41 protein-coding genes, 1 tRNA gene and 2 pseudogenes are annotated in these 46,374 nt (G+C 72.4%); 15 read left to right on the forward strand and 29 right to left on the reverse strand.

From position 1 onward, the window contains the following. Positions 1-113: 113 nt before the first annotated feature. Positions 114-1,415 carry an APC family permease gene (locus GQS09_RS04785; protein WP_165984712.1) on the reverse strand — a complete coding sequence of 434 codons (1,302 nt, stop codon included), beginning with the start codon at positions 1,413-1,415 and terminating at the stop codon, positions 114-116. A gap of 72 nt (positions 1,416-1,487) precedes the next feature. On the opposite strand from GQS09_RS04785, the pseudogene GQS09_RS04790 reads away from it, so the two are divergent. Continuing rightward, positions 1,488-2,456 (forward strand): annotated as a pseudogene (locus GQS09_RS04790) (GlxA family transcriptional regulator); the annotation flags it as partial. A gap of 83 nt (positions 2,457-2,539) precedes the next feature. On the opposite strand, the gene GQS09_RS29060 reads toward GQS09_RS04790, so the two are convergent. From GQS09_RS29060 to GQS09_RS04810, 5 genes are all read right to left on the reverse strand, one after another. Then, a complete protein-coding gene (locus tag GQS09_RS29060) occupies positions 2,540-3,268 on the reverse strand; it encodes a DUF4389 domain-containing protein (protein ID WP_399552402.1) in 729 nt (242 codons plus the stop codon). 255 nt (positions 3,269-3,523) lie between these two features. After that, positions 3,524-6,112 carry a galactose oxidase-like domain-containing protein gene (locus GQS09_RS04795; protein WP_207957473.1) on the reverse strand — a complete coding sequence of 863 codons (2,589 nt, stop codon included), beginning with the start codon at positions 6,110-6,112 and terminating at the stop codon, positions 3,524-3,526. A 97-nt stretch (positions 6,113-6,209) separates the two neighbouring features. Then, positions 6,210-7,628, reverse strand: a complete 1,419-nt coding sequence (locus GQS09_RS04800) for a glycosyltransferase family 2 protein (protein ID WP_243761115.1) — start codon at positions 7,626-7,628, stop codon at positions 6,210-6,212. Then, complete coding sequence (locus GQS09_RS04805) at positions 7,625-9,337, reverse strand: glycosyltransferase family 39 protein (RefSeq protein WP_165984742.1); 1,713 nt, start codon at positions 9,335-9,337, stop codon at positions 7,625-7,627. Before GQS09_RS04805 ends, GQS09_RS04800 begins: the two co-directional genes overlap by 4 nt. 128 nt (positions 9,338-9,465) lie before the next feature. Beyond that, positions 9,466-10,674 carry a glycosyltransferase gene (locus GQS09_RS04810; RefSeq protein WP_399552404.1) on the reverse strand — a complete coding sequence of 403 codons (1,209 nt, stop codon included), beginning with the start codon at positions 10,672-10,674 and terminating at the stop codon, positions 9,466-9,468. Between the two features lie 871 nt (positions 10,675-11,545). On the opposite strand from GQS09_RS04810, the gene GQS09_RS04815 reads away from it, so the two are divergent. After that, complete coding sequence (locus GQS09_RS04815; protein WP_165984716.1) at positions 11,546-12,031, forward strand: hypothetical protein; 486 nt, start codon at positions 11,546-11,548, stop codon at positions 12,029-12,031. A gap of 119 nt (positions 12,032-12,150) precedes the next feature. On the opposite strand, the gene GQS09_RS04820 is transcribed toward GQS09_RS04815, so the two are convergent. From GQS09_RS04820 to GQS09_RS29070, 3 genes are all read right to left on the reverse strand, one after another. Further along, the gene (locus GQS09_RS04820; RefSeq protein ID WP_313895990.1) at positions 12,151-13,161 is read right to left on the reverse strand and encodes a YihY/virulence factor BrkB family protein; all 1,011 of its coding nucleotides are present in this window, start codon (positions 13,159-13,161) and stop codon (positions 12,151-12,153) included. A 254-nt stretch (positions 13,162-13,415) separates the two neighbouring features. Then, the gene (locus GQS09_RS29065; RefSeq protein ID WP_243761116.1) at positions 13,416-13,685 is read right to left on the reverse strand and encodes a hypothetical protein; all 270 of its coding nucleotides are present in this window, start codon (positions 13,683-13,685) and stop codon (positions 13,416-13,418) included. Continuing rightward, positions 13,682-13,963 carry an MGMT family protein gene (locus GQS09_RS29070; RefSeq protein WP_243761117.1) on the reverse strand — a complete coding sequence of 94 codons (282 nt, stop codon included), beginning with the start codon at positions 13,961-13,963 and terminating at the stop codon, positions 13,682-13,684. Before GQS09_RS29070 ends, GQS09_RS29065 begins: the two co-directional genes overlap by 4 nt. A 52-nt stretch (positions 13,964-14,015) precedes the next feature. Here GQS09_RS29070 and GQS09_RS29075 point away from each other — a divergent pair, with 52 nt between their 5' ends. Then, the gene (locus GQS09_RS29075; RefSeq protein ID WP_243761118.1) at positions 14,016-14,339 is read left to right on the forward strand and encodes a hypothetical protein; all 324 of its coding nucleotides are present in this window, start codon (positions 14,016-14,018) and stop codon (positions 14,337-14,339) included. Positions 14,340-14,429: 90 nt separating this feature from the next. Beyond that, complete coding sequence (locus GQS09_RS29080) at positions 14,430-14,906, forward strand: hypothetical protein (RefSeq protein ID WP_243761119.1); 477 nt, start codon at positions 14,430-14,432, stop codon at positions 14,904-14,906. On the opposite strand, the gene GQS09_RS04830 is transcribed toward GQS09_RS29080, so the two are convergent. The 3 genes from GQS09_RS04830 to GQS09_RS04840 form a co-directional block, all read right to left on the reverse strand. After that, the gene (locus GQS09_RS04830) at positions 14,873-15,028 is read right to left on the reverse strand and encodes a hypothetical protein (RefSeq protein WP_165984717.1); all 156 of its coding nucleotides are present in this window, start codon (positions 15,026-15,028) and stop codon (positions 14,873-14,875) included. The two genes, GQS09_RS29080 and GQS09_RS04830, sit on opposite strands and share 34 nt — an antisense overlap. A gap of 239 nt (positions 15,029-15,267) precedes the next feature. Beyond that, the gene (locus tag GQS09_RS04835) at positions 15,268-15,687 is read right to left on the reverse strand and encodes an arsenate reductase ArsC (RefSeq protein WP_165984718.1); all 420 of its coding nucleotides are present in this window, start codon (positions 15,685-15,687) and stop codon (positions 15,268-15,270) included. A gap of 48 nt (positions 15,688-15,735) precedes the next feature. After that, positions 15,736-16,371, reverse strand: coding sequence for an arsenate reductase ArsC (locus tag GQS09_RS04840; protein ID WP_165984719.1), 636 nt, complete (start codon positions 16,369-16,371; stop codon positions 15,736-15,738). Positions 16,372-16,447: 76 nt separating this feature from the next. Between GQS09_RS04840 and GQS09_RS04845 the strand changes: the two genes are divergently transcribed. Together GQS09_RS04845 and arsB are read left to right on the forward strand one after the other, a co-directional pair. Continuing rightward, positions 16,448-16,762 carry a helix-turn-helix transcriptional regulator gene (locus tag GQS09_RS04845; RefSeq protein ID WP_165984720.1) on the forward strand — a complete coding sequence of 105 codons (315 nt, stop codon included), beginning with the start codon at positions 16,448-16,450 and terminating at the stop codon, positions 16,760-16,762. A gap of 56 nt (positions 16,763-16,818) precedes the next feature. Then, a complete protein-coding gene (gene arsB, locus GQS09_RS04850; RefSeq protein ID WP_399552409.1) occupies positions 16,819-17,874 on the forward strand; it encodes an ACR3 family arsenite efflux transporter in 1,056 nt (351 codons plus the stop codon). 461 nt (positions 17,875-18,335) lie between these two features. Here arsB and GQS09_RS04855 read toward each other — a convergent pair whose 3' ends face one another. Together GQS09_RS04855 and GQS09_RS04860 are read right to left on the reverse strand one after the other, a co-directional pair. Further along, entirely contained in the window at positions 18,336-19,565 is a 1,230-nt protein-coding gene (locus GQS09_RS04855) for a cation:proton antiporter (protein WP_165984722.1), read from the reverse strand. Between the two features lie 4 nt (positions 19,566-19,569). Then, positions 19,570-20,040, reverse strand: a complete 471-nt coding sequence (locus GQS09_RS04860; RefSeq protein WP_165984723.1) for a cation:proton antiporter regulatory subunit — start codon at positions 20,038-20,040, stop codon at positions 19,570-19,572. 178 nt (positions 20,041-20,218) lie between these two features. Between GQS09_RS04860 and GQS09_RS04865 the strand changes: the two genes are divergently transcribed. Beyond that, positions 20,219-21,133, forward strand: a complete 915-nt coding sequence (locus GQS09_RS04865; protein ID WP_165984724.1) for a universal stress protein — start codon at positions 20,219-20,221, stop codon at positions 21,131-21,133. A gap of 40 nt (positions 21,134-21,173) precedes the next feature. Next, positions 21,174-22,844 (forward strand): cation:proton antiporter, encoded by a 1,671-nt coding sequence (locus GQS09_RS04870; RefSeq protein WP_165984725.1) that lies wholly within the window; start codon positions 21,174-21,176, stop codon positions 22,842-22,844. A gap of 57 nt (positions 22,845-22,901) precedes the next feature. On the opposite strand, the gene GQS09_RS30265 is transcribed toward GQS09_RS04870, so the two are convergent. The 3 genes from GQS09_RS30265 to GQS09_RS04880 all read right to left on the reverse strand — a co-directional run bounded on the left by GQS09_RS30265 (position 22,902) and on the right by GQS09_RS04880 (position 24,461). Next, positions 22,902-23,033 (reverse strand): hypothetical protein, encoded by a 132-nt coding sequence (locus tag GQS09_RS30265; protein WP_279577697.1) that lies wholly within the window; start codon positions 23,031-23,033, stop codon positions 22,902-22,904. Positions 23,034-23,751: 718 nt separating this feature from the next. Then, positions 23,752-24,147: a hypothetical protein gene (locus GQS09_RS04875; RefSeq protein ID WP_313895991.1), complete on the reverse strand. Its 396-nt coding sequence runs from the start codon at positions 24,145-24,147 to the stop codon at positions 23,752-23,754. 47 nt (positions 24,148-24,194) lie between these two features. Continuing rightward, positions 24,195-24,461 (reverse strand): hypothetical protein, encoded by a 267-nt coding sequence (locus GQS09_RS04880; RefSeq protein WP_093837550.1) that lies wholly within the window; start codon positions 24,459-24,461, stop codon positions 24,195-24,197. Positions 24,462-24,737: 276 nt separating this feature from the next. Here GQS09_RS04880 and GQS09_RS04885 point away from each other — a divergent pair. Then, positions 24,738-25,536 (forward strand): annotated as a pseudogene (locus GQS09_RS04885) (IS5 family transposase). 40 nt (positions 25,537-25,576) lie between these two features. After that, positions 25,577-25,894 carry a hypothetical protein gene (locus tag GQS09_RS04890; protein WP_313895992.1) on the forward strand — a complete coding sequence of 106 codons (318 nt, stop codon included), beginning with the start codon at positions 25,577-25,579 and terminating at the stop codon, positions 25,892-25,894. Positions 25,895-26,307: 413 nt separating this feature from the next. On the opposite strand, the gene GQS09_RS04895 is transcribed toward GQS09_RS04890, so the two are convergent. The 7 genes from GQS09_RS04895 to GQS09_RS04925 form a co-directional block, all read right to left on the reverse strand. Continuing rightward, positions 26,308-26,724: a DUF4259 domain-containing protein gene (locus tag GQS09_RS04895; RefSeq protein WP_165984727.1), complete on the reverse strand. Its 417-nt coding sequence runs from the start codon at positions 26,722-26,724 to the stop codon at positions 26,308-26,310. A gap of 72 nt (positions 26,725-26,796) precedes the next feature. Continuing rightward, positions 26,797-27,384 carry an SMI1/KNR4 family protein gene (locus GQS09_RS04900; RefSeq protein WP_165984728.1) on the reverse strand — a complete coding sequence of 196 codons (588 nt, stop codon included), beginning with the start codon at positions 27,382-27,384 and terminating at the stop codon, positions 26,797-26,799. A gap of 157 nt (positions 27,385-27,541) precedes the next feature. Next, complete coding sequence (locus GQS09_RS04905) at positions 27,542-28,813, reverse strand: lanthionine synthetase C family protein (protein WP_165984729.1); 1,272 nt, start codon at positions 28,811-28,813, stop codon at positions 27,542-27,544. After that, complete coding sequence (locus GQS09_RS04910) at positions 28,797-31,700, reverse strand: lantibiotic dehydratase (RefSeq protein WP_165984730.1); 2,904 nt, start codon at positions 31,698-31,700, stop codon at positions 28,797-28,799. The genes GQS09_RS04905 and GQS09_RS04910 overlap by 17 nt, the downstream gene beginning before the upstream one ends. A gap of 91 nt (positions 31,701-31,791) precedes the next feature. After that, a complete protein-coding gene (locus tag GQS09_RS04915) occupies positions 31,792-32,001 on the reverse strand; it encodes a hypothetical protein (protein WP_165984731.1) in 210 nt (69 codons plus the stop codon). 85 nt (positions 32,002-32,086) lie between these two features. Continuing rightward, a complete protein-coding gene (gene fxlM, locus GQS09_RS04920) occupies positions 32,087-33,310 on the reverse strand; it encodes a methyltransferase, FxLD system (protein ID WP_165984732.1) in 1,224 nt (407 codons plus the stop codon). Between the two features lie 950 nt (positions 33,311-34,260). Next, a tRNA-Arg gene (locus GQS09_RS04925) sits at positions 34,261-34,333 on the reverse strand. Between the two features lie 250 nt (positions 34,334-34,583). Here GQS09_RS04925 and GQS09_RS04930 point away from each other — a divergent pair. Further along, positions 34,584-35,396, forward strand: coding sequence for a universal stress protein (locus tag GQS09_RS04930; protein ID WP_165984733.1), 813 nt, complete (start codon positions 34,584-34,586; stop codon positions 35,394-35,396). 173 nt (positions 35,397-35,569) lie between these two features. Here GQS09_RS04930 and GQS09_RS04935 read toward each other — a convergent pair whose 3' ends face one another. Continuing rightward, on the reverse strand, positions 35,570-37,150 hold the full coding sequence (locus GQS09_RS04935; protein WP_165984745.1) for an FtsW/RodA/SpoVE family cell cycle protein: 1,581 nt from the start codon (positions 37,148-37,150) through the stop codon (positions 35,570-35,572). A gap of 268 nt (positions 37,151-37,418) precedes the next feature. Beyond that, positions 37,419-38,741, reverse strand: a complete 1,323-nt coding sequence (locus tag GQS09_RS04940; RefSeq protein WP_165984734.1) for a M6 family metalloprotease domain-containing protein — start codon at positions 38,739-38,741, stop codon at positions 37,419-37,421. 396 nt (positions 38,742-39,137) lie between these two features. On the opposite strand from GQS09_RS04940, the gene GQS09_RS04945 reads away from it, so the two are divergent. The 3 genes from GQS09_RS04945 to GQS09_RS04955 all read left to right on the forward strand — a co-directional run bounded on the left by GQS09_RS04945 (position 39,138) and on the right by GQS09_RS04955 (position 43,086). Further along, on the forward strand, positions 39,138-40,151 hold the full coding sequence (locus tag GQS09_RS04945; RefSeq protein WP_165984735.1) for an RNA polymerase sigma factor RpoD/SigA: 1,014 nt from the start codon (positions 39,138-39,140) through the stop codon (positions 40,149-40,151). 411 nt (positions 40,152-40,562) lie between these two features. Beyond that, positions 40,563-41,231 carry a TetR/AcrR family transcriptional regulator gene (locus GQS09_RS04950; protein ID WP_165984736.1) on the forward strand — a complete coding sequence of 223 codons (669 nt, stop codon included), beginning with the start codon at positions 40,563-40,565 and terminating at the stop codon, positions 41,229-41,231. Positions 41,232-41,466: 235 nt separating this feature from the next. Continuing rightward, positions 41,467-43,086, forward strand: a complete 1,620-nt coding sequence (locus GQS09_RS04955) for an MFS transporter (protein WP_165984737.1) — start codon at positions 41,467-41,469, stop codon at positions 43,084-43,086. Between the two features lie 177 nt (positions 43,087-43,263). Here the strand turns inward: GQS09_RS04955 and GQS09_RS04960 are convergent, their stop codons facing one another. Further along, positions 43,264-44,304 carry a P1 family peptidase gene (locus tag GQS09_RS04960; RefSeq protein WP_165984738.1) on the reverse strand — a complete coding sequence of 347 codons (1,041 nt, stop codon included), beginning with the start codon at positions 44,302-44,304 and terminating at the stop codon, positions 43,264-43,266. Between the two features lie 105 nt (positions 44,305-44,409). Here GQS09_RS04960 and GQS09_RS28535 point away from each other — a divergent pair, with 105 nt between their 5' ends. Beyond that, positions 44,410-45,189, forward strand: coding sequence for an AMP-binding protein (locus tag GQS09_RS28535; protein WP_207957470.1), 780 nt, complete (start codon positions 44,410-44,412; stop codon positions 45,187-45,189). 45 nt (positions 45,190-45,234) lie between these two features. Here the strand turns inward: GQS09_RS28535 and mscL are convergent, their stop codons facing one another. Together mscL and GQS09_RS29085 are read right to left on the reverse strand one after the other, a co-directional pair. Further along, complete coding sequence (mscL, locus tag GQS09_RS04970; protein ID WP_313895993.1) at positions 45,235-45,774, reverse strand: large conductance mechanosensitive channel protein MscL; 540 nt, start codon at positions 45,772-45,774, stop codon at positions 45,235-45,237. A gap of 129 nt (positions 45,775-45,903) precedes the next feature. After that, a partial coding sequence (locus GQS09_RS29085; protein ID WP_243761120.1) for an RcpC/CpaB family pilus assembly protein occupies positions 45,904-46,374 on the reverse strand: 471 nt, incomplete at its 5' end.

A 46,374-nucleotide genomic window follows, 5' to 3' on the forward strand; every position in this document is an offset into this window, starting at 1 on the left:
CCCGGCGCCGTCCGGACTCGCCGCGCACACGGCCGGCCGGGGCGGGGCCGGCCGGGCGCTGCTTGCCGCGCCTCGGCCCGTGGTGCCCGGCCGTCCCGGCCCGGGGTGGGGGGTCAGGGCGGAGCGGTGGCGGGGTTGCGGCGCAGGCGGAGGTAGAGCAGGGCGGCGCCGGTCAGCGCCAGCGGCCACAGCAGGTAGCGGCCGGTCATCAGCAGCAGCGCGGCAACCGCGGCCAGCGACACCAGCGCCGCCCACCACCCGCGGCTGCGCCGGGGCAGCAGCCGGACCGCCGCCGCCACCCCGGCCGCATAGACGGTGACGAACGAACCGGTCGCCAGCAGCACCAGCGGCCGGGGCCCGGCACCTGCCGCCGCCACCGCGCCCAGCGCGGCGAAGGCCAGCCCCGACACCAGGGCCAGGCTGCGGCGCGGCACTTCACCCGCCACGCTGCCACGGTCCAGCCAGCCCGGGGCGGCCCCGTCCCGGCCCAGCGCCGCGCCCAGCTTGGCGGCGCCCGCGTAGTACACGTTCATCGCGCCGAAGGTCAGCAGCAGCGCGGCCCCGGCCGCCAGCCAGCGGGCGCTGCCGCCCAGCCCCCGGGCCAGGAGTTCGCCCAGCGGGGCTTCCGAGGAGGCCGCGCCCGGGCCGAGGACGGCGATCACCGCGAACGCCACCGACAGATACAGCACGCCGACCACCACCACCGCCGCCATGGCGGCGCGCGGCAGGTCGCGCGCCGGGCGGCGGAACTCACCGGCCAGATGGGTGATCGCCTCCCAGCCCGCGAAGCTCCACACCAGCATGGCCGCAGCCCCGCCCACCGCGGCCCAGCCGTGCGGCGCGAACGGCTGGAGATTCCCGGTCCGGGCGTCCGGCAGGGACAGCGCCACCGCGACCAGCAGCAGGGTGACCAGCAGCACGGCGAGCAGGAACTGCAGCCGGCCGGTGAGCCGCAGGCCGGCCGCGTTGACCGCGGTCACCAGCACCATCAGCCCGCCGGCGGTGACCGCCGCGGTGGCGGCCCCGCCGCCCAGCGCCGCCGCCGCGTAGCCGCCGCCGAACAGCGCCGCGGCCGTCGCCCCCGGCGGCACGGCCAGATAGAAGCACCAGCCCACCACGGCCGCGGCCCGCTCCCCGAACGCCAGCCGGGCATAGGTGGAGACCCCGCCCGCGTCCGGGTGGCGGGCCCCGAGCGCGGCGAACGCGGCGGCCAGCGGCGCGGAGAGCAGCGCCAGCGCCAGCCAGGCCAGCAGCGAGGCCGGGCCCGCCGCATCGGCCGCCAGAGCGGGCAGGGCGATGACGCCCGTGCCCAGCACGGCCCCGACGTACAGGGCGGTTCCCTGCGCGGTGGTCAGCCGTCCGCCGGCCGCCGGAACCGCCGCCGCCGGGGCGGCCGTGGTGATCGTTTCCCTCATGCCCGGTAGCCTCGCCGAGCCGCCACGGCACCGGACAGTGGCAGAAATGCCGTAGTGCGATAAATTCCCGCCATGCACGAGGAGACCCGGCCCGCCCGCCCCGTGGTCGCGGTGGCGGTCACCGAGGGCGCGCCCGCGTTCGAGCTGGCCGTCCCCTGCGAGGTGTTCGGCATCGACCGCGGCGAACTGGTCCGCCCCCGTCCCTGGTACGAGCTGCGGCTGTGCGCCGCCGAACCCGGCCCGCTGCGCACCGCCGGCGGTCTGCTGCTGGACACCCCGTACGGGCTGGAGGAGCTGGTCGCGGCCGACACCGTGGTGGTCGGCGCCTGCGCCCGGTCCCGGCAGCTGGCGCCGCCGCCGGGCCTGGTCGTGGCGGTGCGCGAGGCCCACCGGGCGGGCCGCCGGATCGTGGCCCTGTGCAGCGGCGCGTACGTACTGGCCGAGGCCGGAATCCTGGACGGCCGCCGGGCCACCACCCACTGGCTCAACGCGGCCGACTTCGCCGCCCGCTACCCGAAGGTGCGCTTCGACCCGGCCGCCCTCTACACGGACGAGGGCGGACTGCTCACCTCGGCCGGCACCGGGGCCGTCATCGACATGTGCCTGCATCTGGTGCGCGGCGACCACGGCGCGGCCGTGGCCAACGAGGTGGCGCGGCGCATGGTGGTGCCGCCGCACCGGGAGGGCGGCCAGGCCCAGTACGCCCGGCAGGGCCCGGCGCCGGCACGGGCACCGGCACCCGAGGCCGGCGCGGACGGCCTGGGCGCGGTGCAGCACTGGGCCCGGGAGCGGCTGCACGAGCCGCTCACCGTCGCCGCCCTGGCGCGCCGCGGCCACATGAGCGAACGCACCTTCGCCCGCCGCTTCCGGGACACCCTGGGCATCACCCCGCTCCAGTGGCTGCTCCAGGAGCGGGTGCGGCTGGCCCAGGAACTGCTGGAGGTCACCGACGAGCCGGTGGAGACGGTGGCCCGCCGCACCGGCTTCGGCACGGCGGCCAATCTGCGGCATCACTTCCGCCGCGTCACCTCGGTCTCCCCGCAGACCTACCGGCATGTCTTCCGGCTGCGCGCGGCCACGCCGCAGCCGCCGCACCCGCGGCCGCGGCCGGGGCGGGAGCCGGATCAGCCGGGCGGCGGCCCCGATGACGGCCCGGCGGCGGACGGACCCGGTGCGGCGGGCGTGGCCGCCGGGGTCTTCGCCCCGGGTTCCCGGCCGCCCATGTCCAGCCGGAACGGCGGATAGGTGTCCGTCAGCAGCGACGCGTACACATCCACGCGCATCGTCCAGCGGACCATGCCCATCAGGAAGTCGAACAGCCCCCGCGGGTAACGTGCCGTGAACAGCAGCGCGATCACGGCGAACAGCGTGAGCAGCGGCACCAGACCGATCCGGTAGCCGGTGTCCCAGTCGCCGCCGCCGCCCCCGGCGCCCGTCAGGACGGCCACCACCAGGTACTGCGGCAGCGCCAGCAGCCACCACTTGACCAGCACCAGGCCCCGCGACAGGCGTTCCGGATAGGCCAGCCGCACCCGCAGCGGATAATCCGGCACGTCCTTGAGCGTGAACGGCGGATACCGGTCCGTGCCCAGCACGTACCAGGCGTAGTAGCCGACCCGCCAGGACCAGCGCAGCACCCCGACGTTGAAGTCGAAGAGCGCCCGTGGATAGCGGGCGGTGAACAGGATGGCGAAGAACGCCACCACGGTGACGAAGAAGAAGGCGATCCAGAGAAAGACCAGGACGATGTAGTGCGGAATGGCCAGCAGCCACTTCACCAGCCACATCCAGCGGCTCAGCCGGGGATCGATGTCCGCCTCGATGTCCAGGGGATGCGTCGCGGCAGGTGTCACCTCGACCACCTTTCGGCGGTGGTGCGTGGAACTGCGGTGCGCCCGGTGGCGCGGCACGCTCCACGGCGTCGTGCGCAGGTCCCTCTCAGCGTCCCACCGGCTTCCGCACCCCGCATCCGCACCGCATCCGCACCGCCACCGCATCCGCGACACGGCGGACCGCCCGCGCGGAGTGTGCGCGGGCGGTCCGGCCGCGTCGGGGCGGGCCGGACGGGCGGGACACGCCCGTTCCGCCCGTGCACCCCGGCGGGGACATCAGGTCAGGCGGTGGCGCCTGGGCACATCGCCCTTGCCGCAGGCGATGCCGTCGCCGCCCGGGTCCAGCAGCAGCGGGTCCTCGGTGCCGTTGAGCTCCAGCCGGCCGAAGCCGTGCTGCCGCAGCCACTCGCACCGTGCCCTGGTGGTGTCCGCCACCGTCTGCGGGAAGGCGGCGGGCACGCAGACACCGGCCGCGCCGTAGGCGCGTTCGCAGCCGGCGATCCGCACGTCCACCGGCTCCGACTCGCGCTTCTTCCCCGGCCCGCGCACCTCGCCGGTCAGGCCGTTGGCGAAGTCCTGCACGGCGGGTACGTCGCCCTCGGCCTCACCCTCACGCTCGGCCGCACCCTCGGCCGCGGCCGAGTCCGAGGAGAGCCCGGAGAGCGGCTCCCCGCCGCCGGACAGCGCCATGGCGCCGTGGTGTTGGTGGCCGCCGGTGGTGGTGGCGGCCAGCGCGGCGCCGCTCTCCGGCACGCCCAGGTGCACCCACTCCGCGACCGACGGCACCCCGTCGGCGTTCACCGCGAACAGCATGTACCAGCCGGGCGGCGCCAGGTTGGGGTTGCTGGTCACATTGAGGCCGACGGTGTCGCCGTCGACGGTCAGCGGCAGGTCCACGAACCGCTGGTTGGGATCGGAGGAGTGGGTCACCGCGGCCGGGCGGATCAGCTCCGCCCTGACGATCGGCGAGTCCACCGTGATCTGCTGCGTCGACCCGTACTCCCATTCGGTGGAGGCCACCGAGGTGATCTCCGGCCGGTCGCCGCGGAACAGGTACGGCGGGGTGTACACGGACACGTTGTGGTTCCACGAACCGTCACCGGGGTTGTCGCCGGTGGCCATCACCCGTCCGTCCGGCAGCAGGAAGGCGGAGGAGTGGTAGCCGTAGGCCTCCGGGTTGGGCGCCACCGGGTCGAAGGTCCCGGTCACCGGGTCGAAGACGGAGGACTCGTACACCGGGTCGGCACGGTTGTGCAGGGCGCCGCCGGTCTCCAGTACCGTGCTGTCCGGCAGCAGCACCGCCGAGACATACATCTTGCCCTGGTCACCGGTCTGCGGCACCGGCCCGGCGCCCAGGTCCACGGTGCCCTGCGGCAGCAGCGGCCCCGGCTCGTACTGCGGGTCGGGCTCGGTCAGGTCGATGATGTCGGTCAGCCGGTTGCCGTCCGGGTTGGTGTCGATGTTGCCGCCGCCCATGGTGATGACCCGCTGGTCCTGGGCCGGGGGCAGCAGCACGCTGGCCGACTGGTCCCGCTCGTCCTTGTTCTGCAGCCCGGGGACGTCGGTGATGGTGTTGGCGTCGTAGTCGTAGATCGAGGCACCGGTGCCCGGGGTGCCGTTGCCGAAGACGTGGCTGCCGCTGTAGAACAGCCGCCCGTCCTGCATCAGGATCATCGACGGGTACAGGCCCCAGAACGACCAGGTCTGGTTGACCTGCCAGGACGGCAGCCACTGCTGCTGCTCGTGCGACCACAGCTCGGCGGTGACGCTGCCCGTGGAGTCCTCGCGCAGCCCGCCGAAGGAGATCACGTCACCGTTGCCGAGGATGGTGGCCGAGGGGTACCAGTGACCGTCGTTCATGTCGTTGGTCCTGGTGTACGTCTCGGTGGCCGGGTCGAAGATGTAGGAGTCCTTGTAACCCTCGTAGCCGTGCGTGCCCCCGGCGTCCGGATAGGCCAGGTTGCCGCTCATCACCAGTACCCGGCCGTCCGCCAGTTGCACATGCCCGGCGCAGAACATGTCGTCCGGGGTGGGGATCACGGTGTAGCTGCCGTCCGCCGGGTCGTACACGGCCGAGGTGAAGGTCCCGGCCGCGAACAGTTCCTCGCTGTTGCCCGAGCCCGCGATCAGCAGCACCTTGCCGTTGTGCAGCACCACCGAGTGCATGGAGCGGACCGGGTTCTGCACGGGCAGCACGTCCCACCGGCCGTCCTCGCACTCGGCCCGGGTGCCGGTGCAGACCGGTCCCGGGTCCGGCGCGGTGGCGTCCACCATGGCGTAGTCGTCGGTGATCAGGGTGCCCACCGCGTAGAGCGAGACGCCCCAGGCGATCCGGTCGGTGCCCGGCGGGATCTCCGGCGTGCGGACCTCGGTGCGGGTGTAGGCGGCGGCCGGGCCGAGGGTCTGCAGGTCGGTCCAGTACTGCCAGCCGAGGGTGGTGTCGTGGCGGAAGACCGTCACCGAGTTGGAGCCGGTGGTGGCCTTGTACCACAGCGACAGGTCGTACTGGTGCCCCTCTTCCACGTAGGGCGCGCAGGCCGCGCTCTCGGTGATCAGGGCCTTGCGGTCGCCGTCGGTCCGCTCGGTGAGGGTGACCTCCATGGCCACGCTCCCCGTGCGGGCGTCGGCGGTCGGCTGGATGACGAACTCGTTGCCGCCCCAGCCGGAGCGGGACCAGCAGTGCGGCATGTCGCCGGTGCCGGCCGTCTCGAAGCCCGGGTTGGTGACCAGGTTCGGGTCGGCTGTCGCCGCGGGCGCGGTGGTGAGCAGTACGGCGGGCAGCAGCGCCGCCAGGGTCAGCAGCGCTGCTCTGCGTCTGCGCCGCTGCCGCCGCGGTACGGCGTGTGCGGGCGGAGGTGCGGGCATGGTCGTCCCTTCGGTCATGCGGGTGGTACGGGTCGTGCGAGGGCGGTACGCGTCTGCGGGGTGCTGCCTGCGGGGTGCTGCGGGTGCTGCTGCGGGCTCAGACGGCGGGCGGGGCCGGCACCGAAGCGGCCCGCACCGCGGCCGCCGCTCCTGCTCCCGTCTCCGCCCCCGCCTGCGCATCCGCCTCCGCCCGGCTCGCGGCGGCGCCCCCGCGCCCGGCCCGGCGGCCGCTGCGCGGCAGGTACACCAGCACCTCGGTGGCGGCGAACCGCAGCACAAAGGTGGTCAGCAGGGCCAGCGCGGTGGCCGGCAGCACCGCCACCCCCAGCCGTTCCACCAGCAGCGCGATCAGCGGCACCCGCAGCACCAGATCGGCATTGGCCAGCACCGCGAACCGCCCGGCCCGGTCCGCCCAGTGCCGGTGCGTCCGCCGGTGCCGGAACAGCAGCAGCTCGGTGAGGACGAAGTTCCAGGCGACACCGCACTGGTTGGCGATCACCACGGCCGGCAGGTAGTGCAGACCGCCGGCCGTCAGCAGATACAGCGCCAGCAGATTGGGCAGGAAGCCGGTCAGCCCGATCAGCCCGAACACCGCCATCCGGGCGGTGGCCGAGGCGGTGCGCAGCTCCACCAGATGGCGGAGGAAACGTATGCCCTCCCGGGCCGTGGACTTGGACTCGCCCGCGAACCGGTCCTGGAACACGAACGGCACCTCGGTGACCGTCCCCGGGCGGCAGCGCACCGCCAGCTCCATGAGGATCTTGTAGCCGAGCGGGCGGAGCGTCTCGGCGGTGACGATGCTGCGGCGGATGGCGAAGAAGCCGCTCATCGGGTCGCTGAGGCCGCGCAGCCGGCGCGGGAAGATGCCCTTGGCCAGCCAGGTGGAGGCCCGGGAGACCGCGATGCGGTAGCCGCCGGCCAGCCCGGCGCGGCTGCCGCCGCGGATGTAGCGGCTGGCGACGACCAGTTCGGCGCCGGAGTGCTCGCCGGCCGCCACCAGCTCCGGCACCAGCGAGGGCGGGTGCTGGAGGTCGGCGTCCATGACCACGATCCAGTCGGTTCCGGCGGCCTTCATGCCCGCCACGACCGCGCCGCCCAGGCCGCCTTCCGGGACCTCCCGGTGCAGCACCGACACCGGGAACGGGCAGTGCGGTGCCTCTCGGGCGATGACCTGCGGGGTGTCGTCCTTGCTGTCGTCCACGAACAGCACCGAGCAGTCCAGGCCGGCCGGTATCGACTCGCTCAGCCGGCGCAGCAGTTCGGGGATGTTCCCGGCCTCGTTGAAGGTCGGGATGATCAGGGTGACGGTTCCGGGGCGGACGTTCTCCAGTGGCCACACGGCCGTCCGCCGCCAGGGACGCCGGACGGCGGGCGCCGCGGGCGCCGCGGGCATGGCGGGCGCGGCGGCCGGGTCGCCGGCGGCCGGATCGCCCGCCGCGAGCTCCCCGGCGGGGAGTGCGGCGGCGCGGGCGGCGCCGAGGGAGTCGGTGCCGGGCCGGGCGGGGAACGGATTCATCTGTCGCCTCCTGCGATCCGCCGGATCTCGATCCGGTCCTCGCCGTCGCCGAAGACGGCGACCGGCGTCGAGTGTTCGAGCGCGTCCTTGACGATGGGGAGGTCAACGGCGTCCCGCCGCACCGTGGGTGAGGACACCACGTAGTCGATGTCGCGGTAGCCGCCCGGCAGCGTCGCGGTGACGGCCGGGTCGAGGTCCGCCTTGTAGAACCAGATGACGCCGGTGCCCGGCTCGAAGCCCTGGTGCACCAGGTCCAGCCAGACGGCGTCGTCCACCAGCACCCGGGTGGTGGCCGGCTCGGCCACCTCCTGGCCCATCCACGCCACCGCGGCCCGGTAGGGGGCGTTCGCGTCCTGCGTCAGCGCCGTCTTGTTGCCCTGGTACCAGGTGGGCGCCACCACGGCGACGGCCGCCGCGCCCAGCGTGACCGCCGCCGTCCAGCGCAGCACGGCGACCGGGCGCCGCTGCGGGAGGCCCTCCCGCCCGGAGCGGCGCCGCCACAGCACCGCATGGCTGACGCTGGCCGCGCTCGCCGCCAGTACCAGCGCCAGGAACGGCAGCGCCTGGATGACGTACATGGCCGGCAGGTAGCCGGAGGGCCGGGTGATGACCACGGCCAGGATCACCACGGCCAGTGCCGGGCCGGCCAGGGCCCGGGCCGTCACCGACCAGCGGTGCGTGACCACCAGCAGGGCCGCGCCGGCCAGGCCGCCGTAGATGATGACGGAGTCGTAGTAGAGCCAGGACTGCACCACGGCGTGCGAGCCGGTCCCGGCCTGGAAGAGCGAACCGGAGCCGGGCCGGCTGAGCTGGTAGACGATGCCGTCGATCAGCGAGACATGCCCCGTGCCCGGGAAGAGTTCGTTGTTCAGCAGCGCGAACAGCGGATACAGCAGCCCGGCCAGCACGCAGGAGGTGATCGCGCCGGTGACGGCGAACTTCCTGGTCTCGCGGTGGCTGTGCCGCCACATGGTGACCAGCAGCGCGGGCAGCACCAGCAGCATGGTCTCCTTGGTGAGCACCGCGGTGGCGGCGGCCAGGCCGGCGGCGAAGTGGTGCCACAGATGGCGGCTGGGGGAAGCGGCCAGCCAGAAGGCCAGCAGCATCCACATCACCGCCAGGTTGTCCAGGAAGATCTCCCGCTGGAGCACCACGGAGAGCGGGGAGAGGCCGAACAGGGCCATGGCGGCCAGCGCCGACCAGCGGGGCAGCCGCAGCCGCAGCGCCAGCGCGTGGACCAGCACGGCACTGGCCGCGCTGACCGGCAGCATGGCGTACCGCATGGTGGCGACGGTCATCCACTCGGGCGTGATCAGCGAGGGTATCCAGGTGAGGAAGGCGATCTGGAGCCAGCCGACGGGTGGATGGTCGTACCAGTAGGTGTAGTGGGCCAGCCCCTCACCCTGCTGCACGGCCCATGCCTGCGCCAGATAGGTGCCCTCGTCGTCGCTGAGGGTGGGGAACCTGGTGATGTTCCAGGCCTGGACCAGCATGATGACGGCGAGCAGGCCGAGGCAGAGCAGCACATCGACCCGGGTGGCGCGCGGCCGGGGCAGGTCTGCCGCGGGTATGCGGGCGGTGCCGGTTCTCCGCCGGGCGGACGCCGCGGCCTTGCCCGCCGCCGTCCCGGTCCCCGTCTCCGGCCCGGTCTCCGGCCCGGTCTCCGGCTCGGTCTCCGTGGCCGGAGCCGCCGCCGTCACTGCCGTCATCTGCGTGCTCTCCGTGGCTTCGGCGGCTTCGGTCGTCCCGGGGGCCGTGGTCCCGGGGGCCGTGGTCGTGGTCGTGACGGTCTCGGCAGCCGGACCGGTCTTGCCGGCGGCTGCGGACAGGGTCGAGGTCACCGCAGGACGTCCTCTCGGCCGAGGTGCGCACCGACGTGGCGGGTCAGCTCCCATTCGTTGCGGCCGCGCTGCTCGCGCCAGACGGCCCGGACCGCCGCGCCCGCGAGCAGTACCTGGTAGAAGGGGCCGCCGAGAATGAGCTTGAGGTAGTGGACGAACCGGACACGGAGCCCGTACTGGACGCCGAAGTCGTGCAGGCCGACGACTTCGAAGACAACGGTGACGGTGGCGGTGAGCAGCGGCAGGAAGGTGAACACGGCGACCCCGACCGGTACGTCGAGGAAGATCGCGGCGAGCACGTTGACGGGGATGATCACGCCGGAGAACGCCTGGAGGAACGGTGTCATCAGGGTGTAGCGGGCGAGCATCCGCTGGCCCAGGCCGGGCAGCCGGCGCCAGTCCCGCTTCCGGTAGACCTGGAGGAAGCCCTGATTCCAGCGGGTGCGCTGCTTGAGCAGGGCGAGCAGGGTGCCCGGGGTCTCCTCCCGGGTCACCATCCTCGGGTCGTAGGCGACGACCACCTTGCGGCCCTCGCTGGAGAGCCGGACGCCGAGGTCGCAGTCCTCGGCCAGGCAGTCCTGGTCCCAGCCGCCGGCCTGCCGCAGCACGTCCGTGCGCACGAAGACCGTGTTGCCGCCCAGCGGGATGAACCCCTTCTGGGCGTGCAGGTGCAGCCGGCTGCGGAACCAGAAGAAGTACTCCAGGCAGTTGCGCAGGCTGTACCAGCTGGAATGGAAGTTGATGAGCTGCACCCCGCCCTGCACCACGTCCGCCGCGGTGGTGCGGAAGGCGTGGTCCACGTGTGCCAGCAGCTCCGGATGCACCTGGTCCTCGGCGTCGAAGACCCCCACCACGTCGCCGCGGCAGTGCGGGAGCGCGGTGTTCAGCGCCTTGGGCTTGTTCTTCTTCTCATGGGTGTCCGTGATGACCCGTACCCGCTCCGGGGCCCGGGCCGCCGCCCGCTCCGCGACCTCGGCGGTCTCCGGGTCGTCGTGCCCGACGATCACCAGGATCTCGTAGTCGCTGTGGGCCGAGCGGAGCAGCCGGGCCACGGTGTGCTCCAGCACGGCCTGCTCGTGCCGGGCCGGGACCAGCAGGGAGAACGACAGTTGTGCCTCGCCGTCCGGCCGGCGGAAGCGGGTGGCGGCCAGCACCTCGGGCGTACGCCACGCGTGCATCTGCCACCACAGGGTGAACGCGGCCATCCAGAACAGCGCAAGCGAGACAACGACAATGAACGCAGCGGTGAGCAAAACCCCTCCTGGGCCACGCCACGCTCCGCGTGGCGTCACATCCGCACCCGGAAGGCGCACGACGGCAGGCTGCATCACCCGCCGAGCCCCCCGGGTCTTCCCCTTCACGCACTCTCCCCAGTGCGTCGCTCGTGGCGAGGCTTAGAGGCTAGGGAAAAGAAATTGTCCGCGTGAAGGGATTTTGCATGAACTTTGGATTTACGGATCTCCCAGTCGCACCAGCAGGTGAACTCTTTACCTTTCACACACCTTTTCGCGTGATGCGTGCAGTAGGCATATTAATCAATGTGTACGGCTCGTTGCATTCATATGATCGGCTCGCAGGCGCACGGAGGGCGCACGCCGTACCCCTGTGCTTCACGCCCTGGTCCCTCTCCCAGGGGCTGCTGTGACTGCTGATCCCCGAGTGCCCCCCGGTGCTCCCGGGCGTCCCGTTGCTTCAGGGGTGACAGGGGAAAGAATTCCCTTCCGCCGCCCGGCAGAGTTCCTTTGTATTTCCCCTCCCATTACCTGAACTGGATTCACCTTTACCGGTTCTCCATGTCTGTGCCGGGTCGTCCCGCCGCCTTCCGGGAGAAATTCCGCACGGAAGACGGTCGACCCCGGACCCGCTCCCGTACCCCAGCGGCACCGCATCCCCACCCTTGCGGAGGGTACGGCTGATTATCGACGGTCATGGATACAGGCCCCCTTGCCCGCGGCCGGTGGCCGCTGCAAGCATCCCCGGCGTGCGCTCTGCGGCGGCCGGAGCACGGGACAGACTCCGGCCGGCCCCCACCCGTCGGTTCTGTCTCCTGGACGACCCCACAGGAGTGCAATTCCCATGCTGCGATCGAAGCTCCGGTCCATGCTGCTCGGCGTCGGCACCGCCTCCGTCATGCTCGGTACCGCCCTGGCACCGACCTCGGCATCGGCGGCGGCGCCGGCCGCGCCCGCCGCCCCGGCACCGGCCGACGTGTCGGCCGCCGCCGCGTTCTGGTCCTGCACGGTCCCGTCCGGCTACACCTACACCAACACCCGCAGCACCCTGTCCTGCTCCACCACCGGAATCCGCACCCAGTACTACGTCCAGCCCCCCGCGGACGGCCTGTGGGCGTGCACCACCATGTCGGGCTACACCTACACCGACACCCGCACGACCCTGTCGTGCTCCACCAGCGGAACCCGCACCATGTACTACCTGCGCACCCCCTCGACGGGCCTGTGGGCCTGCACCGTCCCGCCGGGCTTCACCTACACCAGCACCCGTACCACGCTGTCCTGTTCCACCAGCGGAACCCGCACCATGTACTACCTGCGGCAGCTCTGACGGCCCGTCCGCACCGCGCGGACGGCCCCGGCCACCACAACGGGGACGACGGCTCCGCACCCGGCCGTCGTCCCCCCCCCGCCCGCGCCCCACCCGTCCGCCGCGGCCCGGCAGCAGGGCTACGGCTGCTGGTGCCGCGGGCGCACCGGGCGGTCCCGCCGGTCGGCCGGCACCCGGCCCGGGCCCGCTTCCACATCCGCGTCCCTGTCCGTCTCCGCGTCCGTCTCCGTGTCCGTGTCCGCGCGGCGCGCCGCGATGCGGCCCAGCTCGACGGCGAACTGCGCTCCCGCCAGCAGGGCCAGATTCGTCATCCACATCCAGATCAGGAACACCACGGTGCCGGCCAGGGACCCGTACAGGCGGCTGTAGGTGCCCAGACCCGAGGCGAAGGCGGCGAAACCGGCCGAGGCGGCCAGCCAGCACACACCGGCCAGCACGATCCCGGGCAGCAGATGCCGCAGCCGCCGGGCCTGCCGGGGGCCGCTGCCGAAGAGCACCAGCACCATCAGGGTGGCCGCGCAGACCAGCACCGGCCAGCGCAGCAGCCGCCAGTCCACCGCCTCCGCGCCCCGCACCCCGAGCCCGTCGCCGACCAGACCGGCCAGCGCCCCCGGCGCCACCAGCACCGTGACGCTCGCGGTCATCAGCAGCAGCAGGACGACCGCCGTGGCCAGAATGCGCGGCGCCTGCCGCCACGGAGTGCGGTGGTCCGTCACCCGGTACAGGCCGTGCAGCGCCCGCCGGAAGACGGCGAGGTAACTGACCGCCGACCACAGCGCGCTGGTACCCGAGCCGATCGCCACCAGCAGGGCCGCGGCCCGCTCCTCCGCCCGGTCGCTCAGGGCCTGGCGCAGGGTGGCACCGGCCTCGGCCGGGACCCACGCGGTGACGTGCTCGACCAGGCTCCCGGTGGCCTCGGGGCTGGTCAGGCCCGTTACCGAAATCGCGCAGACCAGGGCGGGCAGCACGCTCAGCACCGCGTAGTAGGTCAGGGCGGCGGCCCAGTCCGTCACATCGTCCCGCCACATCGACACCGGCGTCGCCAGCAGGGCGGCCCGCCGGTCACGCCACCGCCCGGCCTGCGCGCCGTGACCGGACCGGTATTCCGGCGGCGGCGGACGTACTGCCACGGCGCAGCCTCCTCCCCTGCCCACGACGGCCGCCCGCGCCGCCAGTCCCTGCGCGGAGCGCCCACACCCGCTGCACCTGCCCACCCCCGGCCCGGCACATGCGCTCCCCCAGGGGGGGAAGTGCCCGGGTCCGGCCGCCGGGCCAGGGCCCCGTCCACCGGGCCGGGGTCCCGGACCGCGGGCGGGATGCCGCGAGCGGGATGGCCGGCGCCCGGGCAGTCGGCAGGGCGTCGGGCAGCACGTGGAGCCGTGGCTCAGTCCCTGTCCCGGCTCTCCCAGCGGTCCCGGAACCATGTCAGGGTCTCCACGAGCAGCTCGTGGTTGCGGTCCTTCTCCAGCACCGACAGGCGGAAACCGGGACGCAGCTCCAGCTTGCCCTCCGGGATGTCGACGCCCTCCAGCTCGTTGAGGCGCCTGAGGAGTTCGGCGCGCTGCGCGCGGTCCGTGAACGGCCGGCGCGCGGCGAGGTACGGGAACACCACCTCCGTGGTGCCACCGCGCCCGCTGCCCGGGTAGAGCGTCATCGCGCGTTGGCCACCCCCGGTGTGCTGGCGAGATGGCTGCCCACGGCCTGGGCGCCGGAACCGATGAACGCCGCGAGATCACCGTAGGACGTCCAGGTGCCGTGGGGCAGCGTGGCCAGCACCTGGTGGACCAGTTGCCAGTCCCGGCTCCGCTCCGCACGTCCGACTCCGCGCAGCGGGGCGGGCCACAGCGCGATGGCGCGATCGGCGAGTTCGTCGGCCCGGGCGCGGATCTCCTTCGCGCCCCAGCGGTCGGTGGCGACGATGCGGCGGTTCATCTCCAGGTGACTGCCCCGGAGCAGATCCTGTTTGCGCTCGAAGGGGTGGTTGGTGTCCGTAGCTCTCCTCCAGCCGCTGGAGCACCATCTTGCGCTGATGCCAGCGACCGTACTGGTAGAAGGGCGCCTTGTGGATCTTCTCGCGCAGTTCGTCGTCGTCGGGCCGGAAGCGGTTCTCGGCGGAGAGGAGCTGGTGCAGCCCGTCCGCGACCGGCATGTCGAACGGAAGCTGTCCGGGCACTGCCTGGAAGATGCGGTTGAGGTTGTTCGTCGGCACCCGGCACATCATCCGGCGCACCAGGAAGCTCTCGATGTACGACATCGCGCGGGCCGTGTCCGCGGAGTCCAGGTCCCCGCGCTCGCGCCGGTCGAGTAACAGCATCAGCGCGGGATAGGTGCCCTGGGCCTGCCACGTGTGCAGGCGGTGCAGAGGGGCGCGGACCGAGTCGTCCGGCTCCTCTTCGGGGTGGAGAATCCGGCGGAAGAGGGCGCCGCGGCGGTACAACTCCCTGATGTACCCCTCGATCTCCCCCTCGATCGCCGTCCGGCTCGCCGCACCGCGACGCTCGAAGCGCTGCTGCTGAGCGGCGTACAGATCCTGCCGGCGCACCCGGTCGTCCCCGTCGAGCACCAGTTGCAGCCACATGAGCTGTTCCAGCTCGTCGTTGCTCAGGCTGTCCTGCAGCGGAAGCCAGTAGGTCTCGTACACGTGCTCGCCGCGGGTGGGCAGCTTCATGAACAGGTAGTCGCGCAGGAGATCGGCCTGGCTCAGCTTGAGGCCGGTGTTGTTCAGCGACTCGAAGTGCCCCGGTCCGTCATGGGCGTCGCGGAGCGCGCCAACGCCTCCGCCTGGACCCTGGCCCCCGGCGAGGGCCGCCCGCCGCGCCCGGTAGCGCAGGGCGGGGTCGGTCAGCGCTGCCGGGCGGGCTCGTCCTGCTCGTAGTGCTCGTACGCGGTCTTCAGCCCGGTGCAGACCTCGGCCGTGGTCTCGAACAGCGCTTGGGCCTTGGGTTCGGTCACCTTGCCGATGTCCTCCCGGGCATGCCCGATGACCTCGTCGAGCATCTCCTTGGAGGGTCCGGCCGTCGCGGTGACCGACCCGTGGCTACGGCCCGGCCCTCTGCCCCGAGGACTTCGCGGGCCGGTTCGGCCCGTGCCCTGCGGTCCTCGGCCAGCGCCTTGCGGCCGGCCTCGGTCGCCCGGTGCACCCGCCGGACGCGGCCGTCGACCACCCGCTGTTCGGAGGCCGGCGGGCCTTCGGCCTCCGCGCGGTGCAGCCCCGCGGCCTGCGGGACGGTGCGGTGTCACCCGGCCGTGCGGGCGTCGATGTCGGCGATGAGGGCTTCGATGCGGGTGCGGATCTGGTCGCGGATGGGGCGCACGGCCTCCACCCCCTTGCCGGCGGGGTCGGTCAGTTCCCAGTCGAGGTAGGTCTTGCCGGGGAAGACGGGGCAGGCGTCGCCGCAGCCCATGGTGATGACGTAGTCCGACGCCTGGACGGCTTCGGGGGTGAGGACCTTGGGCTGCTGTCCGGAGATGTCGATGCCTTCCTCCTTCATGGCCTCGACAGCGGCGGGATTGATCTGTTCCGCGGGCAGGGAGCCGGCGGATCGGACGTCGATGCGGTCACCGGCCAGGTGGCGCAGGTAACCGGCGGCCATCTGGGAGCGTCCGGCGTTGTGGACGCAGACGAACAGCACGGAGGCGACGGGGGTGGTGGTCACGGGCGTGGTCTTCCTTGTCGGGCAGGGGTGTGTGTGCGGTTGTCGTGTTCAGGATGCCGGTGGCAGGAGGGCGAGGAGTTCGGTGATGCGGGCGTCGATGTCGTTGCGGACGGCGCGCACGGCATCGAGCGGGGCGCCGTCGGGGTCCGGCAGGGGCCAGTCCAGGTAGCGGCGGCCGGGGATGACGGGGCAGGCGTCGCCGCAGCCCATGGTGATGACGATGTCGGCGGCGCGCACGACTTCGTCGGTGAGGGGTTTGGGGTAGGCGTCGGCCAGCGCAACGTCCTGTTCGGCCAGCACGGCCGCCACGCCGGGGTCGAGGCCGGCGGCGGGCCGGGTACCGGCGGAGGAGACCTGCAGGCGCTCCCCGGCGCGGTGGGCGAGGAGGGCGGCGGCCATCTGCGAGCGTCCGGCGTTGCGGGTGCAGACGAACAGCACCCGGGGGGTGCCCGTGGCCGGCGTCTCCAGGTGCGCCAGGGCGGTGAGGCGTTCGCGGGTGAAGCGCTCGGCCAGCACCAGCAGGTAGGTGGGCACGGTGGCGGTGGCCGCGAGCAGGGTGTAGGAGTCGGCGAGCACCTGCTGAACGGTCTCCCGTGAGAAACGGCCTTTGTGGCGGGCGGCCAGGCGGCCGGCGATCTCGCGGAAGCGTTCCTCGGACGGCGCTGGCGAGGACAGTGCGGTCATGGGGGTTGTCCCTCCGGCGAACAGGGCCAGGGAACCGGACTGGCATCAGCTCCGGCTGATATGAGAGTATCAGTCCATGCTGATGTCAGTCGATACTGAGCTCATGCGGGTGCTGTCCGATCCGCTGCGGCTGAAGATCGTCACCCTGCTGGCCCACGAGACACTGTGCACCACCCACCTGGTCGTGGAGACCGGAGCGAAGCAGACCAATCTCTCCAACCACCTGCGGGTGCTGCGCGAGGCCGGGGTGGTGGACACAGAGCCGTGCGGCCGGTTCACCTACTACCGCCTCGTCCCCGAGGTCATGGAGACCCTGGCCGGGCAGTTCGCCGCCCTCGCCGAGGCCGCCCGCGCCACCCGCACCGCCGACACGAAAAGGGCCTGCCCGTGAGCACCGCCGGCACCCGGCCCGCACCGGAGAGTGTCTCCGGTGCCCCGGCCGACGGGATCGTCGCCCGCCTGTCCACCCTGGACCGCTTCCTGGCGGTCTGGATTCTGGCCGCCATGGCCGCCGGGCTGGGCCTGGGCCGGGCCGTCCCCGGACTGGACGAGGCACTGGCCGCGGTGGAGATCGGCGGCATCTCGCTGCCCATCGCGCTCGGTCTGCTGGTCATGATGTACCCGGTGCTGGCCAAGGTGCGCTACGACAGGCTGGACACGGTCACCGGCGACCGGCAACTGATGGCCGCCTCCCTGCTGATCAACTGGATCATCGGCCCGGCCGTGATGTTCGCCCTGGCCTGGATCTTCCTGCCCGATCTGCCGGAGTACCGCACCGGGCTGATCATCGTCGGCCTGGCCCGCTGCATCGCCATGGTCATCATCTGGAACGACCTGGCCTGCGGCGACCGGGAGGCCGCCGCCGTGCTGGTGGCGCTGAACTCCGTCTTCCAGGTGCTCGCCTTCGGCCTGCTCGCCTGGTTCTACCTCGACCTGCTGCCCGGCTGGCTGGGCCTGGGCCAGGGCGAGGAACTGGCCATCTCCTCGTGGTCCATCGCCCTCAACGTGCTGATCTTCCTCGGCATCCCCCTCGCCGCCGGCTACCTCACCCGCCGTATCGGCGAACGCCGCCTGGGCCGGGAACGCTACGAGACGGCCTTCCTGCCGCGGCTGGGTCCCTGGGCGCTGTACGGGCTGCTGTTCACCATCGTCATCCTCTTCGCCCTCCAGGGAAAGACGATCACCTCCGAGCCCGCCGATGTCGCCCGCATCGCGCTGCCGCTGCTGGCGTACTTCGCCGTGATGTGGTTCGGCACCTTCGCCGCCGGCCGGATGATGGGCTACACCTACGAGCGCACCACCACTCTTGCCTTCACCGCCGCGGGCAACAACTTCGAACTCGCCATCGCGGTGGCCATCGCCACCTTCGGCGTCACCTCCGGGCAGGCCCTCTCCGGCGTGGTCGGTCCCCTGATCGAGGTCCCCGTTCTGGTGGCCCTGGTCTATGTCTCCCTCGCCTGGCGCAAGAAGTTCCGGCGACGCCAGGCGGAGCTCCACGGATAGGCCCGCTCCGCACCCCCGCCGCCGCCGCGGCCCGCCCGGTCACCGGGTGGGCAGGTGAGCGGTGGGGCGGCGGGCGGCCCGGACGGCGTCGCGGCCGGCGCCGCGGAGGGCCTCGGCAAGGGATAGGTGATGTCGTCGCCCTCGTCCGCTGTCGGGCCGCCGGGAACGGGGCGGTAGGGGGCGCCGATGACGCCGTACAGCGGTTGCAGGGCGAGCAGCGTCTCGTAGGTGCGGACCATGGTCTCGGCGTGGCGGGTGCGGCCGAAGCGCTCGGTGAGGACGGCGGCGCTGGTCAGCGGGTGGTGTCGGGTGTTGTGGCGCCGGCCCGGGTCGCGGGCCAGGAGGCGGGGGACGGTCCTGGCCAGGCCGCCGGCTGCGCCGAGGCAGACGGCCGGTGCGGCCAGGGCCTGGGCGGCGCCGGGATGAGGAGGGGGCCAGGGTGGGCCTTCCCGGTGGGGGGTTCAGTCGACGGGGGCGGGTTCGGTGGCCTCCTCGGCGGTGCGTTCGGGGGCCGGGGCGGGAGCCTGGACGCGGGTGCGGCGTTCGGTCAGGCGGCGGGCGAGCGGCTCGGTCCAGCGGGCGGTCAGCGGCCCGGCGATCACGAGGATGAGGACGTATGCGGTGGCCAGCGGGCCAAGGGCGGGCTCCACCCCGGCGGTGACGGCCAGTCCTGCGATGACGATGGAGAACTCGCCGCGGGCCACCAGGGCGCCGCCGGCGCGCCAGCGGCCCTTGGCCGAGACGCGGGCGCGGCGTGCGGCCCAGTAGCCGGTGGCGATCTTCGTGCCGGCGGTGAGCACGGCCAGGGCGAGGGCGGGCAGCAGGACCGGGGGGATGCTGGCGGGGTCGGTGTGCAGGCCGAAGAAGACGAAGAACACGGCGGCGAACAGGTCGCGCAGCGGGGAGAGCAGGGTGTGGGCGCCCTCGGCCACCTCGCCGGAGAGCGCGATGCCGACCAGGAAGGCACCCACGGCGGCGGAGACCTGCAGCTGCTGGGCGATTCCGGCCACCAGCAGCGTCAGGCCCAGCACCACCAGCAGCAGCTTCTCCGGATCGTCGCTGGAGACGAAGCGGGAGATGACCCGGCCGTAGCGCAGGGCGGCGAACAGCACCAGCCCGGCCACGCTCAGCGCGATGGCCAGGGTCAGCCCGCCGGCCACCCATCCGGTGCCGGCCAGCAGGGCGGTCAGGACAGGCAGGTAGACGGCCATGGCCAGATCCTCCATCACCAGGATGGACAGGATCACCGGGGTCTCCCGGTTGCCCAGCCGGCCCAGATCGCCGAGCACCTTGGCGATGACGCCGGAGGAGGAGATCCAGGTCACCCCGGCCAGCACCACGGCGGCCACCGGACCCCACCCCAGCAGCAGCGCCATCGCCGCGCCGGGCAGGGCGTTGAGCGCCATGTCCACCAGCCCGGCCGGGTACTGGGTCCGCAGGTTGCTCACCAGGTCGGACGCGGTGTACTCCAGACCCAGCATCAGCAGCAGCAGGACGACGCCGATCTCGGCGCCGATGGCGACGAACTCCTCACTCGCGCCCAGCGGCAGCAGCCCGCCCTCACCGAAGGCCAGCCCGGCCAGCAGATACAGGGGTATCGGGGACATGCCGAACCGGCCCGCGAAGCGGCCCAGCAGCCCCAGGCCCAGGATGATGGCACCGAACTCGATCAGGATGACCGCGGAATGCACCGGCTCACTCCCGCTCAAGGATCGCGGCGGCGGCGTCCACGCCCTCACGGGCACCGATGACGATCAGGACATCTCCGCCCGCCATGCGGAAATCCGGCGCCGGGGAGGGTATCGCCGCCGAGCGGCGCAGCACCGCCACGATCGAGGCCCCGGTCTCCGTCCGCATCCGGGTCTCCCCCAGCAGCCGCCCGTTCCAGTACGAGGCGGAGGGCAGTTCCACGCGCTCGGCCACCAGGCCCAGGCCGGTGGTGGACAGCAGGCCCGGGTTGTGGTGCTCGGGCATCAGCGCGTCGATCAGCGAGGCCGTCTCGCCCTCGCTCAGATGCAGCGCCAGGGCGCAGGCGTCGGGGTCGTCGGCCCGGTAGGCGTTCAGGGTGCGCGAGCCGTCCCGGTGCGCGATCACCGACAGATGCCGGTGCTCTTTGGTGCTGAAGTCATAGCGCACCCCGATGCCCGGCAGGGGCGTGGTGCTCATCCGCGGAGCCGACACAGCCCGCCCTCCTCGTTCCGGTTCCCGGCCGATCCCGCCGCCCATCCTCCGCCAGTCTCCGCCGCCGGGGCAATGCCCCAGGTCACGCCGTGTCCTGAACCACCAGGCGTGGAGCCGGGCATACCCTGGTCGCAAAGGGCTCGTCCCAGGAGCGCAGAGGACCATGGCAGTACACCCCCGGACACCCCGGCGGATTCTGGTGGCCACCGACCTCTCCACGGCGGCCTCGTTCGCCGTGCAGCGGGCTCATGCGCTGGCGTCCCGGCATGCGGCGCAGCTGTACGCGGTCACCGTGATCACGCCCGAGGAAGAGCCGGTGTCCGCGTATCTGGCCTCGGCTCGTCTCTCCGCCCATCTGGACCAGCACGCGCCCCGGGCCCAGGTGCTGGCACGGGTGATACACGGCGGCAGCGTGGCGGCCGACGTCGCCGCACGGGCCCGGGAGACGCACGCTGACCTGGTGGTGACCGGCGCACCCCGGGCGCCCGGCCCGGCCCGCGCCCTGCGCCGCAGCGTGCCCGAACACCTGGCGCGCGTCGCCCGCCTCCCGGTGCTGGCGGTGCGCACCCCGCCGGCATTCGACTACCGCCGGGTGCTGCTGGCCCTGGACGCCACACCGGCCTCCCTGCAGGCCGCGAGGGCCGGGACCGCGCTCACCCCGGGCGCCGAACACCTGGCGGTGCATGTCAGCACCATCCCCGGGGAACACCTGCTGCGCATGCGTCTGCTGGCCGGGCTGCGCCCGCGCAGCACCGGCCAGGAGAAGCACCTGGCCGAGAAGGAGCTGGCCGAGAAGGAGCTGTCCGGGCTGCGGCGGACGCGAGTGGAGCAGGTCCGCCCGGTCATCGAGCGGCAGGCCCAGCATCTGCAGCCGCCTCCGGCGCGGACCCTGGTCGCCACGGGCAGCCCGTGGGAGGAGCTGCCCGCGCTGGCCGGCCGGTACGGGGCGGATCTGGCCGCACTGGGCACCGGGGGCCGCTCCCGCACCGGTTACGCGCTGCTGGGCAGCGTCGCCCGGCAGATGCTGCGCCACGCCCCCTGCGACGTACTGCTCTTCCCCGCCGGCCCCGGCCCCTGACCACGCCCCGACTCCGCCCCGACCGTGAACGGCCGCCGTCATGGAACTGCACGACTTCCCGCTCCTTGCCGCCGTCCTTGCGCTGACCGCTCTGGCCGGGCTGGTGGCCACCCGGCTGCGGCAGCCGCTGATCGTCGCCTTCATCGCCGTGGGCATCCTGGCCGGGCCGGCCGGGGCCGACTGGGTGGAGCCGGCCGGCACCATCGAGGTCCTCGCCCAGCTCGGCATCGCCATCCTGCTGTTCCTGGTCGGCCTGCGGCTGGACCTGCATCTGATCCGCACCACCGGGCCCATCGCCGTGGCCACCGGCCTGGGCCAGGTGGTGTTCACCTCGGTGATCGGCTACCTGATCGCCCTCGGCCTGGGCATGGACACCGTCACCGCACTGTATGTCGCGGTAGCGCTGACCTTCTCCTCCACGATCATCATCGTCAAACTGCTGTCCGACAAGCGGGAGCTGGAGCAGTTGCACGGCCGTATCGCGGTGGGCTTCCTCATCGTGCAGGACATCGTCGTGGTGCTGGTGATGATCGCCCTGACCGCCTTCGGCCAGGAGACCGGGGACAGCGTCGCCCAGGACATCGCCCTGGTGTTCGCCAAAGGGCTGGGGCTGCTGGCCGGCATCGCCGTGCTGATGCGCTGGGTGCTGCCCTGGCTGCTGCACCACATCGCCCGCTCCCAGGAACTGCTGGTGCTGTTCGGCGTGGCCTACGCCGTGGCGGTGGCCGCGCTCAGCGACTGGCTCGGCTTCAGCACCGAGGTCGGCGCCTTCCTGGCCGGGGTCTCCCTGGCCACCACCCCTTACCGGGACGCGCTGGGCGCCCGGCTGGTCAGCCTGCGCGATTTCCTGCTGCTGTTCTTCTTCCTGGAGCTCGGCGCCCGCCTGGAGTTCACCGACGCCGCCGGCCGGCTCGCCGAGGCCGCGGTCTTCTCGCTGTTCGTCCTGGTCGGCAACCCGCTGATCGTGGTAGTGATCATGACGGCGATGCGCTACCCGGTACGGGTGGGCTTCCTCGCCGGACTCACCGTCGCCCAGATCTCGGAGTTCTCCCTCATCCTGGCCGCCCTCGGCCTCTCCCTGGGCCATATCGACGCCGCCACCGTCAGCCTCATCACCGTTGTCGGGCTGATCACCATCGGCGGCTCCACCTACCTCATCCTCTACTCCCACCCCCTCTACCGCCGCCTGGAACCCTGGCTCACCCGGTTCGAGCGCACCGACAGCCGCCGGCGCGAGATCACCGGCCACGAACGCGAAGCCGACGTCATCCTCTACGGCCTGGGCCGCTTCGGCGGACAACTCGCCGACCACCTCACCGCCTCCGGCCACCGCGTCCTGGCCGTGGACTTCGACCCGCACCGCGTCGCCCGCACCGACCGCCCCGGCATCACCGCCATCTTCGGCAGCGCCGAGGACCTCCACTTCCTCGAAACCCTCCCCCTGGCCCGGGCCCGCTGCGTCATCAGCACCATCCCCCTGCCGGAGACCAACCTCGCCCTGCTGCACGCACTGCGCCACCACGGCTACCGGGAGCGCATCGTCCTCACCGCCCACAACCCCCACGACGCCCACCGCCTGGCCGCCGCCGGAACCGACCTCGTCCTCCAACCCTTCACCGACGCCGCCACCCACGCCGCCCACGCGCTGGACCGCCTCCTCCACCCGGACACCGGCGACAACCCGGACGACGATCCCGGGACAGCCCGGTGACCCGCGACGAAGAACTCAGACCCACGGCTCCGACGTCCACGCCGAGGACGAGTGAGATCAGCGGCTGCGGGGCACGAACATGATCACGGCCATACCGGCGAGGCAGAGCGGCGGGCCGATGACGTCGTCACGGTCGGGGCGCGTCGTCGTCAGGGTGCAGGACTGCGGCATCCGTTCCGGATCGGTCATCGCGCTCACTCCCGTCATCACGGCCCCGCCTCTGGGCACTTATGACGGTGAACCTGTACCCGGGTACTGGATGCAAGCCCCGATCAGGCGCGGCCGGACCCGGCACTGGCAGGATGCAGGCGCGGGTGAAACGGGTCGTGATGGTGGCGTGGTGCAGATGGTCGGCGAGCGACCGGTCGCCCTCGACGCCCATGACGACGTGGAGGCGGACGAAGCCCTTCTCGTCTCTCCGGTTCAGGTCACCTCGCAGGAGCCGGCCGGTACGGGGCGCCGATCACCCCGTACAGACGCGGCGGGCGGGCGCGGACGGCGATCAACCCCTGTCGCCAGGTGGGGGCAGGGCTCGGGCGGGCGGCGAGGTCGTCCTCGGCGGGCACGGGGCGGCTCCTGCCCGGCCCCGGGTGTGCCGCCATGTGTGCTGCGGCGGCGCCGGCCCTTCCGCCCGGTGGGCGGAAGGGCCGGCGAGCTGGGGATTTCGGTGTGCCCCCGGCAGGATTCGAACCTGCGACACCCGCTTTGGGAGTTTCCTCCGGCAAGGCCGCTGACCAGCATTGATGATGGCCGCGGAGTGCCTGACCTGCGAAACCACTCCTCGGCGGTTCCCCCGCGTTCCCGGTGTTTCCCGTTCCGGTGTGTGCTGCATGTGTGCCGGCGGGCGTCGTCCGGCGGAGGCGTGGTTCGCTCGGGGGAGTGGCCAAGATGAGATGCGGGCGTTTCGTCAGACCTTCTCGACTCGCACGGAGTGGCCGGCGAGGAGCTGCCCCATGTCGTCGGTGTCGGAGGTGAAGACGGTCGCTTGGGCCCCTTGCGCGGATTCCCGCCCGGCCACGGCCGCCAGGACGGCGTCGATGGCGTACTTGTGCCCGTGCAGGCCGGCTGCCTTGAGCATGTCGCGCGCCAGGCTGATCACCTGGTCGTCCGTGTGCACGATGCGAATCCGGGACAGCGTCCAGCTCCACAGCGCCTGCCTCGACCCTTCGCGCGGGTTCCATGCCTCCAGGGTCGTGAGTGCCGAGGTGACGATCGGGATGTCGAGCCGTGGAGCCGTCTTGATCAACGCGACCATGTCCCGGTCCCCCTGTACCGCCTTGGAGAGAGCCTCGGCGTCGAACACGAAGACGCGCTGCCTGGGCCGGTGCACCTTCGCTCGGGCAGTGCGGCTCACGCGGCCTCTTCCGCTTGCGAGTCCTGCTCGTCATGCCAGCCGTCGATGGCGGCGATGCGGTCCAGCGCGGCTTGCTGCTCGTCGTCGGTTACGGCGCCGTGTTCTTCCTCGAGGCGTTCGGCCAGTTCGCGCAGCCGGTCCATGGCGTCCTGGTGGGCGGCGGCCGCCGCAATGTAACCGGACACTCCGCGTGCGTCGACACGCTCCTTGATCGACTCCACCAGCTCTTCCGGCACGGTGATGGTGATCTTCCGTGTTGCCATACTTCAAGTATGTCATGCTCGGCGTCCATAAGGCCCACTGCGGCGGGCAGCGCACCCTGCGCGTTGATCATCCGGGCGACATCCGGGAGACGGGATTCCGTTGCCCGACCCCGCCGGACCAGTCTGCATACGCGCCCGAACGGCCGTGAGGCCGGGGCATCCCGGCCTCACCTGCGCACATCTGTCGTCAACCGGTGCCCCCGGCAGGATTCGAACCTGCGACACCCGCTTTAGGAGTATCTCATTTGGCTGGGTAGGCTCTTGGCCGTGGCAGGGATCGTTGAGCGGCTGGTGCCGGACGAGCTGTGGGAGCTGTTCCAGCGGGTGGTGCCGGAGGCGCCGTCGCGGCCGCAGGGCGGTGGCCGGCGCCGGCACGGCGACCGGGAGGTATTGGCCGCGATCATCTTCGTGGCCACCTCGGGGTGTACCTGGCAGCAGCTGCCCGCCGCATCGTTCGGGCCGTCCGGGGCGACGGCCCACCGCCGGTTCACCGGGTGGACCCGGGCCCGGGTGTGGGCCAGCTGCATCGCCTGGTCCTGGACGAGCTCGGCTGCCGGGGTGAACTGGACTGGTCGCGGTGCGCGATCGACTCGGTGAACATGCGGGCGATGAAAAGGGGGACCTGACCGGTCCGAATCCTTTCGACCGGGGCAAGTACGGGTCGAAGATCCATCTGATCACCGAGCGGACCGGTCTGCCCCTGTCCGTCGGCATCTCCGGAGCCAACCTCCACGAGAGCCAGGCCCTGATCCCGCTGGTGCAGGGCATACCGCCGATCCGCTCCCGCCGCGGGCCGCGCCGTCGCAGGCCCGGAAAGCTCCACGCGGACAAGGGCTACGACTACGCTCACCTGCGGCGATGGCTGTCCCAGCGTGGCATCGGGCACCGCATCGCCTGCAAGGGCGTCGAGACCTCGCAGCGGCTGGGCCGGCACCGCTGGACCATCGAGCGCACCATGGCCTGGCTCACCGGCTGCCGACGCCTTCACCGCCGCTACGAGCGCAAGGCCGAGCACTTCCTCGCCTTCACCAGCATCGCCTGCACCCTTATCTGCTACCGCCGCATGAACACCTGACCTGCACCGAGGACACGGCCGGGTGCAGGATGATGGCTCGGTGACCAGGTCCGAGCAGATGCGGGACGCGGCCCGACTGTGGCGGGAGCACCTCGACGCCGACTTCCCCGCCGGCCTGCGAGGTGTTGAGTTCGAAGGCATCGACATGGTGATGCTCGACGCGGATACCGCAGGCTGCGTCTGCACGTGGCTCAACAACGGCGGCGCCCTCGATCCGGAGCGCAGACGCATCCTGCAGGCCCGCCTTGAGGACCTGACTCGAGTCATTCCGCAGATCAGCGCCCCATCAGGCCGCCAGTACTACCAACGGCTGCACCAGCTTGCCCTGCTCGTTCTAAGCGTTCCGAACGCCAAATGAGATGACCTGTTAGGAGTTTGCCCCGGCGGGGCTGTGAGCTACGGAATCGTCGACTGGTGGCTGCCTGACCTGCGGAAACGCTCCTCTGTGGTTCCCACGTGTTCACGGAGTTTCCCGGCCTCGTGTGTGCCGCATCCGTGCTGCGGGCGCCTCGGCCTGGCGACGCCGCTGCGTCGCAGTTGATGCTGGGCCGCTTCTTGGTCTCCCAATGACCTGGCCGTTTCCCGCTTGCTGGCGTTTGGGCCCGGACAGGCTCTTGCGGCCGCTCTGCGGAGTCTTTGCGACCGCTCCGGGACTGCCGGGAGAGGGTTCCTGGCTGGTCAGGCGGTCGAGGCGGGTCCTCGGCGGCCCCTGCGAGGGTGGCTTCGTACACCAGAATGGGTTCTGGCACGACTTCCGTGAAGCGGTCACGGTTAGTGATCATTGGGTGTTTCGAGTGCTTGGAGGATCTGTCGTACTTCCTGGCGCCACTCGTCAGCGTCGGCGCTGTTCACCCAGCCGGTTGCCATTTCGGACCCGTCCTGGAGAACCCGGTCCAGTGCGAGTCTCGCCGACGCGCGAAGGGAGGCTGGCAGTTCGGGCAGCGGTTCCCTGGGACCGTCGTCCGGGTCAATCACGACGGGACTGTCCGGGAGGGTGCTCGCGACGAGAGCGCCAGCGGCAACAGCTTCGGCCCCGTCTCCGCCATCGACGCGTTCTCCCGAGTCGGTGACTCGCCGGAATGCCTGCCCCAGCACGTCAACGACCTGCTGGTGGGTGAGTCCCTCAAGTTCATCGACGAAGTCTGCGGCGAGGTCGCTGTCGAACGGGCCGGTTCCCCAGGTGCCCATGCATGGCTCCTGATACTGCTGTCTCGGACGAAGGCGGTTCTGGCTTGCTTTCCGTGGAATGGTTACGGAGAGTCAAATCTGCGGTGCCATGCGATGCCTGTCGGGATGGGCACGAAGCTGGGGTGAGGTGAGTTCCAGGGCCCGGTTGTCGCGTCCGGCGCTCATGTGGTTGAGCCAGCGTTCATACCAGTCGAGGAAGTCGGTGGCGGAGAAGACGTTGGGGCCCCAGAACCCGTCGCTGTTGCCGATGAGGACGCGGCCGGTGAGGGGACCGGTCACCGCGATGACGCATACGTCGGTGCAGCCCATTTCGATGACGTGGAGGAAGAGGTCGCGTCCGTGACCCCCGGGTTCTGCGTCGTCGAATCCGCGGGGTGTCCCCGGTTCCTCACGCGGGTTCATGACCAGCAGGGAACACCGCTCCAGCGGCATGAGGCCGTAGAACGGCGCCGCGCCTGAGCCGCCGATGTGCGTGAGGAACTGCCGGTAGGCGTCGGGCAGGGCGATGCCGTGCTCGGCCTCGAACGCAGCGACACGTGCTTCTGCCAGCTTCGGACCGAGGCGGAGCTTGTGTTGCTCTTCTCCGAAGGAGTGGCTGCGCAGGGGTTGGAACGGGATCGCGGCCAGCTTGCGACGCAGGCGGGGTATGCGGGGATCCATGGTGCATCTTCTCTCGTCCCCGTCACCCTATGGGTGGCTATCGTCAGGTGGGAGGCCCAGTGATCGATGGCGGGCCAGGCTTCATCACGTCGCCGCTGGCTTCGGATCGGTCACGTGGCCATCGACCACTCCGATAACACAAGTCAGTTCTGAGCCATCAGCACAGCACCAGCAAGGAGTCCCAGGGAGCGGATGGGTGCGCGGCTATGAGGGCGGCATGGGACGCGGTAGCGAGTGCGGCTCCAGCGGCGCCGGTGAGAAAGCCAGGGTTGTCGTAGCTGGTTCTGGCTTCGATGTGAGGAAACCCGAAGGGGCGTCGGGGATCGTGGAAGTCGGCAGTGGCGTGGGCGGCTCTTTCAGCGACAGTTCGGATTCGGGCCCGCTCTGCGGCCTGGAGGACTCCAGCGGTGCCGTGGCAGAGCGTAGGGCCCTCGGTGTCCCACTGAGGGGGAGAGCGGTTGGCCATAGCGGTGATGGCAGCTTGTCCTGCGCGAATGACCGCAGCGTCCGTCAGGGCCTGACCGCCCAGGCAGAGGGCACGGCCGATGCCCGGAGTCCCATAGCACCAGGCGTCTCGGCGCTGAGGTGGGCGTAGCCGGTCGGGTGGGGGTGGGCTCTCGAGGTCGTTGCCGCTGATGAAGGGAGGCCAGGTGCCGGTGGGTTCCTGCCAGGTGGTCAGCCAGATGGCAGCGGTGCGGATGGCGTGGAACTGGCCGGGGACGGTGTAGCCGTGGAGGTGGGCGGTGGCGAGGAGGGCGAGGGGGCCCGCGATGCCGTGGGCGAGGCCGGTGGTGGCGGCGCCGGAGGGTGGGACGGTGACGCCGGGCGGGTGGTCGGCGGCCGGTAGCCACCAGCCGGGGCGGGTGCCGTGGCTGGTGGTGATCAGCGTGGTGAGGGTGGTGAGGGCCGCGGTCAGGCCGGGCTCGGCTTCGGTGTGGTGGCCGGTGGTGTGGGCGGCGAGGAGAACGCGGCCGATGCCGGCCAGACCCTTGATCGTGTCGTAGACGGCCCACGGGGCTCCGGGCCGGTTGTTGCTGAAGCGTCGGCGCTGGTGGTCGGCGAGTCCTTGGGCGCGGGCGGAGAGCCAGGTGGTGGCCTTGCGGAGAGTGGCCTGGCAGGGCTCGGGGTCGGGGAGGTAGCCGGTGCCGATGATCAGGGAGGCGGCCAGGGCGCCGGGGCCGGTGTAGATGCCGTCGGGCGGGGCTCCGCGGAGATGGTGTCTGGTGGCTGTCCAGTGTTCGGCGGCGGCAGTGGCGAACCGTGGGTCGTGCCGGGCGAGACAGGCGTGGAGGAGGGCCGTGCTTGCCAGGCCGTCGGAGAGGGTGTGTGCGGCGGAGGGCGGGAGGGCGGCGGTGACCGTCTGGGGGTCGAGCAGGGCGCGGGCGGTGGAAAGGGCCTGTTCGGCGAGGAAGTCAGGGCTGGCCGGCATGGGTGTGAAGGAGGTCGGTGGCCAGGGAGCGGGTGAGGCTTTCGGCTGCTGGGTCGGGGCCGAGGAGTCGGTTGCAGTGCATGTGGACCAGGTCTGAGGCGCACAGGGCGGACAGGGCGGGATTGGTGAGGGTGGCGCGGTAGGCGGTGAGTGCCTCGTGCCGGATGGTCCAGGTGTCGGTGAGGGGTGGAGGCAGGAGGACCTGGGGGTCTGCTGTTGCGGGGCGTAGCCAGAGCCGGAGCTTGTCGCGGGTACGGCGGTCGGTGGTGGTGAGGGGGCGTCCTCCGCGAAGGGCTTGGTGAGGCCGGTTGGCCACGGTGCGGGCGATGTCGGCCGCGCTCAGGGCGGCGATGACCAGGCGGTCGTTGCCGGGGCCGGTGAGGGTCAGGCAGTGGGCGGTGAAGGCGCTGTCGGCGGTGAAGACGTCTTCGGCGGCGGTGATTGCCTCGGGGCCGCCGTAGCGTTCGGTTTCGGGTAGGTAGGGCTCGAGGACCATGCCGCCGGCCAGGCGTTGCCGGTGCAGGGTTTCGGACCAGGCGGTGAGGAGGGGCAGTACCTCGGTGGTGAGGGCTTTGGGATCGCCGTGGGTGCGGATGCGCAGGTGGTCGCCGAGGGCGGGGGTGTGGTAGCGCAGCCAGAACCAGCGGTCGACGCGGTCCGCGGCCTGGTGGAGGACGGCGGGGAGTTGGCGGATGACGGTGTCTTGGCAGGCGGCGGGGACGGGCAGAGCGAGGGATAGCCAGCCGCTGCCTGGCAGGTGCGCATGGAGGCCGGGTGAGCGGGGTGCGGCGCGGGGGTCCGGCCGGGGTGGGGTGGGCTTGGTGGTGCGGGTGAGGCTGACGACCAGTTCCGCGACGTGCCGGCCATGGGGGCCCTGGAGAATGTCGTCGTGGGCGTCGGGGTGGTGCAGGGGTTCGGCGAGGGTTCGGGCGCCTCGGCGGACGCGGCGGCGCAGCAGCTCGCGGTCTTCGTCCTGGGTGAGGTCAAGGGGGAGCTGGCGGTCGCCTTCGTGAATGACGACCACGTCGGGTGGTGCGGGGCGGGTGTCGGTGCGCCAGGTCGTGAGGGCTTTGTCCCAGGTGGTGCGGCGAGTGGCGGCGGTGGTCAGTTCTTCGGGAAGTCGCCAGCGGGCGGGCGCCAGGAGGATGGAGCGGTACCGGACGCGGGGCGTCCAGGGTGCGTAGCCGGCCGGACCCCAGGACCAGGTGTGCCAGGGGCGGGTATCAGCCTGGCCGATCAGGTGCAGGGCGCGGGCGGCTGGGGGCAGCAGGTCGGGTGCGATGCGGCTGAAGAGCACGGCGAGTACGGGCCGGTTGTGGCGGGTGGACCACAGCAGCAGATGGCCGCGTGCGGTGGTGACCGACAGCTCGTCCGGTGTGAGGTCGCCGTCGCGTTCGGGCACGCCGAGTGGGATGCGATGGGGCGCGAACCGCGTTTCGGTTGCGAGGGCGGCGGTCGGGTCGATGCGGGAACGGCAGACGATCTCGGCGAGAAGGGGTTCTGCGCTGGTGGAGGGCGGTGTCGGTTCGGGGGCCAGTTGGGGGAGCCAGGGGGCGAAGCGTCCGGCGGCTGATCCGGCGGTCTGGGAACCGGAATCGGGGCAGACCGCGATTCGCAATTCGCCGTCGTGGTGACGCAGCAGCCGGAGGTGGATCTCGGCTGTGCGCGGCGGCGGGGTGTCAGCGCCGTGGGACAGGAGTCCGACCAGGTCGTCGTCCAGTACGACTTCATGTCGTCCTTGAGCGGTGACCTCGGACAGCAGACGGGCGAGGACTGCCGCGCGATGAGGGTCGGGGCCGCTCTGACTGGGGGTGAGTTCGCTGTCGGCGGGCGGGCCGATGCCGGTGACAGGGTCGATGACCTCCAGCAAGGGCACCATGCGGTAGGGACCGAAGGCGTGGACGAAGCGCTGGTGATAGTCGTCGCCGGGCCCGGTGAGCTGGCTGATGTGCCAGAGGATGGTGGCGGCCTGGGCGGCCTGTTCGCCGATTGAGCGAGGCAGCGCGATCTCGGCGTCGGCGACGGTGTCCACGGCCAGAGGCCGTTCGACGTGGTGGATGCTGTCGGCGGTGTCCCTTGCCGCTCGTAGGAGCGCCAGTCGTTCGGCTGTCCCGGGCGGGTGGGTATCCGCGTCTGCGAGCTGGTTGTGCAGCCGGGCAAGGGTCCCCCGGAGGGCTGCCGAGGCGGGGATCCGGGTCAGCAGATGCCCGAGTGGGTCGTCGCGCAGGCCGGTCGGCAGCAGGTCGGTGAGCAGGAATCCCGTGCGGATCATCTGCCGTAGGGCGGATGTGGTGGTGGACCGTGCTGCGGTGGGATGGCGTACTGCGAGGTCCGCCAGCAGATCGGACGCGTGTGCGCCTTTCCGGCAGGCGTCGAGCAGCCACACCGAGACCTGAGTTGCACGGATCGTGCTCCGCTGCACGGTTGTTCCTCCGCCCGGGGCGGGGTGTTCGGCTTCCAGGCGGTCAGCGCGTCGCACTATCAGGTTGTTCGTGGTCAGGGTGAGGCATTCCAGCACCTCGTCGGCGTCCAGGAGCCGGTCTGCCACGGCGGTCAGCCATGCCGGACCGGGCGTGGTCACCGCCCTGTGCCGTAACCCCAGCCGGAGTGTGGTGTGCGTACCGGAGAGTGCGGCCGGGGCCACTGCGGCGAACACGCCGTGCGGTGTGGTCCGGGTTCGGGACCGGATGTCGTAGGCCCGGCGGGTGGCCGCCAGCCGGGCGGAAGCGTTCCCGGCATGGCCGGCGGCGTTGTCGGCGGAGCGGCTGGCGAGGAACATGCCTTCGGCCAGCAGCCCCGCGTCGGCCGCTTCCGGTCCGGAGTGGACCGGGCGCAGAGCGGTGCGGGCGGTTGCCACCGGCTGGTGGGTGAACACTCTCCTGACCACAGCGTTCCTCCTGACGAACCGCTTCGGCGGGGTGCGGCGCAGAGGTCTGTGCCGCACCCCTTGGGCGTCTCGGTGCTGCCGAGGGGGGCGCCTATACGGCGTCGCAGCCGCGCAGGGGGACGACCGGGCCGTCCGGGGCGACGCAGCCGGTGGTCGGTCCGGTGGTGGGGGACTGCCCGCAGTTGTCTCCGGTGCACGGCTCGGAGTCCGCGAGGCCGGGGTAGAGGGTGGTCAGGTCGGTGGTCTGGGGATCGAGGTCGAAGATGTCGTCCAGGGCGGGGGCGGCGCTCTGCGAAGTCATGGCGATGTGGCTCCTTGGTGGGAGTAGGTGGCGTGGTGGCCCGGTGGTCGGGTTCCGGGTGTGCGCGGCCGGGCCGGTGCGGTGGTCAGGGCAGGGAGACGACCAGGCGGGTGTGCCGGTTGTCGATGACCTGTCCTGGGGCGAGCTGGTCGACCGGGGTGCCGGCCGGGTAGGCGCGGAGGGTCGGCTCGACGGAGCCGCGGTGGCCGCCGCTGTCCCAGGCGCGGATGCGTTCGGCGAGGCGGTCGGCCAGCTGTTCCCGGTCGGGGCCGTAGGCGTGGACGCCCAGTTCGAAGCCGCCGGTGGCCGGGCGGATGGTGGTGTAGGCGAGGGTGCCGTTCTGCCAGGTGGCCGCGGCGGCGATGGTCCAGCCGGACAGGCCGCGCTCGACGCCCCGGGAGCTGGCATAGATCCGCGCACAGGGCGACAGGGTGGCCACCAGCCACAGGTCCAGCGAGGGCAAGACGCCTTCGTCGTTGCGCAGCACGACACCGGTCCACGTGGTGGTGCGGGTGCTGGAGGCGATGGCGGTGCGCAGGGCGTCGGCGTCGGCGTGCTGATCGTCGTTGAGGCCGAGCCGCAGGTCGCCGTCACTGAGGTCGATGGTGTGGCCGGTGTGGCGGTTGTCGCCCTGCATGCCGACGAAGCCGCACCGGGTCTGCCCCCGGCTGCGCAGGTGCCCGTCTTCGCGTCCGAAGGCGAAGACCTGGTGGATGCCGCGGAAGCTGAGCGGCACCACCAGCCGCCCGTGCGGGGCCAGCTGGTCGGACCAGGCGGGCGGCAGGTCGGGAGCCTGGGCGGTGACCACGATGGCGTCGAAGCCTTCCGCGGGTGCCGCGTCGCCGGCGCCGTAGGTTCCGTCCGCGCACCGCACCCGCACCACCCGGTCGTAGCCGGTCTCGGCGAGGAGCCGCTGGGCGCGGTCGGTGACCTCGGGGTCGATATCGACGCTGACCACCTCGCCGTTCTCGCCGACCAGTTCGGCCATCAGTGCGGCGTTGCAGCCGCCGGAGCCGATCTCCAGCGCGCGCATGCCCGATCCCAGCCCGGACAGTTCCAGCATCCGGGCCTGCACCCAGGGAGCGGACACCGAGCTGACGGGGTGGCCGCGGTCGTTCCGCTTGGTGATCACCGCATCGTCGGCATAGGCGTCGTCCAGGGACGTGTCCGGGAGGAAGCGGTGACGCGGCACCGCGGCGAACGCCGCGGCGACGCGGTCGTTGACGACATTTCCTTGTTCGCGCAGGTGGTGGAGGAGTTTCTGGCGCAGCACTTCGGCGCGGGTCTCATCGACGGTGTCAGTGGTCACATCCCGGAGTGTAGTCACGCGAATACTCCTGATTGAGAGGGTGAGTAATCAAGGCGCTGGGTCATGTGCGGAGTTGGCGAGATGCGCGGAACGTGGATCTCTGTCATGCGGGCGGCGGCTCAGGGCCGGGTCAGGGCTTCGGTGAGGACGTCGAGTGCGGTGCGCAGTTCCAGCGGGTCGGTGAAGGGACGGGGACCGCTTCAGGAGCGCGGACCCAGCGCGGACCACGGAAGGAGCTGTGTCCGCCCGGGTGCTGCCGTGGCGGGGGAGGGACGGTGAGGAAGGAGCCGGTTTGCCGAGGTAGCGGGCGATGGCGGGCCAGAGCTCGGCACCGTGACCCGGGGGGATGATCCAGCACCAGCAGTCGCGGTCGGCAGCGATGCAGCCCAGGCGCGCATCCGAGGCGTTGCCGTAGAGCATCCGCAGCACCGCCTCGCCGTGGTGCTCGGCGGTCCGCACCGCGTCCCAGCGGCGCCCGGTCGGTAGTGCTACAGGCTCGTGCCCGGCCATGGCCCCTGCGAACAGCAGCCAGGCTGCGACGCTGTCGGTGGGCTCCCTCTCCGGGCGGCTGAGGCTCATCCTGCCGCCTGCCCGGATTGCGTGGGCCGGCTCCGAACGGGGTCCACGCCGAAGAATACAGGGAGTTCTGCGAGGCTTCCGGGCACGATGTCATGGTCTGGCCCGGCTGCCCCGTCCTGCGCGACATCCGCGAACTGCGCCTGGTCACCTTCGCCCTCCAGGTCGCGAACCACGATGCCTCTGCCCGCGATGAAGCCCGCTATCGGCTGGCCTGCATCCAGGACCGACGCGGTTCCCGTCCGTGGCCCTGGACAGAAGTGGGCGCCTGACCTCGGTGCGGTCCGAGTCACTGCGTGAGCTGAATGTGTGCTGCGGCGGCGCGGGCCCTTCCGCCGGAGCGGCGGAAGGGCCGGTGAGCTGGGGTTTTGGTGTGCCCCCGGCAGGATTCGAACCTGCGACACCCGCTTTAGGAGAGCGGTGCTCTATCCCCTGAGCTACGAGGGCTGGACTGCCGCGGCGGGCCGTCCCCGGGGGGATGACCCGGTTGCGCTGCCGCCGGACAGTGTAGCGGTTGGGGGTCGGGCCGTTTGAAGGACAGGGGGAGGGCGGCCGAGGGGCGGGGCGGTGGGGCCGGATGGGGGAGGGGGTGGCGGTGTTCCGGGTGCCGGGGAGGGGCCGGGGCGTCAAGGTGGTAAGGGAGGTCCGCAAGACACCCGCCACCGCACCACGCGCCATGCGCCCTGGAGGTTTCCCGATGTCTCGACGTGTCACGGCTGGTATCGACGGCTCGCCGGAGAGCCGGGCGGCGGCGGACTGGGCCGCCGCGGAGGCGCTGCGCCGTTCCACCGGCCTGCGCCTGGTGCACGGCTGGGGCGTGGCGTCCCCGCTGGAGCCGATGGGCTCGCCGGAGGTGGACCAGCAGGCCTCCGAGCAGGTGCTGCGGGAGGCCCGGGACCGGCTGGTGTCCGGGCACCCCGGGCTGGATGTGACGACCGAGTCGGTGGCCGGCGGCCCGGCCGCCGCGCTGCTGGACGCCGCCCGTGAGTCGGATGTGGTGGTGCTGGGCTCTCGCGGGCTGGGGACGGTGGCCGGTTTTCTGCTGGGCTCGGTCAGCATGCAGACCGTGGCCTGGGCGGAGTGCCCGGTCGTGGTGGTGCGCTCGGGCGCGGCGGAACGGGCGCCGGAGCAGCCCGCCCCGGAGGTGGTGCTGGGCCTGAAGCGGCTGGAGAAGCCGGACCGGGAGGTGCTGGACTTCGCCTTTGCCGAGGCGTCGCTGCGCGGGCTGCCGCTGCGCGTGGTGCACGTCCGCCGGGATCCGGCGCCGGTGGCCTCGCAGGTGGCGGGCGCGCTGCAGCCGTGGCGGGAGCGCTATCCGGAGCAGGAGGTCGACGAGACGGTCATGACCGGCCAGGCCTCGGAGGTGCTGCTGGACGCCACGCCCAGTGCCGAGATGGTGGTGGTGGGCCGGGGCGGGCGGCGCGGCGGCCTGGGCACCCGGACGGGGCCGGTGGGGCATGCGCTGCTGCACCACGCGGCCTGCCCGGTGGCCGTCGTCCCGCACGGCTGAGCCGGCGGCGGCCACGGGGGAGCGCGGTTCCGGCTCCTGCCGGGCGGGGCGCGGCCCCGGGCAGGAATCGGAGCCAAGGACGATCGTCCACCTCGCGGACCCGGATTGCGCGGTGCGCGGTCTCGCTCCGCTTCCCCGCGTCTCCCTGTTGATGTCCTTGGCTCCGTCTGAAGTCAACCGCGGGGCGGGCGGGGGGACATAGGGCCGGTCGGCCCTGCCGGCGGGCCGTCCGGTCCCCGTCGCCGCGACCTGGGCGCCCGGGCCGGTGCGGTCGGCTGGGGGCCTGCCGCGCCCGGACCGGCGGCGCCCGGACCGGGCGCGGGCGCGGCGGACCCGGAACCGGGCGGGGCGGTGGAGTCGGTGATCACCGGCACCAGGATGGTGGCGTTGCCCTCGGGCAGGGTGGAGGCCTGCCCGGCGGCGTCGCTCATCTTGATCAGCAGCCCGATGAGCAGGAAGTTGGCCACCGTGGACGATCCGCCCTGGGCGAGGAACGGCAGGGCCTTGCCGGTCAGCGGGATGAGGCCGGAGACGCCGCCGGCGACGACGAAGACCTGGAGCGCCAGCACCGCGGACAGCCCGGCGGCGAGCAGCTTGCCGAACGGGTCGGTCACCTTCATGGCCGCGCTCATCCCGCGCCAGATCAGCAGCACGTAGCAGAGCAGGATCATGGTCACCCCGGCCAGGCCGAGCTCCTCGGCGGCGGTGGCCATGATGAAGTCGCTGCGTCCGGCGAAGCCGATGAGGTAGGAGTGGCCCTGGCCCAGGCCGGTGCCGGTCAGGTCGCCGGCGCCGAAGGCGAACAGCGACTGGGCAAGCTGGTCGGAGATCACCCCGGGCGGGCGCTGGTCCTCCGGCAGATAAATGGACATCGGGTCCAGCCAGGCGGCGATCCTGGCCTTGACGTGGTACTGGGTGGCGGCCACCGCCGCGGAGCCGCCGATCGCCATCAGCACGCCCAGCGCGACCCAGCTGGTGCGCTCGGTGGCGATGTACAGCATGACGATGAAGACGCCGAAGAAGATCAGCGAGGTGCCCAGGTCGCGCTCGTAGAACAGCACGATCAGGCTGACGCCCCAGACCAGCAGCACCGGGCCGGCGTTCCGGCCGCGCGGCAGGGCCAGGCCCATGAACTTCCGGCCGGCCAGGGCCAGCGCGTCGCGGTTGGCCATCAGGTAGCTGGCGAAGAAGACGCAGATCATCACCTTGACGAACTCGCCCGGCTGCACCGACATCGGGCCCAGGCTGATCCAGCGCTTGGCGCCGAACTGGTCCGCGCCGAAGAAGGCGGGCAGCACCAGCAGGACCATCGAGACGGCCATGCCGAGATAGGTGTAGCGCTGCAGCACCCGGTGGTGCTTGAGCAGGATCAGCACCGCGATCATCACCGCGACCCCGATGACCGTCCAGATGACCTGGTCGGGGGCGACCGGCAGCCCCTGGTAGTTGTCCGGGAAGCGGATCGCGTACGAGTGGTCGAGCCGGTCCATCAGTACCAGGCCGATGCCGCACAGCAGCACGGTGACGGGCAGGATGACCGGGTCGGCGTGGCGGGCGAAGCGGCGCACCGCCAGGTGGGCGGCGAGGGCCAGCGCGCCCAGGGCGAGGGCGTAGAACGGCAGGCCGGAAGGGATCTCCTCGGTCAGCGCCAGCCCGGCGGCGGCGTGGCCGAAGACGCCGATCAGCCAGGCGAAGGCCACGAGCACCAGCTCGGTGTTGCGGCGGTGGGCGACCCATCGCCGGATGTCCTGCATCGTGTCGCTCACGCCTGTTCTGCCCCCTGTCCGGCCCGGCCGGCGCCCGCCGCTGCGGCCCGCGGCGCCTGCCGCAATGTAGCAACACCGGGCTGGGACCGGGGACCCCGCCGGGGAGGGGACGGTTCCGGCGGGTTGCCGGCGGCGCAGCCCTCCCTCCTCCGGCCCGGCCGCCCGTGCCCGCCCGTGCTGACCGCACGCCCGTGCCTGGCTGTGCTGACCGCACGCCCGTGCCCGGCCGCCCGCCGCCCGGCCCCCGCGGGCTCGGTCAGTCGCGGGTGACCCGGATGCGGTGGCGGCCGTCCTCGTCCGCCGCCAGGACCTCGATGGTGATGCCGGTCCGGGGGTCGCGGAAGGTGTCGCCGGGGAGGTACGGCGCGTCGGTGAGCTCGGCGGTGACCTGCGGATCGGGCGCGGAGAGGCAGCCGGTGCTGCCGGGGGTGGCGTCCGCCACCCGGATCGGGCCCTCGCCGCTGCGTGCCCGGGTGTCGACCCGGCTGATCAGCACCCCGGACCGGCAGACCGCCCGGTCCAGCTCGCTGGGGGTGCGCACCTCGGCCACGGTCACCTGGTGCTCCCCGGTCGGCAGTGCCACCATCCGGACGCCGCCGGTGCCGTCGGCGCCCAGCGGGGTGAGGACGTGCTCGCTGCTGCCGGTGCCGGTGACGCAGGCCACCTGGACCGGGGCGAGCCAGCCCAGCTTCCACTTGTGCCAGGCCAGCAGGTCGTTGCTGGGGCCCCAGTCCTGTTCCATGACGTCCCAGTGGCCGGTGAGCAGCGGGGGCACGCCGGAGCCGGTCCAGTACAGGTCGGGCAGGCCGAAGGCGTGGCCGTTCTCGTGCACCAGCACCCGGTGCGGGGACTCGCCGGGCTGGCGGGACCAGATGAAGCTGACGTTGCGCAGCGGCCCGGTGGGGGTGTCCACCAGCGGGCGGCCGGCGAAGGACACGGACAGCACCTGCTCCAGGGCGTGGGGCCCGGCATTGGGTGTGGCCAGCACGTTGACCAGGTCGTACGCGGAAAAGTCCACGCGGTCGCCGAGGGCGGAAACAATTTCGCGCATCAGCCGGTTGTACCCACCGGAATCCTCGGGGTGCCAGCCGACGCCGCGGTCGATGCCGTAGGCCTCGAAGGGCTGGGACATCCGGAGCCAGTGGTGCACCGGGTCGGGGCGGTAGCGGAGCTTCCCGTAGGAGCTGGTGGCGAGGTACTCGCTGGTCTCGGGGAAGAACTCGGCGAAGCGTTCCTCGGTGGGCGTCTCCGCCTCGGAGCCGGGGAAGTCGATGAAAACAGTGAGCGCGGTGACCGTGCCGCGGCTGGGCGCGTAGCCGTCCGGGGTGGGTATTCCGGTGCCCAGGCCCTGGTGCGGGGACGAGGGAGTGCAGCCGGGCACGGCGGCGGATGAGGCGAGGCCGGAGCCGTCCGGGCGGGCGACGGCCGGGTCCGGCACGGTGAGGCTGGCGAAGACGAGGGCGAGCGAGCCGCCGAGCGCGGTGAGCGCCCGGCGGCCGGGTATCAGCCCTGGTATCAGCGGGCTGAGCACCGGTCTGCGCGGCGGCCTGCGTATCGGCGTCCGTATCGGTGTCGGCATCGTCGGCACCGCCCTCCTCGATGGCGCGGCCCCGGGGGCCGGGGAGGACCACTGTGTGCCGTGGCACCGGGCGGCGCCGCCCGGATCAGCCGTTCGGGTGAGGGGCGGACCGGCAACCTTTCCGCGGTCCGGTTCGTCTGAACGGATGAGGGGGGTGATGGTTGTGCAGTGCGCAATCGCTCACCTGCGGAATGTAAGCCGCGCAGTGTACCGCATCACAGGAAAAAGATGCGGCACTTGGGAATCATGTCCGGATTCTCGGCGTTGTTTCGTTACGGACGGCGCACCGGGGGCGACCCGAGGGGGTGTCGTCGGAGGCCGGGGCAGCCGCCCGGGTGAACCGCAGCCGTCCATGACTCGTGCGTCAAGCCGTATGACTCGCAAGGGAGCACGCGTATGACTATCCAGGCCGTCGTCCGCCGTGAGGACTCCGTCACCGAAGGCGGAGCTACGGAGCGGGCACGCGTCGGCACGGAAGGTGACGCCATCGAGCGTGACCTGGTGGGGATGTATCTCGACGAGATCGCCCGCACTCCGCTGCTGGACGCGGCACGGGAGGTCGAGCTGTCTCTCGCGATCGAGGCCGGGCTGTACGCGCAGCGCATCCTGGACGGCGACGAGCGTCCCGCCGAGGGCGGTGCCGTGGCGTCGGCGAGCCGGGAGGAGCTGGCCGCGATAGTCCGCGAGGGGGAGCGGGCCAAGGATCTGTTCATCCGGTCCAACCTGCGGCTGGTCGTGGCCGTGGCCCGGCGCTACCCGCGCAGCGGGCTGCCTCTGCTGGATCTGATCCAGGAGGGCAATGCCGGTCTGGTCCGGGCCGTGGAGAAGTTCGACTACACCAAGGGTTTCAAGTTCTCCACCTATGCCACCTGGTGGATCCGGCAGGCGATCACCCGCTCCATCGCGGACCAGGCGCGCACCATCCGGCTGCCGGTGCATCTGGTGGAGGAGCTCGGCCGGGTGCGCCGGGTGCAGCGGGAGTTCAACCGTGAGCACGGCCGGGAGCCGGAGCCCGCGGAGATCGCCGCCGAGCTGGGCGCCAGTGCCGAGCGGGTGCAGGACGTGCTGGACTGGGCGCGGGATCCGGTCAGCCTGAACATGTCGGTGGACGACGAGGGTGAGACGCAGTTCGGCGATCTGCTGGAGGACACCTCCTCGGCCTCGCCCGAGCAGTCGGTGATGGTCACCCTGCGCCGGGAGGGCCTGGAGGACCTGATCGGCCGGCTGGACGAGCGCACCGCGTCCATCATCCGCGCCCGGTATGGCATGGAGGACGGCCGGGAGCGGACGCTGACCGAGGTCGGCAAGCAGCACGGGCTGACCCGTGAGCGGATCCGGCAGATCGAGAAGCACGCGCTGCTGGAGCTGAAGAAGATGGCCAACGCCTCCGGTTTCGACGCGGCCGCCTGATGGGCGGGGCCGCGGCGGCCGATCGGAGAGGAAAGCACGGCGGGCCGGCCCCGGGGAAACCCGGGGCCGGCCCGCCGTTGTCGTGCCCGGGTGCGGGTGTCGTGCCCGGGTGGGTGCGCGTGGGGCGGGGGTGCGGGGGCGGGTGTGCCCGTGCGTTCTTGTTCTGACATGTGAGCGAGGTCACCCTCCCGCGAGAAATAACTGGGGACTGCCTCCCCGTTTGGGCTACTGTCGCAACTGAACCGGGGAAAGAATCCCCGGTTCCGGGGGTCTCACGGCCCTCGCTCGAACACCTGTTGTCAGTGGCTTCCGGTAGACAGATACCGGCCCGGCTCAGGAAGGGCAGTGGCGGCACCGGCGGAACGCCTTCCGCCGGGCAGCGAGCGCGAGCACACGCAGCCAGGAGGCACCATGACGCGGCTGAGCGAAACCGGCACCCCCGCCGGTACCGGCACGACCGGTCACCGGCCGCGTGCCGATGCCGTGCGCAACCGCGAGCGGATCGTCGAAGCCGCCCGCGAGGTGCTCGGCGAGCAGGGCGCCGAGGCGGCGCTGGACGAGATCGCCCGCCGCGCCGGCGTGGGCAACGCCACCCTCTACCGGCACTTCCCCGACCGCGCATCGCTGGTCGGCGCAGTGATGTGCACCGTCACCGAGCGGATCACCGCGCGCGCCCAGGCCGCGCTGGACGAGGAGCACGACGCCTTCCACGCCCTCGGCCAGATCCTGCTCGCCTCCATCGACGAGCGGGTCGGCGCCATGTGCACCCTGCTGCCCGACGGCCGGGGCCGGGAGGACAAGGCCCTGACGGAGGCCACCGCCCGCCTGCAGGCCGTGATGGAGCGGCTGGTCGAGCGGGCCCGGCGGTCCGGGCAGCTCCGGGACGACATCGCCGCCGGTGATCTGCTGATCGCCACCGGGCGGCTCACCCGCCCGCTGCCGGGGCCCTCCGCCTGTTCCTGGAGCGAGGAGCAGGCCCGCCGCCATCTGCTGATCTTCCTGGACGGGCTGCGCGCCCCGGGCCGCTCCGTGCTGCCGGGCCGCGCCACCGGTCTGGGCGAGCTGTGGGACCGGCCATGAACCGTTCGCCCTGATATCCGCGTACCGCCGGGCGAGGCGGCGGCCAGTGCCGCCCGGCCCCGCCCGCGGTCTTCTCCCCGCCGCGCGGCCCCGTCCGGGGCCGCGCATCAGCAGTCCCCGCACCGCATCACCCGGGTGTGCCGTCGCCTGCCCGGTCCTTTCCGCTCACAGCACCACCAGCTGCCTGTCCACTGATCCGCCCGAGCGGATCGACCCACGCTGCGAGGAACCCCGCATGTCAGAGAAGTCCGCCTCCTCCGCCACGCTGCCCGGCGAGGGCTCCCCCGGTGACCCGTCACCCCCCGGAGCCGATCCACGCCGGTGGCGGGCGCTGTTCTTCATCGCGCTCGCCCAGCTGATGGTGGTGCTGGACGCCACCATCGTGAACATCGCCCTGCCCTCCGCCCAGATCGACCTCGGCATCTCCGACGGCAACCGGGAATGGGTGATCACCGCCTACTCCCTGGCCTTCGGCGCCCTGCTGCTGTTCGGCGGCCGGATAGCCGACATGTGGGGCCGCAACCGCACCTTCATCGTCGGCCTGATCGGCTTCGCCGCCGCCTCCGCGCTCGGCGGCGCCGCCGTCAACTCCGGAATGCTGTTCGGCTCCCGTGCCCTCCAGGGCGTCTTCGGCGCCCTGCTGGCCCCGGCCTCCCTGTCGCTGCTGTCGGTCCTCTTCACCGACATGCGGGAACGCGCCAAGGCGTTCGGCATCTACGGCGCCATCGCCGGCGGCGGCGCGGCCATCGGCCTGCTGCTCGGCGGCGTGCTCACCGAGTACCTGGACTGGCGCTGGACGTTCTACGTCAACATCCCCTTCGCCGCCATCGCCGCGGCCGGGGCCCTGGCGCTGATCCGCGAGCCCGCGGGGGCCCGCAACCGCTCCTCGCTGGACATCCCCGGTGTGGTGCTCTCCTCCCTCGGGCTGGCCGCCCTGGTCTACGGCTTCAGCCGCGCCTCCGAGGCGGGCTGGGGCGACGGGCTGACGATCGGCATGTTCGTGGCCACCGGTCTGCTGCTGCTGGCCTTCCTGGCGGTCGAGTCCCGGGTCCGGGCGCCGCTGCTGCCGCTGCGCGTGGTGGCCGACCGCAACCGCGGCGGGGCGTACCTCACCCTGGGCATCGCGATCATCTCCATGTTCGGCCTGTTCCTGTTCCTGACCTTCTACCTCCAGGTCGTCCTGGACTACTCACCGCTGCTCACCGGTGTGGCGTTCCTGCCCATGGTGGCGGGCATGATCACCGGCTCCACCCAGATCGGCGCCCGGCTGATGGTCAGGGTCCCGCCGCGGGTGCTGATGGCGCCGGGCTTCCTGGTGGCCTCGCTCGGCATGCTGCTGCTCACCCAGCTCAGCCTGGACAGCTCCTACTGGACCGTGGTGATGCCCGCGCAGATCCTGCTGGGCCTGGGCATGGGCACCGCGTTCATGCCGGCCACCATCCTGGCCACCGAGCGGGTCGCGCCCACCGACTCGGGCATCGCCTCCGCCATGGTCAACACCTCGCAGCAGGTGGGCGGCGCCATCGGCACCGCCCTGCTGAACACCATCGCGGCCAGCGCCACCACCGCGTACCTCACCTCGCACGCGGCGGATGCCACTTCCGATCCCGCGCAGCAGCTGCTCCAGATGGAGGGCCTGGTGCACGGCTTCACCACCGCGATCTGGTGGGCCTTCGGCATTCTGCTGCTGGCCGCGGCCCTGGCCGGGGTGCTGATCAACAGCCGTGGCCCGGCCTCCCAGAAGCCCGGTGCCGGCAGCGGACCAGGCACCGGCACCGGCTCCGGGACCGGCTCCGGTACCGGCGAGGAGGGAACCGGCGAACCGCAGGACGTCGTCCCCGCCTTCGCCCACTGACGGCCCGCCGGCCCGCCGGCCCGCCGGCCCGTCCGCCCGTCCGCCCGTCGGTCCGCCGGGCCCTCGGGCCCGCCTCCGCACAACCGTCCGACTCCGACCGGCCCCGCGGCCTCCGCCGCGGGGCCGGTCCCGTGCCCGCACCGCGGGCCGCGGCGGGGCAGGTGCGGCTCAGGCGGCTCAGGGGCCGTAGAGGTCGCGGTAGGCGGGGAAACGGCCGGCGGGGGTGGTGACCGGCTCCGCGGCCCGCACGGCCCGCACCACCGCCCGGGTCAGCACCTCCGCGCCCGCCGCCAGGATCTCGTTCACCGCCACGGCGGCGGGCTCCTCCGCCGGGAGCGGACGGGCCCCGGTGGCCAGGGCGAACACCGTGTCGCCGTCGGTCAGCAGATGCACCGGACGGATCGCGCGGGCCAGCCCGTCATGGGCCGTGCCCGCCAGCTTCTGCGCCTGCGGCCGGGACAGCGCCGCGTCCGTGGCCACCACCGCCAGCGTGGTGTTGAGCGGCCCGCCGGGCACCGTGCCCGGCGCCGGCCGTTCCGCCGTCGCCCGCCCGGCCTCGGCCAGCCGGCGCAGCGCCGCCGCGTGCACCTCGGGCGGGGGCAACCGCCCCGGCTCGCCGTACAGCGCTCCCGTGTCCGGATCCAGCACCGAGCCGGAGGCGTTGACCGCCACCAGCGCGCCGACCGTGGCGCCGGAGGCCAGCCGCAGGCCCGCGGTGCCGATGCCGCCCTTGAGCACCCCGGCCACCGCGCCCGTGCCGGCCCCGACATTGCCCTCCAGCACCGTGCCGCCGCCCTCGGCCAGGGCCGTCTGCGCCGCGGCCCGCCCCAGCGCGGCATCCGGCCGGGCCCGCCAGTCGCCGCCCCGGCCCAGATCGAACAGCACCGCCGCCGGGACCACGGGCACCACCTGGCCCGGCTCCGGGCCCACCGGGTAGCCCCGCCCGCGCTCCTCCAGCCAGGCCATCACCCCGTCAGCCGCGGCCAGCCCGAAGGCGCTGCCCCCGGCCAGCACCACGGCGTCGATCCGTTCCACCAGATTGCGCGGATCCAGGGCGTCGGTCTCCCGGGTGCCCGGGCCGCCGCCGCGCACGTCCACCGCCGCCACCGCACCGCCCTCGGGCGCCAGCACCACCGTCACCCCGGTCAGCCAGCCCTCGCCGGTCCGCTGCGCATGTCCCACGCGCAGCCCCGCCACGTCGGTGATCGCATCCCGCATGTCTCATCCCTACCACGGGCCGCGACCGGGCCGGGGAAGTCCTGTCAACACCGCGCCCACCGGCGTGTTTATCGAACGTCGACGGCGGTCGGCCAGGCTGTCCGCATGTCGCTCGACCACACGGGGAAGCGGCCCGGCGCGCCGGGCCGTGAGAGGGAGCCGGGCACCGCCCCGGCCGATGTCCTGACCCATGTCCAGCTGCTCGACCAGGGAAAGCGTGCGGCCTCGCTCCTGGCCGGACTGGGCGTGCGGCCGGGGGACCGGGTGGCGGTGGCCCTGCCCATGTGTCTGGAGTCGCTGGTGATCACGCTCGCGTGCGTGCGGATGGGCGCGCTCCGGGTCGGCCTGTCGCCGGGGGACGGCAGCGGCCTGGTGCGCCACCGGATCCGCTCGTCGGGGGCGCGGGTGGTGATCGCCGCCGACAGCTTCCGGCACGAGGGCGTCGTGCTGCCGGTCAAGGCCGTGCTGGAGCGCGCCCTGGCCGGCAGCACCCAGGTGGAGACCCTGCTGGTGGTGCAGCTCCTGGCCCGCCCCGTGCCCTGGACGCCCGGCCGTGACCTGTGGTGGCACGAGGCCCTGGCCGCCGCGGACGCCCCCGGCCACGACGGCCCGTCCGGGCCGGACCCGTACCCTGAGGACATGAACCACGACACCCCGGCACCGCTGTGGCGCGTGGCCGGAGACGGGGAGACCGGAGACGGGGAGGGCGGAGACGGGGCGGACCGTCCGCCGGCACCGCCCGTCTCGCTGGTCTTCGACGACCCGCTGGCCGGGCCGTCGCCCGACGACAGCGAACTCGGCTGGGGGGAGCGCCCCGCCCCGGACGGCGAGGCCGCCGGTGACCTCGCCCGCTTCCTGGACGAGAAGCCCCCGCACCACCTCTGAGCCACCGCCCCGGCGACGGCCCCGGCGCGCGGGCCGCCCGGCCCGTCAGCTCCCGGAGCGCGGCGGGGCCACCGTCCTGCCCGAGCCGTTCCCTGAGGCGTCGCCCGCCGCGTCCGGCCCCTCACCGGCCGCCGCCGGGACCGGGGCCCCGGTACGCCGGGCGACCAGCTCGTCGCGGATCTCGGTGAGGATGTCCAGCTCCGTCTTGGCCGCCGGCGACTCCTCCTGCGGCTTGCGGGCGTCCAGCCGGGCCTTCAGCCGGGTCATGGGCAGGATCATCAGGAAGTAGACCACGGCCGCGGTGAGCAGGAAGGTCAGGCCGGCACTGATCACGCTTCCCCAGCGGATCAGGATGCCGACCGTCTCGCCGTCCACGGTCTCGCAGGGACCCTTCAGGCAGGAGGTGTACACCTCCAGATCCTGTGTGCCGAACGCACCGATGAGCGGGTTGATCATGCCCTCGACGACCGTGTTCACCACCTTGGTGAAGGCCGCCCCGATGACCACGGCAACGGCCAGATCGACCACGTTGCCGCGCATGATGAAGTCCCTGAACCCGTGCAGGACGTTCTGCTTGTCGCTCACCCGACTGCCTTTCCGCTGCTTGCGCATTCGTGCTGGTGATGGTGGTGGTGTGGTGATGACGGGAGTGCTCCCGGAGTCCGGCCGGCGCGGCCGGACGCGGGGCGCTCCCGCCAACGGGCAACGAGCGGCTCACCATCGCGTCACCGCCAGACGCGAATCCGCTGCCGCGGCGGCGAGTTCGGCCGCGGTGGCCGGCGGCACGGCCAGCACCACCAGGGCTCCCCGGCCGGCATCGCCCGGGGCACCAGTCTCCACATCGCCGGGCACCTCGGCCACCTCCACCCGGTGGGCCACCCGGCGGGCGGCCGGGGCCGGGTCCTCGCCGGGCAGGGGCGGGCGGGTGGCGAGGACGTCGACGCGGTCGCCGGGGGAGAGCAGCCGGGCCACGCCCGGATCGGCGATCCGGACCGGCGCCGCGACCAGCCCGCCGGGCGTCCCCTCCCCGGGCGCCGGCCGTCCGGGCCCGGCGGGCCCCGGCTGAGACGAGGAAGGGGACGAGGACGGGGACGAGGGCGGCGAGGACGAGGAGGGGGAGGCCGAGGGCGAGGAGCGCCGCTGCCCGGGGCGGCCCGGGGGCGGCGGCGCACCGCCCGCCGCCGG

The organism is Streptomyces sp. YIM 98790, assembly GCF_011421595.1.
In the GTDB taxonomy this organism is placed as follows: domain Bacteria; phylum Actinomycetota; class Actinomycetes; order Streptomycetales; family Streptomycetaceae; genus Streptomyces.

Excerpts from the sequence above, each read along its gene's own strand:
- GQS09_RS04960 (WP_165984738.1), bottom strand. The coding sequence starts at position 44,304 with ATGCGGGATGCGATCACCGACGTGGCGGGGCTGCGCGTGGGACATGCG.
- GQS09_RS04865 (WP_165984724.1), top strand. The coding sequence starts at position 20,219 with ATGGCAGTACACCCCCGGACACCCCGGCGGATTCTGGTGGCCACCGAC.
- GQS09_RS04830 (WP_165984717.1), bottom strand. The coding sequence starts at position 15,028 with ATGCTCGACGAGGTCATCGGGCATGCCCGGGAGGACATCGGCAAGGTG.
- GQS09_RS04905 (WP_165984729.1), bottom strand. The coding sequence starts at position 28,813 with ATGCCGGCCAGCCCTGACTTCCTCGCCGAACAGGCCCTTTCCACCGCC.
- GQS09_RS04845 (WP_165984720.1), top strand. The coding sequence starts at position 16,448 with ATGCTGATGTCAGTCGATACTGAGCTCATGCGGGTGCTGTCCGATCCG.
- GQS09_RS04945 (WP_165984735.1), top strand. The coding sequence starts at position 39,138 with ATGACTATCCAGGCCGTCGTCCGCCGTGAGGACTCCGTCACCGAAGGC.
- GQS09_RS04815 (WP_165984716.1), top strand. The coding sequence starts at position 11,546 with ATGCTGCGATCGAAGCTCCGGTCCATGCTGCTCGGCGTCGGCACCGCC.
- GQS09_RS04915 (WP_165984731.1), bottom strand. The coding sequence starts at position 32,001 with ATGACTTCGCAGAGCGCCGCCCCCGCCCTGGACGACATCTTCGACCTC.
- GQS09_RS04940 (WP_165984734.1), bottom strand. The coding sequence starts at position 38,741 with ATGCCGACACCGATACGGACGCCGATACGCAGGCCGCCGCGCAGACCG.
- GQS09_RS04895 (WP_165984727.1), bottom strand. The coding sequence starts at position 26,724 with ATGGGCACCTGGGGAACCGGCCCGTTCGACAGCGACCTCGCCGCAGAC.
- GQS09_RS04880 (WP_093837550.1), bottom strand. The coding sequence starts at position 24,461 with ATGGCAACACGGAAGATCACCATCACCGTGCCGGAAGAGCTGGTGGAG.
- GQS09_RS04800 (WP_243761115.1), bottom strand. The coding sequence starts at position 7,628 with ATGAATCCGTTCCCCGCCCGGCCCGGCACCGACTCCCTCGGCGCCGCC.
- GQS09_RS04930 (WP_165984733.1), top strand. The coding sequence starts at position 34,584 with ATGTCTCGACGTGTCACGGCTGGTATCGACGGCTCGCCGGAGAGCCGG.
- GQS09_RS30265 (WP_279577697.1), bottom strand. The coding sequence starts at position 23,033 with ATGACCGATCCGGAACGGATGCCGCAGTCCTGCACCCTGACGACGACG.
- GQS09_RS29065 (WP_243761116.1), bottom strand. The coding sequence starts at position 13,685 with ATGACGCTCTACCCGGGCAGCGGGCGCGGTGGCACCACGGAGGTGGTG.
- GQS09_RS04900 (WP_165984728.1), bottom strand. The coding sequence starts at position 27,384 with ATGGATCCCCGCATACCCCGCCTGCGTCGCAAGCTGGCCGCGATCCCG.
- GQS09_RS04935 (WP_165984745.1), bottom strand. The coding sequence starts at position 37,150 with ATGCAGGACATCCGGCGATGGGTCGCCCACCGCCGCAACACCGAGCTG.
- GQS09_RS28535 (WP_207957470.1), top strand. The coding sequence starts at position 44,410 with ATGTCGCTCGACCACACGGGGAAGCGGCCCGGCGCGCCGGGCCGTGAG.
- GQS09_RS04795 (WP_207957473.1), bottom strand. The coding sequence starts at position 6,112 with ATGCCCGCACCTCCGCCCGCACACGCCGTACCGCGGCGGCAGCGGCGC.
- GQS09_RS29070 (WP_243761117.1), bottom strand. The coding sequence starts at position 13,963 with ATGAACCGCCGCATCGTCGCCACCGACCGCTGGGGCGCGAAGGAGATC.
- GQS09_RS04805 (WP_165984742.1), bottom strand. The coding sequence starts at position 9,337 with ATGACGGCAGTGACGGCGGCGGCTCCGGCCACGGAGACCGAGCCGGAG.
- GQS09_RS04860 (WP_165984723.1), bottom strand. The coding sequence starts at position 20,040 with ATGAGCACCACGCCCCTGCCGGGCATCGGGGTGCGCTATGACTTCAGC.
- GQS09_RS04955 (WP_165984737.1), top strand. The coding sequence starts at position 41,467 with ATGTCAGAGAAGTCCGCCTCCTCCGCCACGCTGCCCGGCGAGGGCTCC.
- GQS09_RS04785 (WP_165984712.1), bottom strand. The coding sequence starts at position 1,415 with ATGAGGGAAACGATCACCACGGCCGCCCCGGCGGCGGCGGTTCCGGCG.
- GQS09_RS04840 (WP_165984719.1), bottom strand. The coding sequence starts at position 16,371 with ATGACCGCACTGTCCTCGCCAGCGCCGTCCGAGGAACGCTTCCGCGAG.
- GQS09_RS04810 (WP_399552404.1), bottom strand. The coding sequence starts at position 10,674 with ATGGCCGCGTTCACCCTGTGGTGGCAGATGCACGCGTGGCGTACGCCC.
- GQS09_RS04870 (WP_165984725.1), top strand. The coding sequence starts at position 21,174 with ATGGAACTGCACGACTTCCCGCTCCTTGCCGCCGTCCTTGCGCTGACC.
- GQS09_RS04950 (WP_165984736.1), top strand. The coding sequence starts at position 40,563 with ATGACGCGGCTGAGCGAAACCGGCACCCCCGCCGGTACCGGCACGACC.